At 54.9% G+C, this 57,671-nt stretch carries 50 protein-coding genes (1 of these 50 cut by a window edge); 23 read left to right on the forward strand and 27 right to left on the reverse strand.

Features of this window, described 5'->3' with window-relative positions; genetic code table 11:
- Nucleotides 1-298: 298 nt before the first annotated feature.
- The 9 genes from BMY44_RS14450 to BMY44_RS14490 form a co-directional block, all read right to left on the reverse strand.
- The gene (locus tag BMY44_RS14450; RefSeq protein ID WP_089996294.1) at nucleotides 299-1,894 is read right to left on the reverse strand and encodes a substrate-binding domain-containing protein; all 1,596 of its coding nucleotides are present in this window, start codon (nucleotides 1,892-1,894) and stop codon (nucleotides 299-301) included.
- Between the two features lie 201 nt (nucleotides 1,895-2,095).
- Entirely contained in the window at nucleotides 2,096-2,890 is a 795-nt protein-coding gene (locus BMY44_RS14455) for a hypothetical protein (protein ID WP_089996296.1), read from the reverse strand.
- Between the two features lie 44 nt (nucleotides 2,891-2,934).
- Nucleotides 2,935-3,297 carry a hypothetical protein gene (locus tag BMY44_RS14460; RefSeq protein WP_089996299.1) on the reverse strand — a complete coding sequence of 121 codons (363 nt, stop codon included), beginning with the start codon at nucleotides 3,295-3,297 and terminating at the stop codon, nucleotides 2,935-2,937.
- Nucleotides 3,298-3,384: 87 nt separating this feature from the next.
- Entirely contained in the window at nucleotides 3,385-4,401 is a 1,017-nt protein-coding gene (locus tag BMY44_RS14465) for a dynamin family protein (RefSeq protein ID WP_089996301.1), read from the reverse strand.
- A complete protein-coding gene (locus BMY44_RS14470) occupies nucleotides 4,398-6,518 on the reverse strand; it encodes a dynamin family protein (protein WP_089996304.1) in 2,121 nt (706 codons plus the stop codon). Before BMY44_RS14470 ends, BMY44_RS14465 begins: the two co-directional genes overlap by 4 nt.
- Nucleotides 6,519-6,653: 135 nt before the next feature.
- Nucleotides 6,654-8,141: a P-loop NTPase family protein gene (locus BMY44_RS14475; RefSeq protein WP_089996306.1), complete on the reverse strand. Its 1,488-nt coding sequence runs from the start codon at nucleotides 8,139-8,141 to the stop codon at nucleotides 6,654-6,656.
- Between the two features lie 3 nt (nucleotides 8,142-8,144).
- On the reverse strand, nucleotides 8,145-9,209 hold the full coding sequence (locus BMY44_RS14480) for a PP2C family protein-serine/threonine phosphatase (RefSeq protein WP_089996309.1): 1,065 nt from the start codon (nucleotides 9,207-9,209) through the stop codon (nucleotides 8,145-8,147).
- Nucleotides 9,193-10,092, reverse strand: a complete 900-nt coding sequence (locus BMY44_RS14485) for an FHA domain-containing protein (RefSeq protein WP_089996312.1) — start codon at nucleotides 10,090-10,092, stop codon at nucleotides 9,193-9,195. The genes BMY44_RS14480 and BMY44_RS14485 overlap by 17 nt, the downstream gene beginning before the upstream one ends.
- Before the next feature lie 40 nt (nucleotides 10,093-10,132).
- Nucleotides 10,133-12,289, reverse strand: a complete 2,157-nt coding sequence (locus BMY44_RS14490) for a serine/threonine protein kinase (protein ID WP_089996315.1) — start codon at nucleotides 12,287-12,289, stop codon at nucleotides 10,133-10,135.
- Between the two features lie 270 nt (nucleotides 12,290-12,559).
- On the opposite strand from BMY44_RS14490, the gene BMY44_RS14495 reads away from it, so the two are divergent.
- The 7 genes from BMY44_RS14495 (at nucleotide 12,560) to mdoH (ending at nucleotide 21,989) form a co-directional block, all read left to right on the forward strand.
- Nucleotides 12,560-13,027, forward strand: coding sequence for a DUF302 domain-containing protein (locus BMY44_RS14495; protein WP_089996318.1), 468 nt, complete (start codon nucleotides 12,560-12,562; stop codon nucleotides 13,025-13,027).
- Between the two features lie 10 nt (nucleotides 13,028-13,037).
- The gene (locus tag BMY44_RS14500; protein ID WP_089996321.1) at nucleotides 13,038-14,645 is read left to right on the forward strand and encodes a thiamine pyrophosphate-binding protein; all 1,608 of its coding nucleotides are present in this window, start codon (nucleotides 13,038-13,040) and stop codon (nucleotides 14,643-14,645) included.
- Complete coding sequence (locus BMY44_RS14505) at nucleotides 14,645-15,817, forward strand: CaiB/BaiF CoA transferase family protein (protein WP_089996324.1); 1,173 nt, start codon at nucleotides 14,645-14,647, stop codon at nucleotides 15,815-15,817. Before BMY44_RS14500 ends, BMY44_RS14505 begins: the two co-directional genes overlap by 1 nt.
- A gap of 126 nt (nucleotides 15,818-15,943) precedes the next feature.
- Entirely contained in the window at nucleotides 15,944-17,314 is a 1,371-nt protein-coding gene (locus BMY44_RS14510; protein ID WP_089996326.1) for a tetratricopeptide repeat protein, read from the forward strand.
- 30 nt (nucleotides 17,315-17,344) lie between these two features.
- Nucleotides 17,345-18,562: an OpgC family protein gene (locus tag BMY44_RS14515; protein WP_089996329.1), complete on the forward strand. Its 1,218-nt coding sequence runs from the start codon at nucleotides 17,345-17,347 to the stop codon at nucleotides 18,560-18,562.
- Nucleotides 18,559-20,097: an OpgD/OpgG family glucan biosynthesis protein gene (locus BMY44_RS14520; protein ID WP_089996332.1), complete on the forward strand. Its 1,539-nt coding sequence runs from the start codon at nucleotides 18,559-18,561 to the stop codon at nucleotides 20,095-20,097. The genes BMY44_RS14515 and BMY44_RS14520 overlap by 4 nt, the downstream gene beginning before the upstream one ends.
- Nucleotides 20,085-21,989 (forward strand): glucans biosynthesis glucosyltransferase MdoH, encoded by a 1,905-nt coding sequence (gene mdoH, locus BMY44_RS14525; RefSeq protein WP_089996334.1) that lies wholly within the window; start codon nucleotides 20,085-20,087, stop codon nucleotides 21,987-21,989. Before BMY44_RS14520 ends, mdoH begins: the two co-directional genes overlap by 13 nt.
- On the opposite strand, the gene BMY44_RS14530 is transcribed toward mdoH, so the two are convergent.
- Nucleotides 21,990-22,448: a rhodanese-like domain-containing protein gene (locus BMY44_RS14530; protein ID WP_089996337.1), complete on the reverse strand. Its 459-nt coding sequence runs from the start codon at nucleotides 22,446-22,448 to the stop codon at nucleotides 21,990-21,992. It lies immediately after the preceding gene.
- Between the two features lie 132 nt (nucleotides 22,449-22,580).
- Between BMY44_RS14530 and BMY44_RS14535 the strand changes: the two genes are divergently transcribed.
- The 7 genes from BMY44_RS14535 (at nucleotide 22,581) to BMY44_RS14565 (ending at nucleotide 27,282) form a co-directional block, all read left to right on the forward strand.
- Nucleotides 22,581-23,195 (forward strand): ribonuclease D, encoded by a 615-nt coding sequence (locus BMY44_RS14535; RefSeq protein WP_089996340.1) that lies wholly within the window; start codon nucleotides 22,581-22,583, stop codon nucleotides 23,193-23,195.
- Nucleotides 23,192-24,145 carry a KpsF/GutQ family sugar-phosphate isomerase gene (locus tag BMY44_RS14540; protein WP_089996342.1) on the forward strand — a complete coding sequence of 318 codons (954 nt, stop codon included), beginning with the start codon at nucleotides 23,192-23,194 and terminating at the stop codon, nucleotides 24,143-24,145. The genes BMY44_RS14535 and BMY44_RS14540 overlap by 4 nt, the downstream gene beginning before the upstream one ends.
- A gap of 4 nt (nucleotides 24,146-24,149) precedes the next feature.
- The gene (gene lptC / locus BMY44_RS14545; protein ID WP_110521950.1) at nucleotides 24,150-24,761 is read left to right on the forward strand and encodes an LPS export ABC transporter periplasmic protein LptC; all 612 of its coding nucleotides are present in this window, start codon (nucleotides 24,150-24,152) and stop codon (nucleotides 24,759-24,761) included.
- Nucleotides 24,762-24,764: 3 nt separating this feature from the next.
- A complete protein-coding gene (gene lptA / locus BMY44_RS14550) occupies nucleotides 24,765-25,244 on the forward strand; it encodes a lipopolysaccharide transport periplasmic protein LptA (RefSeq protein WP_089996347.1) in 480 nt (159 codons plus the stop codon).
- Entirely contained in the window at nucleotides 25,244-25,996 is a 753-nt protein-coding gene (gene lptB, locus BMY44_RS14555) for an LPS export ABC transporter ATP-binding protein (protein ID WP_089996350.1), read from the forward strand. Before lptA ends, lptB begins: the two co-directional genes overlap by 1 nt.
- 215 nt (nucleotides 25,997-26,211) lie before the next feature.
- Nucleotides 26,212-26,781, forward strand: coding sequence for a ribosome hibernation-promoting factor, HPF/YfiA family (hpf, locus tag BMY44_RS14560; RefSeq protein WP_089996352.1), 570 nt, complete (start codon nucleotides 26,212-26,214; stop codon nucleotides 26,779-26,781).
- Nucleotides 26,782-26,817: 36 nt separating this feature from the next.
- Nucleotides 26,818-27,282, forward strand: a complete 465-nt coding sequence (locus BMY44_RS14565) for a PTS sugar transporter subunit IIA (protein WP_089996355.1) — start codon at nucleotides 26,818-26,820, stop codon at nucleotides 27,280-27,282.
- Here BMY44_RS14565 and BMY44_RS14570 read toward each other — a convergent pair.
- The 8 genes from BMY44_RS14570 to cysQ form a co-directional block, all read right to left on the reverse strand.
- Nucleotides 27,279-28,697, reverse strand: coding sequence for a sulfotransferase family 2 domain-containing protein (locus BMY44_RS14570; RefSeq protein WP_089996358.1), 1,419 nt, complete (start codon nucleotides 28,695-28,697; stop codon nucleotides 27,279-27,281). The genes BMY44_RS14565 and BMY44_RS14570 overlap by 4 nt on opposite strands.
- The gene (locus BMY44_RS14575) at nucleotides 28,698-30,395 is read right to left on the reverse strand and encodes a DUF5927 domain-containing protein (protein ID WP_089996361.1); all 1,698 of its coding nucleotides are present in this window, start codon (nucleotides 30,393-30,395) and stop codon (nucleotides 28,698-28,700) included.
- Nucleotides 30,392-31,402, reverse strand: a complete 1,011-nt coding sequence (locus tag BMY44_RS14580; RefSeq protein WP_089996363.1) for a glycosyltransferase family 2 protein — start codon at nucleotides 31,400-31,402, stop codon at nucleotides 30,392-30,394. Before BMY44_RS14580 ends, BMY44_RS14575 begins: the two co-directional genes overlap by 4 nt.
- A 36-nt stretch (nucleotides 31,403-31,438) precedes the next feature.
- Nucleotides 31,439-32,623 carry a glycosyltransferase family 4 protein gene (locus BMY44_RS14585; protein ID WP_089996366.1) on the reverse strand — a complete coding sequence of 395 codons (1,185 nt, stop codon included), beginning with the start codon at nucleotides 32,621-32,623 and terminating at the stop codon, nucleotides 31,439-31,441.
- Nucleotides 32,624-32,640: 17 nt separating this feature from the next.
- Entirely contained in the window at nucleotides 32,641-33,534 is an 894-nt protein-coding gene (galU, locus tag BMY44_RS14590; protein ID WP_089996368.1) for a UTP--glucose-1-phosphate uridylyltransferase GalU, read from the reverse strand.
- 139 nt (nucleotides 33,535-33,673) lie between these two features.
- Nucleotides 33,674-34,882, reverse strand: a complete 1,209-nt coding sequence (locus tag BMY44_RS14595) for a glycosyltransferase family 2 protein (protein WP_089996370.1) — start codon at nucleotides 34,880-34,882, stop codon at nucleotides 33,674-33,676.
- Nucleotides 34,879-35,679, reverse strand: coding sequence for a 3-deoxy-manno-octulosonate cytidylyltransferase (locus BMY44_RS14600; protein WP_089996373.1), 801 nt, complete (start codon nucleotides 35,677-35,679; stop codon nucleotides 34,879-34,881). Before BMY44_RS14600 ends, BMY44_RS14595 begins: the two co-directional genes overlap by 4 nt.
- Nucleotides 35,667-36,476: a 3'(2'),5'-bisphosphate nucleotidase CysQ gene (gene cysQ, locus BMY44_RS14605; RefSeq protein WP_089996377.1), complete on the reverse strand. Its 810-nt coding sequence runs from the start codon at nucleotides 36,474-36,476 to the stop codon at nucleotides 35,667-35,669. The genes BMY44_RS14600 and cysQ overlap by 13 nt, the downstream gene beginning before the upstream one ends.
- Before the next feature lie 137 nt (nucleotides 36,477-36,613).
- Here cysQ and BMY44_RS14610 point away from each other — a divergent pair, with 137 nt between their 5' ends.
- The 4 genes from BMY44_RS14610 to radC all read left to right on the forward strand — a co-directional run bounded on the left by BMY44_RS14610 (nucleotide 36,614) and on the right by radC (nucleotide 41,665).
- Nucleotides 36,614-37,435 carry an ABC transporter permease gene (locus BMY44_RS14610; protein WP_089996380.1) on the forward strand — a complete coding sequence of 274 codons (822 nt, stop codon included), beginning with the start codon at nucleotides 36,614-36,616 and terminating at the stop codon, nucleotides 37,433-37,435.
- Between the two features lie 305 nt (nucleotides 37,436-37,740).
- Complete coding sequence (gene dnaK, locus BMY44_RS14615; protein WP_089997188.1) at nucleotides 37,741-39,657, forward strand: molecular chaperone DnaK; 1,917 nt, start codon at nucleotides 37,741-37,743, stop codon at nucleotides 39,655-39,657.
- Between the two features lie 76 nt (nucleotides 39,658-39,733).
- Nucleotides 39,734-40,882, forward strand: a complete 1,149-nt coding sequence (dnaJ, locus tag BMY44_RS14620; protein ID WP_089996382.1) for a molecular chaperone DnaJ — start codon at nucleotides 39,734-39,736, stop codon at nucleotides 40,880-40,882.
- A gap of 42 nt (nucleotides 40,883-40,924) precedes the next feature.
- On the forward strand, nucleotides 40,925-41,665 hold the full coding sequence (gene radC, locus BMY44_RS14625) for a RadC family protein (protein ID WP_089996385.1): 741 nt from the start codon (nucleotides 40,925-40,927) through the stop codon (nucleotides 41,663-41,665).
- On the opposite strand, the gene BMY44_RS14630 is transcribed toward radC, so the two are convergent.
- The 3 genes from BMY44_RS14630 to secA all read right to left on the reverse strand — a co-directional run bounded on the left by BMY44_RS14630 (nucleotide 41,662) and on the right by secA (nucleotide 46,986).
- On the reverse strand, nucleotides 41,662-43,131 hold the full coding sequence (locus BMY44_RS14630; protein WP_242650574.1) for a substrate-binding domain-containing protein: 1,470 nt from the start codon (nucleotides 43,129-43,131) through the stop codon (nucleotides 41,662-41,664). The genes radC and BMY44_RS14630 overlap by 4 nt on opposite strands.
- A 101-nt stretch (nucleotides 43,132-43,232) precedes the next feature.
- Entirely contained in the window at nucleotides 43,233-44,171 is a 939-nt protein-coding gene (locus BMY44_RS14635) for a hypothetical protein (RefSeq protein ID WP_131801618.1), read from the reverse strand.
- Nucleotides 44,172-44,271: 100 nt separating this feature from the next.
- Nucleotides 44,272-46,986, reverse strand: a complete 2,715-nt coding sequence (secA, locus tag BMY44_RS14640; protein WP_089996389.1) for a preprotein translocase subunit SecA — start codon at nucleotides 46,984-46,986, stop codon at nucleotides 44,272-44,274.
- Nucleotides 46,987-47,173: 187 nt separating this feature from the next.
- On the opposite strand from secA, the gene BMY44_RS14645 reads away from it, so the two are divergent.
- The 5 genes from BMY44_RS14645 to BMY44_RS14665 all read left to right on the forward strand — a co-directional run bounded on the left by BMY44_RS14645 (nucleotide 47,174) and on the right by BMY44_RS14665 (nucleotide 50,630).
- Nucleotides 47,174-48,022 carry a peptidylprolyl isomerase gene (locus BMY44_RS14645; RefSeq protein ID WP_089996391.1) on the forward strand — a complete coding sequence of 283 codons (849 nt, stop codon included), beginning with the start codon at nucleotides 47,174-47,176 and terminating at the stop codon, nucleotides 48,020-48,022.
- Nucleotides 48,019-49,233: a bifunctional glutamate N-acetyltransferase/amino-acid acetyltransferase ArgJ gene (gene argJ, locus BMY44_RS14650; RefSeq protein WP_089996393.1), complete on the forward strand. Its 1,215-nt coding sequence runs from the start codon at nucleotides 48,019-48,021 to the stop codon at nucleotides 49,231-49,233. The genes BMY44_RS14645 and argJ overlap by 4 nt, the downstream gene beginning before the upstream one ends.
- Complete coding sequence (gene mutT, locus BMY44_RS14655) at nucleotides 49,230-49,628, forward strand: 8-oxo-dGTP diphosphatase MutT (protein WP_089996396.1); 399 nt, start codon at nucleotides 49,230-49,232, stop codon at nucleotides 49,626-49,628. The genes argJ and mutT overlap by 4 nt, the downstream gene beginning before the upstream one ends.
- A 48-nt stretch (nucleotides 49,629-49,676) precedes the next feature.
- On the forward strand, nucleotides 49,677-50,126 hold the full coding sequence (locus tag BMY44_RS14660) for a GNAT family N-acetyltransferase (protein ID WP_089996399.1): 450 nt from the start codon (nucleotides 49,677-49,679) through the stop codon (nucleotides 50,124-50,126).
- 156 nt (nucleotides 50,127-50,282) lie between these two features.
- A complete protein-coding gene (locus BMY44_RS14665; protein ID WP_131801619.1) occupies nucleotides 50,283-50,630 on the forward strand; it encodes a DUF7282 domain-containing protein in 348 nt (115 codons plus the stop codon).
- Nucleotides 50,631-50,698: 68 nt separating this feature from the next.
- On the opposite strand, the gene infB is transcribed toward BMY44_RS14665, so the two are convergent.
- The 6 genes from infB to BMY44_RS14695 all read right to left on the reverse strand — a co-directional run.
- Entirely contained in the window at nucleotides 50,699-53,170 is a 2,472-nt protein-coding gene (gene infB, locus BMY44_RS14670; RefSeq protein WP_089996404.1) for a translation initiation factor IF-2, read from the reverse strand.
- Nucleotides 53,167-53,802: an RNA-binding protein gene (locus BMY44_RS14675; RefSeq protein ID WP_089996407.1), complete on the reverse strand. Its 636-nt coding sequence runs from the start codon at nucleotides 53,800-53,802 to the stop codon at nucleotides 53,167-53,169. The genes infB and BMY44_RS14675 overlap by 4 nt, the downstream gene beginning before the upstream one ends.
- 24 nt (nucleotides 53,803-53,826) lie before the next feature.
- The gene (nusA, locus tag BMY44_RS14680) at nucleotides 53,827-55,446 is read right to left on the reverse strand and encodes a transcription termination factor NusA (RefSeq protein WP_089996409.1); all 1,620 of its coding nucleotides are present in this window, start codon (nucleotides 55,444-55,446) and stop codon (nucleotides 53,827-53,829) included.
- Nucleotides 55,446-56,081, reverse strand: coding sequence for a ribosome maturation factor RimP (gene rimP / locus BMY44_RS14685; protein ID WP_089997190.1), 636 nt, complete (start codon nucleotides 56,079-56,081; stop codon nucleotides 55,446-55,448). Before rimP ends, nusA begins: the two co-directional genes overlap by 1 nt.
- Nucleotides 56,082-56,227: 146 nt before the next feature.
- On the reverse strand, nucleotides 56,228-56,623 hold the full coding sequence (gene speD / locus BMY44_RS14690) for an adenosylmethionine decarboxylase (protein ID WP_089996412.1): 396 nt from the start codon (nucleotides 56,621-56,623) through the stop codon (nucleotides 56,228-56,230).
- Nucleotides 56,624-56,790: 167 nt separating this feature from the next.
- Nucleotides 56,791-57,671: the 3' portion of an ABC transporter substrate-binding protein gene (locus BMY44_RS14695; protein WP_089996414.1), read on the reverse strand. Its footprint extends 664 nt past the window's final position; 881 of the gene's 1,545 nt are visible here — the last part of the coding sequence; the start codon falls outside the window, past its right edge; it ends in the stop codon at nucleotides 56,791-56,793.

The following is a 57,671-nucleotide window of genomic DNA, read 5'->3' on the forward strand; positions in this document are numbered from 1 at the left end:
TATATTGATAAAGCCTAAAACCGCGCTGGCAGAAAGTGGCGCAATTTCTAGTGCGCCATTGTTACCAGGGGCCGGTTGGTTGATTTCCGCCTTGCAGTGCGGCGCGATGTAAAGGTGGCCACATCGATCACAAGACAACCAGTTGTCCTTCGTGAGATCGCGTTCGTCGAAGACCTCTCCAACGTCGGCGCATGACCTTTGGCGATGAAACGGCCCGCGACGGTACTCATCCGACCAACGCACAGTAACGTTTGTCTTATGACGTCCGCCGCGACCTAAGGTAGAGGTGGCGAATAGGTCAGGTTTGGTCTGCGGCTGCAATCCAGACTTCAACACGGCGGTTGATAGCGCGGCCATCTTCGGCAGTGTTACACGCGGATGGCGCAACTTCACCGTAACCAGATGCGGTGAATTCGATCCCGGCAAGGCGGTCACCTGCAAACTGCTGCATCATGTTCATGACCTGTTCAGCACGTCCGATCGAAAGGGCGTGGTTGTTGTCAAATTCACCAACACCATCCGTGAAACCCACGAACATGATCTTTGAGCCCTCGGGCTGCGCTTCGAGGTAGTCCGCGAGCCGCGCCATATCGATCGCACCACGTTCATCCAACCTCGACGAGCCAGTGCGGAAACGGAATGTCGTGGACAGACGATCGTGATCGGCCATTTGGCTTAGCATTTCGCGCATGACGCTGCCTTCATAGGCATCAACAGACGGATCTAGCAGCATACGGGCACGATCACCGTTCATTGCCTGTTCGCGCCGCGTGATACTAAGGTCGATGAAGCCTGATTTAGCAATCACGCTGTCTGCTTCGTCAGACATCACGTAGTTGATGAATTCGTCAGCCGCCGCGTCCAGATCGTCACCACGGTTATAGAGGTAAAGGCGATGCTGAAGCGCGTATTCTTCGGTTTTTGCCGAGAATTCGTCAGGTGTCATGTTAATTCCGCATTCGTTCACGAGGGAAAGCGCCTTTGCTCCACGCTGGAACGCGTAACCGACATAACCTATTGCGTTGACATCAGCGTTTACTGACGCGGCAGTCAGACTGTTGTCGTTTTCTTCAATGGCAGATGCCGCAGTCTTTGCGCCGGAAGCACCAAAGACACGGTCCTCGAAAACGGAACGTATACCCGAGCCTTCTTGGCGGCTGATGATCGTTATAGGCGCATCGTTTCCACCCACATCGGACCAGTTCGTGATTTCGCCCGCATAAATTCCCGCCAGCTGTTCGATGCTCAGACTGTTCACCGGATTGTCGGGGTGCGCGATGACGACAAGGCTATCGACTGCGATTATGTGTTCCTGTTCAGGGCTGGTCATGTTGCCCGCCCCAGCATTACGCAGTTCGCGCGCTTCGGCAGGCAGGACCCGGCGTGTGGCCATACCAATCTGGGCCGATCCATTCAGCAACGTCTTAAACGCATCGTCGGAGGATGTGGAAGTCACAAGATACGTACCGATCTTATCGCCAAATCCGCTATCACTCACGAGTTTGGCATGGATTTCGCCTTCTTTTCCTGTTGCGAAAACAGATGCTTCGGCGTCAAGGTATGACGCGTACCCAGAAATCAGCAGCGGCATCATATCCAGACCAACCGTATCGGACCCTGCAACCTGAACGTCTGCCGATGTCGTTTCAGGTTTTGGGCAGGCGTCCCCTTCGCAACGTACGCGGGACGCGGCGACATGCAGATCTCCCAAACCGGTGCGGATTATGTAGTTGTCGTTTGTGAATTCGATGACCTCACCTACGAGGTTCACCGTCCCGTCGGCTGACTTCAATATGACTTCATCAGCAAGAACGGACATTGGCAAAATGCCAGCGCCGAAGGCAACCAGTGCGATCGAAGCACGTTTCTTGAGATTAGCGCGACTGGAAGCCATTTTATTCTCCTTGAACCACTCAATAGCAGTCTTCGGAGACAGGCCAGATTCACCTCCCGTAAGACTGCATTACTTAAGATCGCCCGGTACATCCGGGACGAACAACGCAAGGTTAACGCGGACAATGTGCTGTAAATACGGCGTATGTTGGCTTATTTGCAGGTACCTCAGCAGACTGGTTTCGAGGCAAGGCGATATGACCTAAGCGGCAGTGTTTGTCTCTCTCCAGTTCGCATAGACATTCCCGAGTTGGTCCGGGCTGAAGCAGAACAAGCTAACTTCATCGTCCCGTTTTGCCACTGCGAGCGACGATCCTTCCCCCAAGCCTGAGTTTAGGCATATAAGCGACGGTTCAGCATTACCGGCGCGCAGTTTAGCGTGTGCTTTTTCGAATGTAGACCACTGCTGGTTCGCGATATCCTGCAGTTTGTCCTGAATGGCTTTGTCGCCCTTGGCGCGAATGATTTCACCCTGCGCAATGACTAGGCTGGCGTTCACGGAGGCACCGCAATTGATAATAAACTGGCCGAGCGGTGTCGGCGGGCTCAATGCCATGTCTATACCCCATGCGTCGGACAGAATGCCAACGCCAACGCCGGTTTCCGTTGATGAACCGATTTTGTCGGTCATCGCGCTTTCGACGGTCAGTTCGCCTTCTTTCTCACCAACTTGCTTCATCACATGGGCGACAGCGTCCATAACTTCGGCATCATCGTGCGTGACGATCTTGCCCATCACCCGCAATGCTCCGTCGATGTCTCCGGACAGTTTCGTCATGCCTTGCAGTCTGCGGCCACCTGCAACAATCGTAACGTAGGATTTGCCAACCCGGAACGTCAGTTTGCGATTAAGCACAGTCGCATCAATTTCGTGCAGGATTGCGTTCAGGATCGGGGTACTTTCGCCGTCCGAAATAACGCGCGCGCCGTCCCGAAAGGATGTTGTGGACGATGCGAGTGCTGCAAGTTTGTGCGAGAGTGCCTTTTTATCGATCACGATCTTGGCCCTGCCTTTATTAACGTTGATGGGACGCCGTGGCGTCAGCCGCCACCGCTAATCTTTTGCAGACATGGCCGCGCTTCTGAGAGAAACGCCGGGATGTCCAAGTCGGGTGCGCAGATGCAGCAAAGTACATCTGACGGTTCGTTTTCGGCCCGCAGAAAAATCTTGATCTGATCCTTAGTGGCAATGAATGCCGCATCACTTGTCGTGTCACCGATGGCGGGGGTGTCCGCCGGTCCCAGTGTCAGCGCGGCTTCGGCACAGAGCGTGTCGAGTGCTTCGCGCTTCTGAGGGCTTTTAGTATTCGTAACAAGGATCATGTTGGTCGAAAGATCCGCAAATGCCAGTGTTTCGCAGGCTGGAAACTTGCTATGCAATGCATCCAAATCATCCGAAACCATAATTTGCCCCACGCTTTACGTTCTTACCCACCGTTTGATTACGCGAAATCATGGGGCGGGGGAAGCCTTAGCGGGGAACAGGCTGGTTTAAGATGCGATCTGCGTCGGTGTCTCCTCGTTCAGTGTCAGGTCATAGTCATCTGCCGCTACGTCGCAACGGTCTGCGGTCATCGCGCTGCTGCGACCGAGCCGCTGTGACGGGTGATCCATTGCATCAGGGTCACGTACTGGGCGTTCACGTTCGACGCGATCTGCTGCTTGCACGCGCCGCGGCAGAACAACGGTTGCGTTCGGATCACCGTCTATCACGGGGTTTTCCAGCATAAACGGTTCAGCATCTGCATCGGAATTGATTTCCGGCACATCAGCCAGTTCAACTGGCGGGCGTGCGACGTAAAGCGTTTCGTCCATCATCGCGACAGTCTGTGTCAGTTCTTGCACAGAGGTGATCAGATGTTCGGTAAAGGCGGCAGCGCCACTTTTTTCCCACTTATCATAATCTTCACCAGCGGCGAGCGCCTGTGTCAACGAGATCGGGAATGTGCCACCGAATTGGCCTTCCGTCTCTTTCATGACCCGGCGCAGCACGCGGGCTTTGTCCTTGTCATTCGTCAGTTTGTCAAAGCGCGTGATCAGCAATGTGCTGCGTGCCTTTACCGCTTCGGGAAAGCGTTCCCACATTGCGGATTCGGACTGCCGCCAAGCCTGTGTCGCGTGCGTGCACCACAAAACAGCGTCGATTTCCTCAAGCATTCGCTCGATCACGTCACTGGACATGTTCGGGTCGGAAATACCAGGAAAGTCGATTAGATCGCAGACTTCAAGAATGTCGCTTTCAAAGAACAGGCGGATGACACGTGTTTCTTCGACCGGAATGCCTTCGAGCCGTTCGACCGAGACAAGTTCGATTCCACCGTCCATGTCGATCCGGTAAGGCGTATCGGTGCCTTGCGCCATCCAGACCGGCGAAAGCCGTGTCGCGGTGACTTTTTCAGGAAGCGGACGTGCGCCCAGCAACAGATTTGAAAGCGTGCTTTTGCCCGCACTGAACTCCCCCATGAGTGCGATGCGCGGCTTGCGCGGTGTTTCGATCTTGTCGGTCATGCAGCGTGTCCTTCGGTTTGGGCAGCATCAGCCTCTTCTTCGCGTGCGACTTCGTCGTCTCCGTCAAGGCTGAGTTCTTCGAAAATGATATCGAACAGTTCTTCGCGTTCTTCCTGGGCCGTGATGCCGAATAGACCATTGAGGTCATCAAGGCTGATCTGCGCCTTTTCACAGACATCCATCAGAATCCCACGTTGTTCGGCAAGAAAGTCGGCCAGTTCTTCGAGTGCCATGTTCTTGATTTCGGCAGCCTGACGGACCTTGAGCTCATCAACAATCGGTGCGGTTTCTGCTTCGATCAATTCATAGAAGCCGCTAGCGAATGCGCGATAGCCCTTGCGACGCTGCCACCAGCCCTTCCACCAGGATGTCTGAAGGTCGAGCGCGATGGTCTGGCCAAGCGAAACCGGTGCAGGAACTTCGGGGCAAGATGGCGGCGCGATCCGGAAGTTTTCAACATTGACCGAAAACACCTGACTGTAGGTTTGCGTCAGATCGTGCGCCGATGCGGTGAACACCTTTTCGCAAGAGACGGTGAAGTTCTTCTTCATCACCTGATAGCTTGTGCGTAGCAACATCCGCAGCCCGTCGGGGCTATATTGCCAGACTTCGTTTTCACCATTCTGTTCAAGATGCTGCAAAAGCGATTCAAGCGCCCTATCCAGGAATCGTTTGTGCGACTGGTCTACTCGTGCGGAAAACTTCTCGAACACGGTATTCAATTCGGCATCAAGCGCCTGCATGCACTTCGCTTCGATCTGGCGGAGATGCTTGTCGAGCGACTCCGATTCCATGATTTCAAGGCTGCTGCCGTCGAGTCGCATTGACACGATCGAGGAAGACGCACGCAAACCCGACACGTGGTTCTTGGCACGCTTGCGCGTCGCGGCCAGCATTTCGGCACCTTGCCCTTCGGCAACGCGCGCCGACAGCGCATCAAAGAGGTGCGGCATACCAGACAGCTGCCAGACCATTTCGCGCACATCTAACTGACTGGCGTCTTCGTCAAAGACTGCCTCTGCGTAGTTGAACATCGCATCCGCACTGTCATCCACAATGTTGTGGATTTCATTGGCCAGCGCGATATTCGCCCAATAGGCTGAACCGAACAGGATTTCGGGATTTGCTGGCCCATTGTTGTCAGCAAGTGTCTGAATGATGCTGTCGCGGATTTCCGGAATCTGATCAGCCGGGGCCGCCAATTCGTCGATCCGGTTCACAAAGATCACGACTTCGCGCGATTTCACGTTCGAGATGAGGCGGATCAGGCCCATATCCATGGATGACAAGGCCTGATGCGCCGATAAGACGACGACACAGATACGGCTGTCGCGCAGTGCTTTGATCGTAATCTGTTCGCGCATCATGAATGTGTCGTTCACGCCCGGCGTGTCGCGGATGCACAGCGGCATCGGCAGACTTGGGGCCGACAAGTAGAGATCTGCGGACTTTGTAATGTCCGCGAAACGGCCCTGCTGATCCTCGCTATCGGGATCATCGAAATCGTCGCCCATGCAAACGTAGCGTTGCACCAGCTCGTCATCGATATGGGCATAGTTGTGCTTTTGGCCCAGCAGCAACTCGAACTTGCGGCCAAGCCGGGCCTTCGTCTTTTCGCGCATCTCCGCGATCTGGTCGCGGACTTTCTGCAATTCTTCATCAGCGCCGGCGCGGCTTGAAAGTTCGCCAATGCGGCCGCCGTTTTCAACTAGATGGTCCCATTCGCCCTGATTGAAGAACTGGAAGGATGCGGCCGGCGCACCGTCGGGCAAGGGCGTGTTCAGGTGAAGCGAGGTTACAACCGATGTCCAAGGGTTCACGTCCGCTGGCAGCAGGTCGGGGCGACCGGCCATTGCGTTCACAAGCGACGTCTTGCCAGACTTGATCTGGCCAATCATCGTGATCGATGGTTCAAAGCTGCGCAAAGAGCGGACGAGCTTGCCAGCTTTCTTCGCGGCTTCTGGCCCACCGATCTTTTCGATGTCGTGCAACGTATCTTCGAGTTCGAGCACTTCGTCATGAAAGGAATCGAGCTTGTCGAGGCCGATCCGCATGAATGCAGGCTGGTCCGGCGCAACTGCCAGGCCGTTCTCTTCTTGCAGGTCTTCCATTTTCATCGCTTTGATCCTCAATCAAATCTTTATCTTCACGTCGGTGCCTCTTGGCGGGCACATCGCGTTATTGTTTCCATATGGTCAGAGCAGGTCGGCGGAATTAAGGCACCAATTCGACTTAAATTTGATCGGCTGGGCTTAGTGCGCGAGGTCTGCTTCCAAATCGTATTTCAATTGGACAACGAGGCTGACGGCATCAAAAACCGCGCTGTCGTGTTTTTCCATCTGCATCAGCTGGATCAGGTCGGCAGCATCGAGTGCGGTTTCACGAGCACGCTGCAAGATTGGGTCATCGTCCTCGCCATTGTCCTGCAAGTGATCTGCGAGCCACTGAACATTGTCGACAGACCGTGACATGATCTTGGCGACAGGCACTTTTTCAGAAGTTTCGACAGCGTTGGCGAGGGCGCGCCCTTCACGGGTCAGATACGAGATTGCATCCTCATACGCCTTTCGCGATCCGTCTTTCAGCGTTGGCTTGGGTGGCGGTGCTTTCTTCTTGACCGGGATCGGTTCAGGAAATTCGTCCTCTGACGCGACTTTCGTAGGCTTCGTGCTTGCCTTCTCGACCTCGGCTTCGGGTTCGATTGGTTCTGCCTTGGGCACCGCTTGCTTCGCTGCGGGCTGTGCATTTTGCCGTTTGGGGTGTGCTGATGGTTCGATCCTTGTCGGTGTAACATCTGCCCTGATTGCCGTAGGTGTCGGTGCTGCAACAGTCGGTTCGTCGATATTTGCTGCGGCAACCGTTTCGACGATGGTCTTTTCCTGAACCGGTGGTTTGATCTTGGCGGGTGTGGAAGTGGCGACTTGTTCAGTCTGCCGCAGGATCATTGCGGCCTGGTCGATCGTAGCTTGTTGGCCAAGATCAACCTGTCGCAAGATCGCCGAGATCAGCGCAAGGCCACCCGATCTGCGCATCGCTTCCTTATCAACCGACCCGTCGGAGAGGCGCGCATCAATCGCAGATAGCGTCGCGACGGGCAGAATCTGGTTGAACTCATGCTCGCCCACTGTCCGCACATTGGACAGCGTTGCCTGCAACAACTCGTTGCGTGACAACACATCGGCCTTTGTCACGACCATGAAGCCGTGGTCCTTGATAATGTCGGGCATTGCGCCCCACAGAGTTTGTTCGGGAATGTTGAAAGATTGCGTGCACCACAACGCCACGTCCGTGCGTTTAGCCGCCCAGAACATCGCTCGCTGCTGATCGATGTTATCGTCGCGTGCAACGACTTCGAGAACTGAAATCCGGCGAAGCGCAGGAAGTGGCAATGCGAGTTGGACAAAAACCGGATGCAACGCCGCAATCTCTGCAACATCGCAATGATCGAGGACCTCGACCGATCCGTCCGGCATTGTGCATTTGCTTTTGGCGACCTCGCCATAGACAAGCTGTGTCGTAGGCAGGTGCATTCCGTTAGGAACCACATCCGCGCCCGCAAGCAGGTTCATCAGCTGGGACTTGCCGGTGCCGGGCAGACCCATCAGCGTTAGCCGAACGGGTTTATCCAAAGCCGCCAAGAGCGCTTCGGCTTTAGGCAGAAGGTTGCCGGGCAGATTGCCGGACGCGAGAGCGTCGGCTAATCCGGTCCTGACCTTTGCAACTGTTGCCTGCAGAGACATGGCTTACTTTCCTCCCGCCGCCAGCTTCATCGGCTGATCATCCTTGCCAATATCTTTGTCGTCGTCAGAAACAGCGTGACCGCCTTCATCCGAGCCGCCAGGCCTTGCCTTACGCGTTGGAGCATTCCGTCCGGCAGGCTTGGATCCTTCATCTCCTTGCATGCCTGACGTCAGATTCGTTGCGATGACATCGTTGATCGGGACAAGCCGCGTGATATTCCGCACATTGGTATCTACCACATCCAATGGCTTTGGTGCGATTGCACGCTCCATGGGTTTGTTGTGGTTTAGTTTGATGACCGAGAACGAAATGTTGTCCTGATCCGGATCAGCGAGTTTCTCGATCGCCTCCAAAAGGTGGCCGGCAATTTCAGAACTTTTGCGGCGACGATATCGGTTGAGAATCTTTTGGATTTGCGGTTCATCAAGATACTGCAAACCATCGGACGATACGACAACGATATCGCCGACCTGCATTTCAAATGGTCTGATCGGGCAATCCGACTTGGCCACACGATCCCCGAGGATCACGGATGTCAAACAGTTCCTGTCAGGATGATTGCGACCCGCTTCGGCGTCCAGAATTCCCGACTGCACCATGAAGTCGATCTGTGGAGCCATCGAATGGTCTTCGTTCAGCTGCTGCATGTTCCCACCACGAAAATGGTACAAGGGGCTGTCACCAATCGACATCCAATAGAAACGGTTTTCCACAAAGACAGTCGCAATCAGTGTCGCGCCCATGCCACGTGTCGCCGGGTTGTCCATAACATGCTCTCGCACGCTCTGGTTTGCGCCGGCTGCGGCTTTTGTCAGCATCTCGGGAATATGCGCTTCTTTCTGGGAAAACTCCGCAGAGAGGAACTTCAGATCACTGTAGACTTCTGTCACGACAATTTTCGACGCCACGTCGCCGGCGGCGTGTCCACCCATGCCATCGGCAAGGACAACAAGCCCCGTATCCGCACCGAATGGAAAGTCGGTGACAATCGCGTCTTCTTGGTAATCGCGCCCGCCCTGGCAAAGTGCCGAGGCAACATCAAAGCGCGGTTCAGGCGATCGCCACATCTTCTGACTCCTCGTCACCAGGTGTATCAACCCAGTTGAATTCGGCGGTGCAAAGCGCCTTGAACATCAGGGTTGTTTCGCCCAGACGGATTTCATCACCATCCTTGAGAGGCACGTTGCTGATGAGCGGTTCGTTGTTGAGCCGTACGATGTTGGACTTGCCGCCGTGGCCCGCCATGAACGTATGGGTTTCGGTATCATAGACGATAGCCGCATGGTTCGTCCGCGAAATGGCGTTGTCGCCAAAATCAAGCTGAATGGACTGATCTTCTGCACGACCGATCTGGTTCATGCCTGCTTCGAGCGAGAAGCATTCACCGCGACCGGGGCCGGATACCACGATCGCCCAGCCAACCGGGAACTGCGAGCGTTGGCGTGGTGCCGTCGCATTCGAACCGTCAAACAGATCAACAACATCGCCCTGCGACGTATCAAAACCGATCAGACGCGTCTTTGTACGCCGCTTGCGCGATGATGCAGCCGGGGCGGCAGGTGCCGCATGTGAATCATCATCGTCCATATCCCAGATATTGACCGCAGCCCCCGAAGTAGCTTTCGGTGCATCCTTGCTCGCAGGTGCCCTGTCCCCCAATAGTTGCGAGAGCTTTGCCGCGTCTTCTTCGGCCTGCTTTGCTGCGGCAGAGTCATCGGCAAGTTTCTTGTCGAGGTTAAGCTGTGTGATTTCGCCGCGCACGGGCGGATGCTTGACTGGCGCATCCTCAACGTCGACTATCTTGCGGCCCGCATCAGCGGCAGCCTTGGCCACATTTGCCGTCAGATCTTTGGTCGCGAGAGCAGTCTCAAAGTCGTCAACCTTTTGCGATGCTTCGGGCGCAGGAGCGGACCGCTTTCGTCCGCTGATGAGATTACGAATGAACTTCATTGTATCTACCTCTTACTTTTTTCGAAGGGCCTTTGCCCGGTTAGTCTTCTTGGCCGTTGGCCTTGAATTCGAGACCAGCAACCCACTTTGAGTCGCCACGATTGACAACAAAACTAAAACGCGTGGTTCCTGCTGCGATTTCACTTTCGAGAATGTCCATCAGCGTTGTTCGCGCGTCGATTTTGGCGGAATTTGGGATGTAGGCGACCAGTGCATCGCCGACCTCCATGTCAGTTGCCACGCCTACTGGAAGTGCGGACACAACTGTTTCCCAGCCATTTTCGGTAGGGTTGGATGTAAAACCCACACCATTAAGAAGCTCATAATCGTGGCGGATTGGAATCGGCAAATCATGAACTGTTGCGACGCCATCCGTCTCAATGCCGAATGCAACGGTGATTTCGACCGCATCGCCCGGGCGAACGTTTTCGCGGAGTATCTCTTGAATGTCGGCGATCCGGTCAACCGGCAAGTCGTTCACGCTTGTAACGGTAGCGCCTAGTTCGGCCCAATCTGGTGCACCGGCAACCGTTTCGCCAATTGTAGCGGGTGCCTCTGCCGATGCCGTGAATGGCAGGTCAACGGACCATGCCGGCAGCACGAACTTTGGCACAGCTGGTGTCGGTTCAGGGACGACTTCGTTTCCCGGCACAAGCGCCGGTATTTCGATTTGCATTGCGGTTGCGTTTTCGCTCACGGAATCCGGTGCGAATGGCAGCGCGAGTACTGGTGTTGGTGAACCTTGGGGGACAGGCACGTTCGCAAGAAAGCCCGGCAGGCTCGCGATAGATACTGCATCGCGCAATATCTCGGGGGTGATAACGGGTTCCGGAAGCGGTTGTTCAACGACAGCCACCACCTCGGGTTCTTCAACCGGGGATACCGTTTCTTGCGTTACAGCAACTGTTTCTTCGGATACGGGTGCTGCGATTGCCAGATCATCAGGACGCGTGCTTGGGCGCACCACAGGTGCGATCGTCGCGGCGACCTCGGCAGGTTCGTCCGTCACAATCGGATCAGGCGATACGACCGGCGCGAATGCCGGGCTTTCAGCAACGGCTGTTGTCGTTTCCAGAACCTGCGGATCAGTGCCTACGATCGCGGCAGCTGCTTCGGAGGCTCTTGGCACAAGATCCGTTTGCGTAACGACACCCACTCCAAAAAGAGCAACCACGGCAACTGAAGCCATCAAGAGCGGCATTTTCGATTTTTTCGTGTCAGATCCGTTTGCTATAGGTCGTGTCGACTTGGCACGCCGTTGGATCGTCTTGCCGTTGATTGCATCGATCCACTCCGCGGCTGACTGCAGGCGATCCTTTGGAAGGATTTCCAGCGACATGTCGATTGCTGCAAGAAAGTTACGATCATAGCCTTTGATCTTGTCGACCAATGGCACGTAAGGATCCGCGTCGCCCGTTGCCACTGCAGCAAGGCGGGCCTGTGAATTCGGCGGGGTCTCGTCCGCGATCAAGTGATAGAAGCTCGCGCCCAATGCATAAAGATCGGACGATGGGTTCTGTTCACTTCCGGCGATATAGAATTCCTGCGGCGAGTAACCGTCCTTAACGACCCGCAATGCGGAGAGAACACGCGACTGCTTGGTCGCCTGTTCGCGCGCTGCACCGAAATCGATGAGTACTGGGCGCAAATCGCCATCGATCAGAATATTGTCGGGCGAGATGTCACGATGCAGGATGTTCTGATCGTGGATAAAACCGACAGCACCAAGAATGTCAGTCAGGATCGATTTGATGTTGTCGGGCGTCAGTCCATGGTTCGGGTCTTCAAGCGTATCCAGAAGATCACGACCTTCAACGAAATCAAGCGCCATGTAGGCGGTTTCGTTATCTTCGAAAACCTGATGCACGCCGACGATATTTGGATGGTCCAGCTTTGCAAGCGACCGGGCCTCCTGCACGAAAAGACGCACAATCGACTTTAGCTCAGCTTGGTGTGCACGTGAACGGGCCTGAACGATGGCACGGCTCCGGCGGCAAAACGCACCGGGAAAACATTCCTTGATGACAATCTTCCGATCAAGGCTGTCTTTTGCAAGATAGGTTATTCCGAAACCGCCTGCGTTCAGGAACTTCTCAATCTCGTACTGGCCATGCATCAACTTCGTGCCTGGCTTCAACTCGTCGACGAAGGCGTCCTCGCCATCATCATCAAAGTCTTTCAGTTGTGCATTGCCCATATCGCTTCAGCTCTCAAAAATAATCCGTAGACGAATATTCCACCCGTGTTGCCAAAGCTTTTTCCATTCAAATTGGGCCAAAACGTGACGCGACCTTGTTGTTTACGCGTCATTAATCATGCTGAGATTCACGGATTACCCCCGAATCCGTAAACAGTGCACGTTCGGTCAGCCCAGTCCGTCCGGACCCTGCACGGCGCTGACAGCCATGTGATCCCCTGCAATGTGATAATGCGCTATCGCTCGGTCCATCACTCGAGGGTCACGACCATGTACAAAATTCTTGCCGTGTTTTTCATTTTCATTGCGGGCTTGGCGTCGGCCGAAAACCTGCAGTCACGCGACGGCTGGGTCGTCCTTCCTAGCGACAAAAGCTTTGACATTCTGCTGGAGGATTTGAAATCGCAAATCGGCGATAGCCCATTTGCAATCGTGACTCAGGCAAGCCCGACCGTTGCAGCGGCCAGTCGTGGCATCACGATACCGAACAATCGTGTCATCGGCGTCTTCAACAACGTCTATGCCGTTCGAATCCTTGATCTTTCAACAGCCGCAATGATCGAGGCCCCAATACGTTTCTATGTCACCGAGAACATGGACAGCACTGCAACTCTTTCATACAAATCCCCAACATTTGTCTTTGGGCCCTACATGGACGAAGCCGGCCAAGACCTTGCAGCCGCCGCAGCCGAGCTTGACGCAGCGTTCGAAATGATTGCAAACGCAGCCGTGGAATAAAGGACGACCTATGACTTTGCGTGCCGCTGATATCCTTGCCCAGCGCCTGTTTGCAGCAGGGTGCCGCCATGCATTCGGCATGCCGGGCGGCGAGGTTCTGACCCTGATCGATGCGCTCGAAAAAGCGGGGATTACCTTCATCTTAGCAAAACATGAAAACGCTGCCGGCTTCATGGCAGAGGGTGTGCACCACATGAACGGCGCCCCCGCGATACTTGTGGCCACCGTGGGACCCGGCGCGATGAACGGTGTCAACGTCGTGGCAAATGCAGATCAGGATCGTGTTCCGCTGATTGTTCTGACCGGTTGCGTTGATGCCGCAGAGGCGCAAACCTACACGCATCAAGTTCTAGATCACCGCAAGGTCTTCGAGCCGATGACCAAGGCCACGTTCACGCTGGTGGCCGACGCTGCGGGGACCATCGCGGAAAAGGCCATTGGAATCGCAACCGAAGGTCGTTCCGGACCTGTGCATATCGATGTGCCAATTTCTGTCGCGGACGCCGAGGGCGTCGACATGGATGGTGCCCGTGCAAAGGCAAGTCCTGTCGCCCCTGCCGGCGCTGACCTCGAAACGGCCCGCGCATGGCTGGCCGATGCAAAGCGCCCTGTAATCGTTGCAGGACTGGACATCCTGAAGGACAATGCCATCGCAGAGCTGCGCCGTTTTGCAGAAACCTTTAATGTGCCTGTGATTACAACCTACAAGGCCAAAGGCGTCATCCCCGAAGATCATCCACTGTGTCTAGGTGGTGCCGGGCTTTCGCCAAAGGCCGACAAGTTGTTCATGCCGTTTCTGGCAGACGCCGACCTGATCTTATCCGTGGGTTACGATCCGATCGAGATGCGAACCGGTTGGCGCAACCCGTGGGATCCGTCGCACCAGAAGGTTGTCGACATCCACGCCATGCCAAATCACCATTTCATGCACCAAACCACGTTAAGTTTCATCGCGGATACCGGGGCCACGCTTGCGTCTTTATCCGAAGGTGTCGCCGCATGCGAAACATGGGAAAACGGAGCAGTTTCGAATTTGAAGGCGGATTTGGCTGCGGCATTTCCAGCGGATGATGTCTGGGGGCCTGCTGGTGTCATCGCAGAATGCCGCGCAGTCCTGCCTCCGCAAACAGTTGCGACAGTCGATTCAGGTGCGCACCGCATTCTTTTGTCGCAGATGTGGACATGTCCGGCACCCCGCACGTTGCTGCAGTCATCAGGATTGTGCACAATGGGGTGCGCAGTCCCCTTGGCAATGGGTGCGAAATTGGCCAACCCTCATACGCCGGTTGTTAGCTTTTCCGGAGACGCGGGCCTGTTGATGGTTGGAGGAGAGTTGGCGACTGCTGCGGAAATGGGTTTGAACACCATCTTCGTCGTCTTTGTTGACAGATCACTTGCCCTGATCGAATTGAAGCAGCGCCAGCGCCAGATGGCGAACAGGGGTGTGGATTTTGATCACCATGATTATGCTGCAATTGCGCGGGCGTTCGGCGGACACGGTGTGACGGTCGACAACAGGGCTGATCTGCGCAGTGCATTGGAAGACGGAATGAGAGCAGACCGGTTCACGCTGATCGCCGCAGAGATCGACCGCAAATCCTATGACGGACGCATCTGATGGGCGCGCTATCCGGTCTTCGCATTCTTGATCTGACACGGATCCTTGCAGGTCCGACCTGCACACAGTTGTTGGGTGATCTCGGTGCCGAGGTGATCAAGATCGAGAACCCCAAGACAGGCGATGATACCCGCACTTGGGGGCCGCCTTTCATCAACGACAAAGACGGACAACACACCGACCTATCGGCATATTTCATGTGCACCAATCGCAACAAACTGTCAGTAACGGTCGATATCTCTACATCCGAAGGACAAGATACGATCAGGGCGCTTGCTGCACAATCGGACGTGCTGATCGAGAATTTCAAACCCGGCAGTCTGATGAAATACGGGCTGGACGCTGGTGCGCTCTGTGCCGCTGATCCGGCGCTGATTTATTGTTCGATCTCGGGCTATGGTCAGACCGGACCAAACGCCACCAAACCGGGATATGACCTGATGGCCCAAGGATATGGCGGGATAATGTCGCTGACCGGGGAAACTGATGGTGAACCGATGAAGGTCGGTGTCGGCATCGCAGATGTCATGTGCGGGATGTACGCGACCGTCGGTATTCTTGCGGCGCTCCGTCATCGGGACCAGACGGGCGAAGGTCAACAGATCGACGTGGCCCTTGTTGACTCGCAAGTCGCGTGGCTCATTAACGAAGGTGTCAACTACCTGACGACAGGCCAGAATCCGATCCGCCGCGGCAACGGTCACCCGAACATCGTACCGTATCAGGTTTTTGCGACCCGTGACGGGCACGTCATCATCGCAGTGGGGAACGATGCGCAGTTTCAGCGATACTGCGAATTTCTGAACATCGATCTGGCCAACGATCCCCGCTTCGCGACAAATCCGGGACGTCTCGAAAACCGCGACGCATTGCTTGACCAGCTTGTGGTGGAAATGGCTAAGCACACGACCGCAGACGTCATTGCCGGACTAGAAGCGCGGAAGGTGCCTGTCGGCCCCGTACAGACGCTAGATCAGGTGTTTGGCAGCGATCAGGTGAAAGCGCGCGACATGATTGCGACAGTGCCGGCAGACGGCACTGCAGAGGGTGCCGTGAAACTGATCGGGAATCCGTTGAAGCTGTCAAAAACGCCGGTGACCTATCGTAAGGCACCGCCGCGGCTTGGGCAGGATAACGCCGAAATAGACAGGCTGACCAGATCAAGTAGTTGATTTTAAATAGGATTCCATCGAATGAAACAAAATGCACAGGTCTGTCATTCACGGACGTGTGAGGTGGATAGTGTTCGCAACTTCGCTATCCCCTTCGGGTAGACCTTTTTGACGATCGGATGAAACATGCAAGACGTATTTGGGCAGACCACCACCCTTTCCAACCATACGGCTTTGGAAGACTGGAACAAAACCCAACTCGCCTTTCTTGCGCACAGTGCGTCAACGCCGATTCATCTGGGGGCGACCTTGGACGCAGCACCAGATTTCGCACTTGGCCACGCTGTCAAAGCGATGTTCTATTTACTTCTCGGCAGATCAGAATTGATAGCAACCGCGCAGGACGCGCGGGCCGCTGCTTTGAAAAGCATTTTGTCCAACCCTGTCAGTAAGCGCGAGCAGCATTTTATTGACGCTCTCATCGTCTGGATGAATGGCCAGCCGCGAGCGGCACTGGCTCACTTTGAAATGATACTCGACGCCAATCCCGAAGACGCATTGGCAATGAAACTTGACCACGCGGTGCGTTTTGTTCTTGGCGACGCCACAGGTATGCGCCGGATGATCGAAAAGGTCATGCCAGCGTATTCGACTGACCATAAGGCGCTTGGGTACCTGAAGGGGTGCCATGCCTTCACGCTTGAAGAAACCGGCGACTACGCCCGCGCGCAGTCGGTTGGTTGCGAAGGCATGTTTCTTGCGCCTGACGACGCATGGGGCCTGCATGCCGTTGCCCATGTTCACGATATGACAGCGGATGCCGCTGGCGGGATCAAATGGCTGACTGGCCGCGAAAGCGCATGGGCGCACTGCAATAACTTTCGCTATCACGTCTGGTGGCACAAGGCGCTGATGCACCTTGACCTCGGCGAAATCGAAGTGGTGCTTGATCTTTACGACCAGCAGATCCGCGCGGATAAGACCGATGACTATCGTGATATTTCCAATGCGACCTCACTTTTGTCCCGCTTGGAACTGGACGGCGTGAATGTGGGCGACCGCTGGGAAGAACTGGCCGCGTTTTCCGCCAACCGGACCGAAGACGGTTGCCTGATCTTCGCCGACCTGCATTACATGCTGGCCCTTGTTTGCGGTCAGCGGGACGCTGCGATCACATCCATGATGGGTCGTCTTCACCGAGATGCCCGCGAAAGCCGCACCGATCCCCAGAAAGCGATGGCAAAACCGGGACTGGCCGCGGCGACCGGCCTCGCCGCGTTTGGCGAAGCGGAATATGACAAGGCGTTTTTGAACCTCGCCTCTGCGCGCCAATACATGCAAGGTGCCGGCGGCAGCCATGCCCAGCGCGATATTTTCGAGCGACTGACGATCGATAGCGGGATCCGCGCAGGATATCTTGATGAAGCGGAAGACATCCTTGCACAACGCACGCTACAGCGCGACGGCAAGGTCGATGGGTACGCCGCTGCACGGCAGCAATTGATTGCCGATGGACGCAAGGCAGCGGGTTTCGCCTCCGCTGTTCCTGCGCAATAAGAGCCCGAACTCAAACGGGTTTTCCGAATCATGGCAATCGCCGCAACTGCAAACTCCCCCGCAACCCAATTGCCCTCCGGCGTGCGTGATCCGCGCTTGGATTTCTATCGCGGTATTGCAATGTTCATCATCTATATATCGCACACGCCGAACAACTGGTGGGGCGATTGGATTCCGGGCCGGTTCGGTTTTTCGGACGCGACAGAAATCTTCGTTTTCTGTTCTGGCATGGCCTCTGCAATCGCCTTTGGGCGCTCTTTTGACAACCGCGGCTGGTGGCTTGGCACTGCGCGCGTCGGATATCGCGTTTGGCAAATTTATTGGGCGCATCTGGCCCTTTTCTTCTTTTGCGCGATGCTGCTTGTCAGCGCTGATACCTTTGGCAATTTCGAGAACAACTACGTCAACGGACTGAACCTCGGGCGGTTCTTCACGGATACAGGTCCGTTACTTATCGGGTTGTTCACACTGACCTATGTCCCGAACTTTTTCGACATTCTGCCGATGTACATGGTGCTCTTGTTATTGATGCCGCTGGTGATGTTGCTGGCACGTATCAACCTATGGATCGTCGCTGCATTCTGCCTGACCATTTGGTTTCTTGCCCAATCTCGCCTTCTGGACATGCTGGGCCTTGATATCCTGCACATTTCGCTTCCGGCAGAGCCGTGGTCGGACCGACCGTGGTTCTTCAATCCGTTCGCATGGCAGTTGGTATTCTTTACCGGATTTGCCTTCATGCGCGGATGGCTGCCCAAGCCGCCAATAAACGCCCTGTGGATCACGGTGGCAAGCGGCCTACTGATCGCTATGTTTTTTGTCAGCCATATCGCAATACGCGAATTTAGCTGGTCTTGGTCAAGCGATTGGCGGACCGCAAATCAGGCGTGGATCAGCAAAACGGAGATCGGTGCAATCCGTTTTCTTCATTTCCTGTCACTCGCCTACATCGCTTGGGTTGTCGCAGGTGAAAACGGGCGTCGTTTAATCGTTACCGGGACAACTACATTGCACAAAGCTTGGGCATGGATCATCCGACAATGCACGAAAGTCGGCCAACAATCGCTTGCTGTATTTCTTGTTTCGATTGCACTCTCGCGTTTCAGCGGATTTGTCCTAGATCTTGCCGGGAACGGCGCATGGCCCGTAGCTGCCGTGAACGTTCTTGGCTGCGCATTCTTGTTGGGTATCGCCTACATGGCCGCGTGGTTCAAAAGCCAACCTTGGAGAAAGTCTGCAACCGGATGATGGACCGTCGCACATTCATGGCCGCTATTGCTGCGCTTGCCGCTTCTCCTGTTGCTGCACGCGGTGAACTAGTCGTAGACCAAGCCCCTTTCAGCCGGGAATGGCTGATCGGCGAAGCAGAACGGCTGTCCAAGCAGAAGCACCAACCGATGGCGCAAATTCCCGATGAATGGCTGAACCTCAGCTATGACGACTTCCAGCACATCTGGTTCGATCCGAGAAACGCAATCTGGTCGGACGAAGACCGCCCGATGCAACTCGACCTGTTCACTGCGGGGCTGTATTTCGATCGCGCCGTGAAGGTTGCTATCGTGGACAACGGCACTGCCAAAACACTTGGCTATGATTTCTCGCTGTTTGCCACAACTGACGATTTTCCTGAAATGCCACTTGGCGACAACATGGGGTATGCCGGTATCCGGTTGCGCGCTGACGTTGAAGGCACCGGAAATTTTTCGGAGTTCGCTGTTTTTCAGGGTGCCAGCTATTTTCGCGCCATCGCAACGGGCCAAAACTACGGGCTGTCTGCACGTGGTCTGGCGCTTCGCACGGGCGATCCAAATGGCGAAGAATTTCCGGACTTCACCCATTTCTATGTTGAAGCTGCGGAACCCGGCACGGAAAGTTTCATTGTCCACGCCTTGCTCGACAGTCCCTCTGTGACGGGGGCCTACACATTCGAGATCATGCACGGCCAACCTACGACAATGACTGTTGCCGCTACGCTTTTTCCACGGGTTGATCTGACCCATGTCGGCATTGCGGCGTTGACGTCGATGTTCCTGTTCGACGAGACCAACCGAAACCGGTTTGACGATTTTCGCCCTGCGGTTCATGACAGCGAAGGGCTTTTGATCCACAACGGGAATGGCGAACAAATCTGGCGGCCATTGGCCAATCACCAGACGCTACAGATCAGCAGTTTCGCAGATACGAATCCGCAGGGGTTCGGGTTGATACAGCGAACCCGTGATTCCGAACGCTATGCCGACCTTGAAGCACATTATGAAAACCGTCCGTCACTTTGGATCACTCCGGATTCTCAGTGGGGCGAAGGTGTCGTAGAATTGGTCGAGATTCCTGCCGACAAGGAAATCTATGACAACATCGTCGCCTACTGGCGGCCGCGCGCCGTTCTGGAAGCCGGCACACGTCACGATCTGGGGTATAATATGGCCTGGGGCGAAGAACCCAATCTGCCAGACGTCGCCCATGTGCTAAATACCCGCATTGGCAAAGGTTTCGATCAGGTAAAGACAGTGATCGCTATCGACTTTGATGATCATGTTGCTTTCGGTGCGGCTCCGGTTGAAGGGGGTGCAGAGGATACGGACCTCGCTTCTCTCACCGTTTTGGTGCGTGGGTCGCATGGCGAGATTTCTGAAGGCATCCTCCAGAGGAATCCAGGGACAGGCGGCGTGCGGCTTGCCTTCAGTATTGTGCCCGGCGAAGCAAGTTATAGCGAGTTGCGCGCGCAGATATTCAAGGACAGCACGCCCGTCACCGAAGTTTGGCTTTACAGATGGACAGCGTAGAGCAAACCCATGTGGCGGCGTTGATGCCGCCGCAGTCCCCGCTTGCGCGGCCCATCCAGGCGCTTGATCGCCCATATTCCGGCGCGTCCGCTCCACGCGTCTCTGGCGAGAAGCGTACGGTTTGGTGGCGAGCGCTCGCCTTCGTTCCTGCAGTCAGTCTGACCGTCGCGATCGCCGCCGCCCTCACCGATTGGTTTGCGATGGACGGATTTTCCCTGTTCGAGGGTGCAATCGTCGCGCTGATCGTATTCACATTCTTCTGGATTTCCCTGTCGCTTTCAACATCGCTGCTAGGGGTTTTCAGTCTGATTTGGTCACGCCCAAAGAAGCAGGTTCAGGGACCCGTTCAACCACTGGACGTTGCTTTGTTGATGCCAGTATACAACGAGGTACCCGCGGACGTTTTCGGGAATGCGGCAGCGATGTTGACCGCCTTGAACGCACGTAAAACTACCCATCACTACGCGCTGTTCATCTTGTCAGACACACGCTGCGATACCACGGCAGAACTTGAGCTGCGGGCTTTTCATGCGCTGCGTGCATCGGCCCCTGCCGGGATCAACGTATATTACCGTCGCCGCGCCGATAACATCGATCGCAAAGTCGGTAATCTGGCCGATTGGGTAGAACGTTGGGGTGGCGCGTTTGAGGCGATGCTGGTTCTTGATGCCGATAGCCTGATGAGCGGCGATGCTATCGATGAGTTGTCGGACGCGCTGTCTGCTGATCCATGTGCAGGGTTGATCCAGTCATTCCCGACCCTCTTCGGTGCCAGGTCTGTCTTTGCCCGGATGCAGCAGTTTTCCAACCGCGTCTACGGGGCCGCACTTGCGGAAGGTTTAGCCAAATGGACGGACCGCGAAGGAAATTATTGGGGCCACAACGCGATTATTCGATCAACCGCATTTGCGGCCTGCGCTGGTCTGCCGAAGGTGCGCGCGGGACTTTCGCGGCGCAAGTCACCTGCCCGCCTGATCCTGTCGCATGACTTTATCGAAGCTGGGCTCTTGCGGCGTGCAGGATGGTCTGTCCGCTTCCTTCCCCAAATCAAGGGCAGCTACGAAGAAGTGCCAGCGACCCTGATTGATTATGTGCTTCGCGACCGACGCTGGTGTCAGGGTAACCTACAGCACCTTGGCTTGGTTCATTCGCGGGGCTTTCATGCGGTTTCACGGTTTCACCTGATCTCTGGTGCAATGGGTTACCTAATGTCGCCTGCCTGGTTCGTGTTGCTAATCGTCTGGGCGCTGGTCGGGAATGGCGAGGATACCAATGTCGTGAGGTATTTCGCCGGGTTCAATCCGCAGGTCAGCTGGCCGACGATGTCGGTCGGAAATAGTTTCGCGATACTTGGCGCAATGTACGGCATGCTGCTGGCACCAAAGATACTGGGGGCTTTCGCGATCCCGCGCACGGGAATGGCAATCCGCGACCTCGGGGGGCATTTTCAGTTCCTTACGTCCCTGACAACCGAAATCGCACTGTCCATTGCCTATGCTCCCATCCTCATGATCCAGCAATCCATCGCGGTTATGCGCACAACGTTGGGCTGGCGCGAAACATGGGTGCCGCAGAACAGGCGGGGCGGGACCTATTCTTTTCTCACAATGCTGAAGTTCCACATCGTTGAAACGGCAATTGGAATCTTGTTGATCGCAGGGATGTCGCAAGGGATCGTCACGCTATGGCTCATTCCCATCGCGCTGAGTCTTGCATTTGCTGTTCCATTATCTGCGCTCAGTGGTGTCAAGCTCGACAGTCGCCGCTGGTCCGCAAACCAGCTTGGCACACCCGAGATCATCAACGCACCTTCGATCATCAAGGATGCGATGGCAGAGCGGAAACGCTTTGCCAGCTACCTGGATTCAACCGACAAAGTCGCTGCGGAATAGTCAGCTATGATCAAGTGGCAACTCGCGTCGTATCCAGCCCGGACCGGCGGGCGAGCCCAACATTCCTTCGGGCACATCGATGATATTGGTAAAGCCCGCCTCAAGCAGCATATTCGACGTGCGTGCCGATCTCACGCCGCGCGCGCAAATCAGAGCGATGGGAGCGTCCTTGTTTCCATCTACAAGCATAGCAAGAGTCTGGGCAAAATCAGCAGTCCGTAAATCAACCCGATGCCCGCCTTCAGGTGAACCCGTGCTGGCCCACTCGTCTGGCCGGCGGATATCGACCAGAATTATCTGACCAGCTTTTGCAGCATCGTAGGCCTCTGGCGGGGTCAACGTTCTGGCTTCGGATGTCGGCGTAATGGCTGCGTAAAAGAGGTCTGGTCCAACAAAAGCGGCCACGCCGATAGCACCAAGACCGACAAGACCCTGCAATGCTCTGCGTCTTGAAATCATGCGCGTCCTCCGTCGTGGGTGACTATCTCTGGCGTGGTTTGTTGAAACAAGACACGTTGGGGTGAGTGTGGCCATATTGCTTCTGAAGCACGCAGGCTCTATCTGAACAGGAACATAACGAAAGACTGTATCATGGCCAATCACCTGTATCAAAACGACCTTCCAGATGGTCTGGACCTAGGGCCGATGGTGGCGATTGACTGCGAGACGATGGGCCTTAATCCGCACCGGGACAGACTGTGTCTGATCCAGATGTCCGGGGGCGACGGAGATTGCCATCTAGTGCAAGTTGCCAAGGGTCAGGCGACCGCCCCGAACCTCTTCAAGATGCTGGAAGATCCGAATGTGTTGAAGCTCTTCCATTTCGGGCGGTTTGACATTGCCGCGCTTTATCATGCGTTTGGGGCGACGACTGCGCCAGTATACTGCACAAAGATCGCAAGTCGCCTTGTGCGCACATTCACTGACCGGCATGGGTTAAAAATTCTTTTGCAGGACATGTGCGGCATCGATATTTCCAAACACCAGCAGCAAAGTGACTGGGGTGCCGAAACGCTGACAGACGCCCAGCTTGATTACGCAGCATCCGACGTTCTTTACCTGCACAAATTGAAGGAAAAATTTGATGCGATGCTAGCCCGTGAAGGGCGCACCGAGGTTGCGCAGGCGTGTTTCGATTTCCTTCCAACCCGCGCGAAACTTGACCTCGCAGGCTGGCCGGACACTGACATTTTTGCGCACTCATGACCAGGCATCTTGAAATTGCGCGTCGTGTGATCCTCGAGGAAGCAGCGGGTTTGCAAGCGCTTTCCGAAAGTATTGGGAAGGGGTTTGATGACGCGGTCGAGCTGATCCTGAATGCCAAAGGACGAATTATCGTATCAGGCATCGGAAAATCTGGCCACATCGCGCGCAAGATCGCTGCAACACTTGCATCTACCGGCACACCTGCTCAATTCGTGCATCCGGCAGAAGCTAGTCACGGCGATTTGGGAATGGTTACGTCAGACGACATCGTTCTCGCGCTGTCCAATTCTGGAGAGGCCCCGGAACTTGCCAATCTGGTCGCCTACACCCGACGCTACAGCATCCCACTAATCGCCCTTTCATCGCGGGAAGGAAGCACGCTGGCAACGCAGGCCGATATTCGGATCAATATTCCGCAATTGGGCGAAGCTTGCGGGCATGGCGTTGTGCCAACCACGTCGACGACCATGTCGCTTGCTGTGGGCGATGCATTGGCGATCGCCTTGATGGAGGCCCGGCAATTCACACCGTCGGATTTCCGTGCATTTCATCCGGGCGGAAAACTGGGTGCCCAATTGGCCCGCGTCGCGGACCTCATGCATGCCGGCGATGCGTTGCCGCTTGTGCAGCGCCACACCCCGATGAGCGACACACTGCTGATGATGTCCCAGAAAGGTCTGGGCGTTGTTGGTGTTACGGACGCTGATGGCTATCTTAGTGGCATTATCACAGACGGCGATTTGCGCCGCCATATGAACGGGCTGCTTGAAATGAACGCAGGCGATGTCATGACCCCAAACCCAAAGACGACAGCCCCCAATGTTTTGGCGGCGGAAGCCGTGGGACTCATGAACGAGAAGAACATCACGTGTTTATTTGCCCTCAATGCAGACAAGACGATCGCGGGTATTCTGAAGATTCACGACTGTCTGCGTGCGGGCGTGGTTTAGGCCGATGGCCGTCTATGAAAACTTTCACACTCAACTAGTGATCTGGAGCAAGATCATTTTGCCAATCTGCGCGATTGCGCTCTTGTCGACCCTATTTATGTTCGCCCGCAAGAGCGGAACAGCCAACGACTTGCCCATAGCGCAGATTGACGAGCTTGCGCGCGAACAACAGATCACGGCACCGCAGTTTTCGGGCATGACCGCTGATGGGTCCATTGTCGAGCTGACGGCAAAATCAGCCAAGCCGGATCAGGGATCGCTTGAAACGCTGAAAATTACAGAGCCGCGGCTGACATTCGAAGCGCCAGATGGCGGCAAGGTCACGATTCTTGCCGGTGAAGGCATCCTTGACAACACAAATCAGGCAGCAAGTCTTTCGGGGCTGGCACGGCTTGAAACGTCGACTGGATATTCAATGGAAACCGGTGGTCTGACTGCGCAACTGGATACCGGCGAAGTGACGTCGACCGGACCACTTGCGATCCGCGCACCCTTTGGGGCGGTCGATGCTGGTCGGGTCAGCATTACCGTAACAAGGGACGGTATTGGCCAGCAGTTACGATTTACCGAAGGGGTCAAACTGGTATACACCCCGGATCAGGTGGCAGAGGATTAACCCGTGGTCAGAGTGCTTTCAGTTCTTGCGATTCTTTGTCTGGCTTCTCCGATTCTGGCGCAGACCAATATTAACCTCGGCGGGATTTCCGCCGATCCGAGCGCCCCGGTCGAAGTCGCCGCTGATAGTCTAACGGTCGATCAGGATACCGGAACAGCCATCTTTACCGGTAACGTGCGGATCGGGCAAGGCGACTTGCGTCTGTCCGCTGCATCGGTCGAGGTTGTCTACGGTGCAGAAACGGGTGAAATCACGCGTCTGAAGGCAAGCGGCGGCGTGACATTCGCGACTGCAACTGAAGCTGCAGAGGCGCAAAGCGCGGACTATGACATAGCCGGAGGCACGCTGGTCCTCACGGGTGACGTGTTGCTGAGCCAGGGGGCCAGTGCAATTACCGCAGAGCAGATGACCGTTAACTTGACCACAGGCAACGCGCAGATGTCGGGTCGGGTCAGAACCGTATTTCAGCAGGGCGACAACTGATGCCGGATCTTGTTGTGCAAGAAGGCGACGTCGGGCTGAAAGTCATCAATTTGCGCAAAAGCTATCGCAAACGACTTGTTATTCGTGATGTCAGTCTGGAGTTGGGGCGGGGTGAGGTTGTCGCGTTGCTCGGTCCGAACGGTTCGGGTAAAACGACCTGCTTTTATTCCATTGCGGGCCTTGTGACGCCAGAGGGCGGACACGTCATTCTAGACGGGCGCGAGGTGACAACACTGCCGATGTATCGCCGCGCACGGCTTGGAATTGGGTATCTGCCACAGGAAATGTCGATCTTCCGTGGCATGTCCGTTGAAGACAACATCAAGGCCATTCTTGAAATCGCGGAACCAAGCCGGCGCAAGCGTGAGAAACGGCTTGAAGAACTGCTTGCCGAGTTTTCAATTGAACATCTACGCCGCGCGCCCGCGATGGCCTTGTCAGGTGGTGAGCGGCGGCGCGCGGAAATCGCGCGTTGTCTAGCTGCGGGACCAAAGTATGTGCTGTTGGATGAGCCATTTGCCGGTGTCGACCCGATTGCAGTCGGTGAAATCAGGCACCTTGTCGCCGACCTGAAGAACCGGGGCATCGGGGTCCTCATCACCGACCACAATGTCCAGGAAACCCTTCAGATCGTAGACCGGGCCTATATCCTACATGATGGCAAAGTTCTGATGAGCGGAACCACCGAAGAGGTTGTCCGGGATGAGAATGTGCAGCGCGTTTATCTGGGCAAAGGATTCCGCGTTAACTAAACCGCCATTGACTCCGCATAGGTTTACGCGCTCAATAGTCGGGATGACTGCGTTGGTTTCATTTGCAATTGGGTCACGGGCGGTTCAGCCCGCCTACCTCTTAAAATCCTATGAATCCCGCGTGTTATCGTTTTCCCCATCGACAGATTAATGTCCCTCGCACAGTATGGTTGCGACGGACAATTGATGTGTCACCATCGAAGACAGGAGAAACGATGCGGTATCAAATTAGCGGCAAACAGATCGACATTGGCGAAGCACTTCAGACGCACGTGAAGACGGAGCTGGACGAAATCCTTGGTAAGTATGCCGGCCGCCCGACCGAGGCTTCTGTCACATTTAGCAAATCAGGACATGAATTCGTCAGCGAAGCAATTGTGCATCTTTCGACAGGTCTGACCGTGCAGGCAAAAGGTCAGCAGCATGAAATCTACTCTGCCTTCGACGCTGCGACGGAAAAAATGGACAAACAGTTGCGCCGCTACAAGCGCAGGTTGAAGGATCACCATAAAGAACGTTCACAACCTGTTGAACTTTCAGACGCTGGCTCCTATATCCTCGCCGCAAGAGAAGAATCGGACGAGGCCGAGCAAACAGAAGACGCGCCAGTCATTATTGCAGAAATGGAATCAAAGATTCCTTCGATTTCGGTAGGCGAAGCGGTCATGCAGATGGAACTTTCTCACGCACCAGTGGTCGTGTTCCGCAACGAGAAACACAACAGAGTTAACGTCGTGTATCGGCGCGATGACGGAAATATCGGCTGGATCGACCCGAAATCCTAAGTCGGATTCCTTTGGACATGCCAGAAAGCAAAGCAAATGCAGTTGTCGGACATATTGGACGTCTCAGCGGTTAAGGTCATCAGTGGTTGCACAAGCAAGAAGCGCTTGTTTCACGACCTTGGTGAGATGGCTGAGTCTGCTTACGGCCTTGACCAAACAAAGGTCATTGATGCGCTGATCGAGCGTGAAGGTCTGGGTCCGACAGGTGTCGGCAAAGGCATTGCTTTGCCGCACGCACGTCTTGCCGATGTTGGAAAGGTCGCAGGTTTGTTTCTGCGCCTTGAAAAACCGCTTTACTTCGATTCCGTCGATCGTCAGCCGGTTGACCTGATATTTGCTTTGCTTGCGCCTGAAAATGCAGGTGTCGATCATTTGAAGGCGCTGGCCCTTGTGTCGCGCACGATGCGTGATGCCGACACCTGCAACAAACTACGGGCGAATTCAGATGTAAATACGCTGCACACACTGCTGACAGAGGTTGAATCGACCCAAGCCGCCTAAGCGTCCCAGTCACTGAACCCGAAGCTTACATAGTCTCGGGCATAGGCGTCTCTAGCTGCTGTCTCCAGCTCTCGATCATAGATCGACAGAAGTTTTTGGTCCGCTTCCCAGGGTGCTTCTGGCGTGTCGACACGTCCGATACACGCCCCAAGGATACGCAGGTCACGGTCCAGCGTCATTTCGCGAAAAATATGGTCCGGCATAGCAAACTGCGACATACCTTGCAAAAGCATCAGCTGCGTTGCCCACGTCGGATCAACACGCGTGCTGGTCTGGCCCGACAGATTATTTTTGAGAAACTTCAGGAATCCAAGGAATGCAGCGCGGTAGGCTTTTTCGTCAAAGCTGACATGTGAAGGATCATCCGGCAGCGGCACTTGATGCATCTTGCGCAGCGTCGCGCGAATTTCTGCATAATTTTCGCCACCCACGGGTAGGATTCGTTCGCGGAAGACAGCATGTGCACGGGCCAGCGGGTGTCGTAGCACCGTGAACGAAACGTGTCCGGGTTTGGATCGCTTCCAATCCCGCAAGGTTTTCTGGCTGAAATTCACCAGCAGATCGGACCCGCCCTTTCCATCCAGCTGCGCCATCCATTTGCGGATGGTGCGGTCTGGGCCGGATCGCAATGGCATAAACAAAATCGGGCTATCTGCTGCGGCGACATATGTCGGGATCATTGGCCCACGCCGCGGTTCAAGATTAGGCGTGCGGTTCAGATTGAACCGGTCCATTCTCACGAGCGCCTCGCTTAATTCTGTAAAGTTTTCCACTTTGAGCGACATCGGCGCAGGGTTCTGTTTCTTCAGCTTCTTGTTCAGATGTTTGATCCGCGCATCGCTTCCAAGGAAAGCCGCAAGTCCGTTCATGACTTCAACGTCCTGCAAGTCTTCGTAAGCGACGTAGAATGCTGTCTGTCCCGATTTCTGCAAACGGCTCAGCAGTGTGACCTGAAAGGACTGTATCGCTTCGAGATGCTGTTCGAATTCTGTAATATCGACCTTCACCCGTACTGATTTTGCGTGGGTCGCGTTTGTCAGTTTCCACTGACCCGTAGCCTGCGCAATTTTCCAACTGACATAGCTTTCAATCGGATTGCGGGTCAGAATGATCTTAGCGCAGCGTGGATCATCAAGAATCAGGTCTAGAACGCGCGGGTCGTGGTCATTAAAAAAGCGGAAGCCTGACAACCCCTCGTCGAACCGTATGACATTCAGAAGCGCTTTGGGATTCGCTTCCCGCTCTTCTTGAGTCACGCCAAGAATATCGGATTTTTCCGGATAACCGATGAAAGCAGGATTGAACGCCTCTCCGTAGCACGAAAGCCCATCAAACATGTTGATATTGGTTTCGAGAAAGTTCGACCCTGTGCGCATTTCTGCAAACACGACGAAGTAATCGAAACGGCCCTGCATCTAGCGCACCAAGTACGGCTTGCGCGGTTTCGGAGCCTGGTTTAGCGGCGCAGGTTCAACCGGGAAATCACCCATAAGGTAGGGATGCATACCCTGGTTCTTGAGGTTCTGAAGGAACTGCCCAAAACCCGTCAGGTCATGCATTTTTGGGGCTTCGGTCAGGCGACGCATCGCCGTTCCTGTCATTTCGTCAACGATGCTTTGCAGGGCTTCCATCGGCGTTTCAATAAACTCCGCCATCGTCCAGATCTTAACGCGCGCCTTTACGTAGGGCGAGCGTAGGGCAGTAATATGCTCGTTTTCGATCTTCTGAAGTCTTGCCGCAGCGACCCGCAGGTCGGCAAAATTCTTGTTGGACTGAAACAGCTCGACAGCCCACGCGCCTGATACGACGGAAACATGGGCATTCGGATCTTTCGCGATCATCCAACTGATGTCTTGCGTGTCTTTGGGACCGAACTGAAAGCACTGACGCTCACCCCGCGTGTTCCAGATCAGGTTGGTCAGAAACATCTGCGTGTTGTAATCTCGCAGCTTTGCCGAAGCCGACAGTGCGCCACTGAAATGGCTTTGCCGGCCATCAAATTCAGCCCCATCTGCTGCATAAAGGTGACCATGTACCCGCGCGCCCGTGTTTTTGGCAAGCCAGCTTTCAAAATCCTCAAATAGTTCTGCAAATCCCTGAAACACAGAATAGGGCTGGCAGGTGATCCCGTTTTCCCAATCGCGGTTCGGCCACCGGCTTTGCATGTAGAGCCCCGGTCGGCCACGCGTACGCCGATCCACGGCTTTGGCGAAAATCCGGTCAATCTTACCCGGGTTAGGTTCCGCACCCTTCATTACGGTCGCGTCGTCGTTCAGAAATGTCTCGTACAGCCGGTTGGCATGTGGCCAAATCTTGCGCGCAACAAAGCAGTCGGATCGGCGCAATAGCTGCAGATGGTCGTCGTAGAAGATATGAGGTTTACCTTGAAAATCGAATTTCGACAGCGTTAGTGAGCGGCTTTCAATGTTGCCGGAATAGAGTCTGACAAGCGTCTGGAAATAGCTTTCGTCGGGTATCCAGACCCGCCTAAAAAACTTGTCGTATTGGTCCCGCGCAGGATCCTGGAGCAGCGCACTGAGCGTCTGGCGCGTCAGGCACCACCATTGCGAGCCCATATGCGGAACCAGCTCGTCTGGAATGTGCCGTTTGAAACGTAACAATCGCTGCAAAGCAACATAGCGGTCGAACAGAAAACGCTGCCTTTTCCATGAGAAAGGAAAACGTAATGTAAATCGTTCCCGATCGAGCCCACCCACCGTCCACGGCACATCTGCAGTTGTTGCGCTTTCGATGAAATCCGTACGCGGCCGACTATCAAGATAGCGACGCAACTCCTTCACCGGTCGCAACGGCATGCAGGAACCGGACGCAAGATAGATGTGCGTTACGTTCGGAAATTCCTGCAGCATCACCTCGGATGCGGAGAGTGTGCCTGCAACGATACCCCACGTGCCCCACTCGCATGGGTGGCGTTTGGAGAACCGAACATCTTTGAGATCCGAAAGCGCTTGGACAAACGCATCGTAGTCGGGTTTTCGCACGGTCTTGTCCACGTGAATGACGACTGGACAGCCACCTTTTATCCAGTGACGTACAACCTGTTCGGCGCGCTCAAAAGCTGTATGGACAAGCATGACAATCCCAACCGTCATGCCCAATTCCCTTTCGACATGATCCCGAGTATTTCAAGCTGGCGCCAGTTGATATATTTTTCCGACCATTTGCACCACAGGTCAGGATTTGCTTCCACTCCTGCAGCATATGCCCTGTATTCGTGGCTATTTGCGTAGTGTTGCCTGCGTTCGAGCTCTTCGCGTGCCTTGTCTGTAAAGGTATTGAGAAATTTCGTGTGCAACAACACGCCGGATGCCTTTTCCCCACCCCATTCGTCATAGACAAGGTTCAGCCCCCGCGGCAAGAGCATGTGGGTCGAGCTGACGTAGGTATAATGCCGTTCCCATTTCACGAGCGGAATCTTGTTCAAGGCCGGTGCCCGTTCAGGTCTGTCCTGAAAGAATGTTCGCGCGCGCGGCCCGCCCTGAATCCAGAGATTTCCAAAGCGTTTGTTGCGTTCAATCAGGTAATTTCCACTGTCGAACCATTCCGTGATTTCAAGTGGGTCAGCACCGCGACGGTACGGCGTATTATCGACAGGGCCCTTGGGATACATATCCAGCAGCATCGCCCCGAACGATTTGATGGACGACGCATCCAGCCAGTCTGTCAACGCACGTAACGGACGGGTATCACAAAACGGATAAACCAGCAGTTCATCCGGATCGACCGTCAGGCACCAATGCCCGTGCGCATATTTGCGTTGCAGCCAATTCATCCAATCGACACCAAAACGCGCCCGCTTATAACTGCCTTTCGCCTTGAACAGCGTCACATCAGGCTGATCTTTGAGGAAGGCAGGGCCGTCATCCGTACTTTCGTTATCGACAAGGACAAAGTGGTTTACCCCGAGGCTACGATAGTATTCAAGGAAGAACGGGAGCCGCAAATCTTCATTGCGTAAGGTCGAAAAGACAAGAATATCGTTTGGTTTGATCTGGGCCGTTCGGTCCACGACAGCCGACAACTGGCGACGTTTGCGAAACGCACGGATGCGCCATCGCTTACGCTGAAGCCTAAGCCCATATGACCGGATGAACTTCAAAATGCCCCTTTCCTACGCCGCGTCAGGTCGCAGCTATCATGTCATGGTAAACACAATCTTGAAATGCGCGTCCCAAGTCGGTGGAGCGAAATCTATTTCTTCCGGTGACCCGTCAACGCTTGCCAGCCTCAACACCTCTTTTTTCCACTGATAAACATCCGTCGGATCAAGGTAAACGGCCTTCTGGTCGAGTATTTCTTTCAAAACCGGCAAATCAGAGCAGAGTACCGGAGTACCGAGCGACAATGCTTCTGCCGGTGGCAGGCCGAACCCTTCTGCACGTGTTGGAAAAAGAAGCGCGCGCGCCCCTGCTACAAGCGAGGCAAGTGCACCGTCGGACAGGCCGGCGAACTCAGTGACATCCGCAACGCCGTTGTCCAGCCTCCGAAAGACATCCGCGTTATTCCATCCACGCGGACCGCACACGAACAGGCGCGGAGCAGGCGCGTCGAGTTGCTCCCAAAGATCGAGGAGTAGAGCGTGGTTCTTACGAGGTTCGATGGTGCCCACTGTCACGAAATAGGGTCTATCCAAAGGAATATCGCGCGGTAGCGATGTTTTTTCCGGCATATCAATTCCGATGTGTGCGTACGTCATCGGCGGCACGCGCCCAGCGATTTTCAAGTGCGGCCGGATATCTGCTTGCCCCGCTTGAGAGACACAAATTACCTGATCGGCGTAGCGCGACACGCGTCTGATCTTTCCGGCAAAGGTTTCGACCGTGCCAAGGCGTTGAAATTCAGGGAACGCTAGTGGAATGGCATCGTGGAGTAGTACTGTAACCCGCGCGTCTGCTTGTTCTTTGATTGCGGACAGCATGCCTTCTGTCAGATTGCTATGCCCCACGTTCAGGTAAGCAAAACCAGCAGGCAGACTGTCTGACAACATCGCGGAGAGCTTGCGACGGGCACACCGTTTCATCGCGTTCCGCCGTAAAATAGTCTGTCCGATCTTGGCGGAATGACTCAGCCGCCGGTTGATCCGAGAGATGAAATCAGGTCGCGGCAATTTTTTCGCGCCAATCAGAGACAGCGCAGCGGCGATTCCCTCATGGTTCAGCAGCACATAGCCCAACGCCGTCCGCGCAATCGCGAAATCGGGAACCTCGTCAGCGTGGATGGCCTTCAGATAGGCAAGTTCGACCCGATCAACACCTGTAAAAACGCGCCCGATCCGACTGGACAGGCGCGTAATATCAAGTAGCCGTGCGGTTGGGGCCATTTCACCCACTTACCCGCTTATTGGGCTGCGTTGCGCAGTGCGACCATCTCTTGCAGATAGCCGGAAAACTCATCCTTAAGTTCGGGATGTGCAAGCGCGAATGCCACTGTAGCCTGCAGATATCCTGCTTTTGAACCGCAATCATAACGATGGCCTTCGAAGAGATACCCAAACACATCACGGCCTTCGGTAATTTCGCGGGCAATCGCGTCGGTTAGCTGGATTTCGTTCCCGGCACCACGTTCAACCTTGTTCATGTTCTGGAGCACCTTCGGTGTCAGAATATAGCGGCCGATCACAGCAAGGTTCGATGGAGCGGTACCCACGGCTGGCTTTTCGACCATCCCTTTTGCGGTGATGACGCGCCCCGATTCCGACGCGACATCAAGGACGCCGTAGGATGACGTTTTTTGCGGAGCCACCTCCATCGCGGCGACCATGCATCCGCCCGTATCTTCGTAGGCTTCGACCATCTGCTGCAGGCACGGCTTTTCAGCAGCGATAACGTCGTCCGGCAGGATAACGGCGAAAGGTTCGTTTCCGATCAGCTTGCGCGCACATGAAACCGCATGGCCAAGGCCCATTGCCTTGTGCTGACGGATATAGGCAATTGCGCCACTGTCCATGTTCGTATGCTTTAGTATCGCGAGCAGTTCATGTTTTCCCGCCTTGCGCAGCGAGTTTTCGAGATCAGGCGCAAGGTCGAAATAATCCTCGAGCGCGGATTTTCCGCGCGAGGTCACAAAAATGAAATCCTTGATACCTGCAGCCCGCGCTTCATCAATCGCGTATTGGATCAATGGACGATCAACGAGCGTCATAATCTCCTTGGGGACCGATTTTGTCGCCGGCAAAAATCGGGTGCCGAGACCTGCGACCGGAAAGATCGCCTTGGTAACTTTTCTCTTCATCTCAAACTCTGCCTTATCACGCTGTTAGCGCTTTTTGTTGCCTTCAACGTTATCAGATTTCAGCGAACCACTAAACTGAATACGTCAATTATTATCATATGCTGCATTCATGCCTAAAAAAATGGCGATGTCGTGGCGTTCAGATGTTCCTTACGGTCGAGACACGCAATCTTTCAGCATCAATGCGTCTTTTCGCACGCCAGAATTGAATTAGCCGCCCACTGCGATCCGACTTGCCGAACTGTCCGCCCTGTTGCACCCAGAATCCACGTGAATCGAAGTGAACGGCGTGAAACCGCGTGGTGAACGATAGCATTATGACGAAAACTCGCCGACCTTCCGCGATCCGTGCTTCGGCTTCGGCGAATAGCTTTGACTTTTGCCAGAACCGTCCCGCGATAACGACTGTCGGCGCTGAGGAGAAGTGACTTGTAAAGCGCATGAAAGGTCTCTCGCAGGGTTCAACAGATTGCACCATTTCCACCGGTTCCTGATTCCAACCCCTGTCGAAACTGTGCAGGATGCGACCAACATCGCCGGGCATCAATGTGCCAGCACACATATGTTGGATTAACCGCCTGCGCTGCGAGTCGCGTTCTGACTGTCGCGCCGTCAGCGGATTTAGCGTTGCATTATGTTTTTGAACAAACGCACGGAGAGACTTACCGATGGCTGTCAGGTCTCGCGGGACGCGTCCGGCAGTGCGACGGGGGCTTTCCGCAAAGCCATGATGGACCAGTGCGAATGGCGTAATTGCAGTTCTACCCCCCATCGCGGCCAAACGCATGTTCAGGTCGGTTTCGTCCAGAAAGAAGGCGAAGGCAGTATCAAAGCCATTCATATCGCGCAGCACTCGCGCGCGAAATGCCATGTTCGTTCCTTCCGTCTTGATGGCACGCCCCGGTTCGCCTTGCAGCACAGTGGATTCGTTTTCCGAAACAGCCATCGTAACAGCTGATCCGTCAGGAAAAGCCATTCGTGCTTTCCACTGAAACGAAATGCCGTTTCTGCCAATGACAAAGCCTCCGCTTGCCGCAACTTCGGGATCTGAAAAGGGCTGAACGAGGTATTTCAACCATGTCGGTTCAGGCACAGCGTCGTCGTCGATAAATGCAATGATATCGCCCGCCGCATTGGAAATGCCCAGGTTGCGGGCTGCCGATATGTTTGGTTGGTCAAATGGCACGGCCAGCATCCCGTCTGGCACGACCGCACAGCCCGCAAGATCTGCGACGACAACGACTTCGAAGTTTCCATAGTCCAGTTGCGCAATGCCTGACAGGCACCGAGAGAGCATTTTCGGCCGGTTCCGGCTCACGACGATCACGCTGACCGTCGGGTTGGTCACGCCACGTCCATCTCGGCCAGCATCGTTTCGATGCGTGCGACGTCTTCGGGGTTGTTTAATTCCCAGAACTGACGACCGCGTGCAGCCACCTCGACGCACAGCACATGCGCACCTTGCTCGAGAAACCGTAACTGTTCCAGACCCTCTAATTGCTCTAGCGGGCCGATTGGCCAACGCGGATATGCGCCCAAGGCGGACGGGCGATAGGCGTAAACTCCGACATGGTGGAAAACGGGCGTATCCGCATCATCGGCGTAGTCTTTGCCGGTGTAGGGAATGACCTCTTTGGAGAAGTAGAGTGCGTTGTGATTGGCACCAAAGACAGCCGTTGTACCGCCGACGCGACCTGCTTTGCGATCTTCCAGAAAACCACGCAGCGCGCGGCCTTCGGTCTTCAGCACTGGCGTCGCAACCTCGGCAACTGGATTTGCCAGCAGTCCCGCTACGAGATCTTCGATAAACCACGCCGGTGTCAGTGGCGCATCGCCCTGCAAGTTCACGACGACATCAAAAGTGCCGCCCAGCACATCGAAAGCTTCCGCGCACCGTTCAGTTCCGTTCTTGCAGGTTTCGGACGTCATTACGACCTCTGCCCCAAAGCTTTCTGCGTGATCCTTGATCCGCGGATCGTCAGTTGCAACAACGACCTTGTCCGCACCGGAAACAGCCATGGAGGCGTTCCATGACCGCTTGATCAGACTTTGTTTCTTCCCCGTTGCCCCGGTCAATTCAACAAGCGGCTTGCCAGGGTAACGCGTGGAGGCATACCGCGCCGGTATAACGATCAGGACTGACATCTGGGAAACTTCAATTCGACGCCGGGGGCGTAAGCGATAAAAAACGGGTTTTCAAAGATGTTCTTGCCGTAGGTCAGGGGTGTATGGTCATCGAACCGCACCACCGCCCCTCCGGCACCTTTGAGAACAGCATGACCTGCAGCCGTGTCCCATTCCATCGTGCGCCCTACACGCGGGTAGAGATCCGCCTCACCAGTGGCGACTAAACAGAATTTTAGCGAGGAACCGGCCGATTTCATATACGCCACTTTATATCGCGCGATGTAGTTATCAGTCGCAGCGTCGCGGTGCGATTTGGATGCGACAACCAAAAGTGCGCTATTGTCTGGTTCAGACACTGCAATTGGTGATTTCATGCCCGTTTCATTGGCTGCAAACGGCCCCGTTTCTTCAACGGACTGCCCATCCGCATCGGTGTAGAAGAGACGGCCCTTGGCAGGCGCATACACGATACCGCGCACGGGTTCGCCATCGACGACATAGGCGATATTGACTGTGAAATCACCGCGGCGCTTGATGAATTCCTTCGTGCCATCAAGTGGATCGACGATCAGGAAAGTCTTGGCCGTTTCACCGTGTGAGTCTGCCTGTTCTTCCGTGACAAGCGCGACATCGGGAAATGCTGCGCGCAGACCGGCGCTGATGATATCATCCGCAGCCTGATCAGCGATCGTCACGGGGCTGTCATCGCTCTTTAGCTGCACTTCAAAGTCAGGACCGTCGTAGATTTCCATGATCTTGTCACCGGCCTGCAGAGCGAGGCGACGCATGATGTCCGTGAGTTTCTGAAAATCCATGTCACATCCTTTTCGATGTTCAAGCAACCCTTGCGCATTCCGTTGAAAAGGCGCAGCGACGTTCTTATGCTTGCCCGTAAAGCGAACGGCAATAGTTTCGTGAAATAGTTGGCCAGTCTCTGGTCAGGCAGGAAAAGATGTTCGAAGCCAATATGCGCCAAAGCCGGGCCCGCGGGGCCTTTGCCATGCTGGAGCTGATTTATCACAGCACCGTGCGGGATGTGCGCAAGACCCATCGCAACGCCTTTGTCGGGCTATTGATGAACATGATGCAGACGATTGTCTTCGTACTGGCGTTTTATGCGATGTTTTCGATCCTTGGCATGCGGGGAAGCGCGATCCGGGGTGATTTCCTTCTTTATATCATGTCCGGCATCTTTCTGTTCATGACCCATACCAAAGCGATGGCCGCTGTCGTGCGATCTGAAGGGCCAGCGTCACCTATGATGCAGCATGCCCCGATGACGACATTTATCGCTATCACGGCAGCAGCACTTTCGTCGCTCTATCTCCAGCTCTTGTCCTTGCTGACGGTTCTATTCATTTATCATGTCCTCGTTACACCCGTCGTCATCGACGATCCGTTCGGCGCGATGGGCATGTTGTTGGCAGCATGGTTTTCAGGGTGTGGCGTCGGAATGATCTTTCTGGCGATCAAGCCTTGGGCACCTGATGTCGTCACGGTGGCAACCAACGTTTATGCGCGGGTGAATATGGTCGCATCGGGCAAGATGTTCGTTGCCAATTCCTTGCCAAGCTCCATGCTGGCACTTTTTGACTGGAATCCGTTGTTTCATACGATCGATCAAGCGCGCGGTTACATATTCCTACATTACAACCCCCACTTTAGTTCAGCCATTTATCCTGTCTACATTGGACTGGGACTATTGATGATCGGAATGATGGGCGAATTCTACACCCGCAGAAACGCATCGATTTCCTGGAACGCAGGACGCTAGATCGAACATTTACAGCATACGACATACGGAAAACTCTGACCGCCTTTCAAAAAGTTTGCGCGGTCAGGGCCTGCCTTCGGGTGTCGCAAAGGACCGATCCGGGAAAAGATCAGTTCGGTGGGGGATATCGGCGCAACATAACCGTGGTTTTTGAGTCATTTCCACGACTTCAACCGCTTGCAGCCCTCAAGACCCGCACCTATATACCGTTCGATCACGGGCCAACCGGCTCAACTACAGAACTGGCGCGGGTGCCGAAACGGGTTCGCGTCGCTCAAACCGCTTAAATCATGAGGGATTTGAAAATGGCTAAAGTCATCGGTATCGACCTTGGTACGACAAACTCCTGCGTTGCCATCATGGATGGTTCTAAACCGCGGGTAATTGAAAATGCAGAAGGCGCGCGGACGACACCGTCTATCGTTGCTTTCACAGACGACGAACGCCTCGTTGGCCAGCCGGCCAAGCGTCAGGCCGTCACCAATCCAGAAAACACAATCTTTGCTGTGAAGCGTCTGATCGGCCGCCGGTTCGACGACAAGCATCTTGCGAAAGACAAGAAGAACATGCCGTTCCAGGTCGTCGATGGCGGCAATGGTGATGCATGGGTTGAATCCAAGGGTGAGAAGTACTCCCCTTCGCAGATTTCTGCATTCATTCTTGGCAAGATGAAAGAAACAGCCGAGTCATATCTTGGCGAAGACGTAACGCAGGCTGTCATTACCGTGCCTGCTTACTTCAACGACGCCCAGCGTCAGGCGACGAAGGATGCCGGCAAGATCGCCGGTCTCGAAGTGCTGCGCATCATCAACGAACCAACAGCAGCCGCACTTGCCTATGGTTTGGACAAGACCGAAACAAAAACCATCGCAGTCTACGACCTTGGTGGTGGTACTTTCGATGTCACCATCCTCGAAATCGATGACGGCCTGTTTGAAGTGAAATCAACCAACGGTGACACGTTCCTTGGTGGTGAAGACTTCGACATGCGGATCGTCAATTACCTCGCTGACGAGTTTAAGAAAGAGCACTCCGTCGATCTGACCAAGGACAAGATGGCGCTGCAGCGTCTGAAGGAAGCTGCCGAAAAGGCAAAGATCGAACTGTCTTCCTCTTCGTCTACTGAAATCAACCAACCGTTTATCTCGATGGGTTCTAACGGCGCGCCATTGCACATGGTGATGAAACTGACACGCGCAAAGCTGGAAAGCCTTGTTTCCGATCTGATCAAATCGTCGATGAAACCTTGCCAAGCCGCATTGAAGGACGCCGGTCTTTCAGCATCCGACATCGACGAAGTCGTCCTTGTCGGGGGTATGACACGTATGCCCCGCGTGCAGGAAGAAGTTGAAAAATTCTTTGGCAAGAAGCCGCACCAGGGCGTGAACCCTGATGAGGTCGTTGCCATGGGTGCCGCCATTCAGGCCGGTGTTCTGCAGGGCGACGTCAAAGACGTTGTTCTGCTGGACGTCACACCATTGTCGTTGGGTATTGAAACGCTGGGCGGTGTCTTCACTCGTCTGATCGACCGGAACACGACGATCCCGACAAAGAAATCGCAGACATTCTCAACCGCTGAGGACAACCAGAATGCCGTGACATTGCGCGTATTCCAAGGTGAGCGTGAGATGGCTGCCGACAACAAGATGCTCGGTCAATTCAATCTCGAGGACATTCCTCCTGCACCACGCGGCATGCCACAGATTGAAGTGACATTCGACATCGACGCCAACGGCATCGTATCGGTCGCAGCCAAAGACAAGGGCACTGGCAAAGAGCAGTCCATCACCATTCAGGCCTCTGGTGGTCTGTCTGATGAAGACATCGAAAAGATGGTCAAGGACGCAGAAGAGAACGCGGAAGCCGATAAAGAACGCCGTGAACTGGTCGACGCCCGCAACCAGGCGGAAAGCCTCATTCACTCGACCGAGAAGTCGCTGGAAGAGCATGGCGAGAAGGTTGATCCATCAACCGTTGAAGCCATCGAACTGGCCATCGCCGCACTCAAGGACGATCTTGAGAAGGACGATGTGGCGGCCGACAAGCTGAAGTCTGGCGTCCAGAATGTGACCGAAGCCGCGATGAAGCTGGGCGAAGCGATCTACAAGGCCTCGCAGGAAGCCGAAGACGGTGTCGAGAACCCTGATCAAGCGCGCGCTGCCGACGAAGACGACATCGTTGATGCCGACTTCGAAGATCTTGGCGACGAAAAGCGCGACTAAGGCACCGACCTGAAGAGTGAAGACCGGCCCCCGCACCGGGCCGGTCTTTCCACTTTCCCCAAAGGGAAATCACGACATGGCAAAACGCGACTACTACGAAACGCTCGGGGTCTCGAAAGGCGCAAGCGCGGACGAGATCAAGAAAGCCTATCGCCAAAAGGCGAAAGAGCTGCACCCAGACCGCAACGCAGACAATCCCAAAGCCGAGGCCCAGTTCAAGGAAGCGAACGAGGCCTACGAAGTGCTGAAGGACGCCGATAAAAAAGCGGCCTACGACCGCTTTGGACATGCCGCATTCGAAGGTGGCATGGGCGGCGGCGGTGGTCCACGCGGTGGCGGCATGGGTCAGGGCGATTTCGCTTCTGCTTTCTCTGACGTATTCGATGACCTATTCGGCGATATGATGGGTGGCCGTCGTGGCGGTGCCGGTTCACGTGCGCAACGCGGCAATGATCTGCGCTACAATCTGCGCATCAACCTCGAAGACGCTTATGCTGGCATGTCCAAGACCATAAATGTTCCGACGGCCGTTAGCTGTAGCAGCTGTAAAGGGACCGGTGCCGAGGGTGGCAGCGAACCACAGACCTGCCCGACCTGTTCTGGCATGGGTAAAGTGCGTGCGCAGCAAGGTTTCTTCACAGTCGAGCGGACATGCCCGACCTGTAACGGCCTTGGCCAGACGATAAAAGATCCGTGCAAGTCCTGTCACGGTGCGGGTCGCATTGAGAAAGAGAAATCGCTTTCGGTAAATATCCCGGCCGGCGTCGAGACCGGCACTCGTATTCGCCTTGCTGGCGAGGGTGAGGCCGGTATGCGCGGCGGGCCAACAGGCGATTTGTATATCTTCATTGAGGTTAACGAACACGCGCTTTTTGAACGTGAGTCGACGAACCTGTTTTGCCGCGTTCCTGTCAGCATCGCCTCTGCCGCTTTGGGCGGAGAGATCGAAGTGCCGACAATCGACGGGGGGCGATCACGCGTAAAAATCCCTGAAGGCTCACAGACGGGACGCCAGATGCGCCTGCGCGGCAAGGGCATGCCTGCCCTGCGTGGTGGCGGACGTGGCGACATGTTCATCGAACTGCAGGTTGAGACGCCTGTGAACTTGACGGCGCGGCAAAAAGAAATTCTCAAGGAATTTGACACGATCAAGGCGGACAACAACCCGCAGGGGTCGAGCTTCTTTTCAAGTGTGAAGAGCTTCTGGGACTCGATGAAAGGGTAATTCCTTAACCATCCGGTAACTGATCTTCGGCAATGTGGGGAAATGCCCCATTTCGCCGAAGCTCCCTCTCTTTTTGAACACGACGAAACCCCAATACCCGTGGGTAAGGCGCCTTCCTACATCAAGGATCATCGCAAACGACTTCGCGAACGGTTCTTGAATGGCGGGGCTTCCGCTGTACCCGATTACGAACTACTTGAACTTGTTCTGTTTCGTGCGATCCCCCGGCAGGACGTGAAACCACTGGCACGCGCGTTGATAGACCAATTTGGTGACTTTAATCGTGTTCTTGCTGCTGCGCCCAGCGCATTGCGCAAAGTGAACGGCGTTGGTGATGCAGTGGCACTGGAATTGAAAATCGTAGAGGCTGCGGCTCACCGTCTTGCCCGTTCAAAAGTGATGAAACGGCATGTCATTTCGTCTTGGCAGTCGCTGATTGATTACTGCCATACGGTCATGGCGCACCGGGATACGGAACAGTTCCGTGTCCTGTTTCTGGACACTAAGAACGTACTGATTGCAGACGAGGAACAGGCGCAAGGGACCGTCGATCATGTGCCAGTCTATCCACGAGAAGTTGTTAAACGTGCCCTTGAACTGAACGCGGCAAGTATCCTGCTCGTGCACAACCATCCGTCGGGCGATCCGACCCCGTCACAATCCGACATCGAAATGACAAATCTGATCGCCAACGCGGCGCAGGCTTTAAACATTACCGTGCACGATCATCTGATCATTGGCAAAAGCGCTGAGTTGAGTTTTCGGGCGGAAGGATTGCTTTAATCAACCCAAAGCTCGACTCGACGGTTCAGCTCGCGTCCCCAGGACGTATCATCGCAGCCCATGGGCAAAGCCTCGCCAAAGGCTTCTGTATCAATCGTTACAGTGTCACGCACATCTCCGATCAGGGTCACCAGTGCACGTTTTACAGACTCCGCTCTCTCTTCGGACAGTAATCTATTGGCATTTGCATCACCCCGCCCGTCGCTGAAACCGATCAGCATGATGGATCGCCCCTCGTAACGACCCTTTCGCAGAGACTGGGCTAGATCAAGCAAGCCAGACCGGGATTGTGCGTCCAATCGCGAGGAACCTGCTTCGAAGCGGAACGTAGTGGACAAACGCGTGCGCGGCTTCATGATCGCGACCATACGCTGCAATTCCTCAAGCGGAATCTCGTCTCCTGCAAGCGTGATGGCCGTCGCAAACCTTTGTCCCTGATCTGCAAGCGGTATTGGAACAGGACCGGGATCGACAAACCCACTCCGCCGCACAACGAGTTGCGACTCTGGCGTGCGCAGCCACGTCAAAAACTCGCGCAAGATCGGAGCCTGTCGGCGCTGCGGCAAATATAGGAAAAGCGGCATGGTTAACGGGTAATCCTCTGCCTTTAACGTTTCGGCGCGCGGCAACAAAGAGAAACCGCATTGATCCGTCAAGGCGAGTTGCTGGGCGAAAACAGCTTTTCCCCAAGGCACAATTCCCAGCGCATTCGGATCTTCGGCGACGGCAGCGACAAGATCAGCTAGCGTTGCGTGATAGCGTACATCTTCAGTCAGGGGCCGGTTCATCCTTGCAACCACCGAGTCGAGAAAGCCCTGTGCCAGACCCGATGATGGATCCATCAGATTCACTGTGATCCTGCCCGGTGCGCCGCCGACTTCGGTCCAATCGCGAATTCCACCTGTGTAGACACGAGACAGATCACGCAATGAAATACCGGGAACATTACGTCCTGGCGCGACGATCGGGACAAGCCCGTCCAGCGCCACAATGCGACTCTGTCGTCCATCATCAAGTCGCCCGATCCCGAGACCATCAGCAACGGCGACCTCGCTTTCGCGGACTTCACGGACAGACATGACAAGATCAGCTTCATGCGCAATAAGGTCGGCAAATCCTTCATCGGTCGTGCTGCTGCGAATTGTAAAATCCGCCACATGATCGTCGTCTTGAAAAAGAGACAGAGTCGCGTGTGTTGAATCGATCTGCGCGAACGCGACACGATATCCCATACTACGTCCGAACCCTTCGATCAGGCCCGGCAGCAAGATTTCTGCCATACGTGATGCACCGGACAACCGGATTGTCGGAACAAAGCTGTCGGGATCAGGACAATCATCACCGGTACAGGTCATGTCGCCATAGCGAACCGTCAATGGACCGTAAGGACTTTCCATCTGCAAATAGGTGCCGTCATACCCTATGAAACGACCCGTCAGGGTCAGATTCCCGTTAGCCGAGGTCACGGTAATTTCTGCCGCGGCCGATAGAGTGGGCCACAGAAAAAGGGCGGCGCAAAGCACTGCACGTTTGAATTTCTGAATGTGGTAGCGCTGGAATCGCCAAATCATCTTGCGGCGAGTGTCAGGTCCTCGAACAGGTTTTTCAACTGAAGAAATTCACCAACATTGTCGCAGCCCGGAACCCGCATCGAGATGTTACGCGCTGCGGGTGGGTGATCAGGGCTGAGTTGGATACTTTGTGCCGCAACGTTGCGGCCACAATTGTCTGCCGTGATCTCCGCTTTGACGCTCAGGGCGACATCGCCGTCATGTAAGCTCATACCGGATGGAAAGGTGTAAACCTGAACGCGCATTGGCGCTGCATCCTGGAGTGTACCAAGTTGGGTCAGAAATCCGCCAACGCCGTCGATTGTGACTTCTGGTGAGCGACTTGCTGCTGCCCAGACGTGTCCTTCGCCACCGACGTCTGATCCGAATTCGAGTGCATGAAGTTGGAATTCCGTTGTTCCACTCCACTGCAGTACTGCACGATCATACTTGGAAAGGTCCGGGACTCCTGTAATCGCGACGACGCCTGTCCCCTGTTCTAACGTGGCAAGAAAGAAAGCCTCCTTGGATAGCGCTGGCACCGCGACGTCAAGATGGCCAGTCGCATCCGTGTATGTCTGAAATTTTAGGCCCTGATGTTGGATAAGTACGAGGGACTCTGAATGGCAAGGTGCCTCGAGAACGAGGTTGACCATTGCGGCTACACTTGGTGCCGCTTCAAACGTGATTTCGCAGCCTGCGTCTGCACCGTCTTCTGAGAGTGGTGCCATCATGTCAGGAAAAACCGAACCTTCGTCGGTAATCGAATGCGGCAAGCCCGTTGCACGCACGGGTATGTAAGTGTCAAATTCTTGGAGCGCCATTTCTGGCTTTGGCGCATCAACGCCCAGCCGCGATGCAACCGCATCGCCGTTCTGCATCACGAAACCGATCCCCAGAGCAACACCAAAAGTCGCCACGATCGTGGCGTACCGTCTGGCACGAGTCCGTTGCATAGCCACTCCTTCCCAAGTGAGTTCTTGGCAAAGATGCGCTTTTGCCGTGGCAACAGCGCGACCGACTCAAGGTATTAACAGGACGTTAATGTGGCAGGACTTAGGCGATCTTGCCGTGGCAATGCTTGAATTTCTTGCCGGACCCACAAGGGCATGCATCGTTGCGACCGGGCGAACCCCAGGTCTTGGGGTCGCCCTCAACAAACCCTTCGCGCGCTGTCGAGCCTTGACCCGTTGCATCTTCGGTTGCACGTGCTTTCGCATCCGACTGCGCTTTGATGGCGGCTTCTTGCTGCGCGCGCATCTGTGCGACAAGTTGTTCCTGCTCTTCCTTGCTCATGGGGCGAATTTGACCCAGCTTCTGCGTCACATCGGTACGCAGTGTATCAAGGAGTTTTTCAAAAAGCTGAAAGCCTTCGGTCTTATACTCGTTCAGCGGATCACGCTGTGCGTAGCCCCGGAAACCAACAACTGAACGCAGGTGTTCAAGCGTTAGCAAATGCTCGCGCCATTTCGCATCAATCGTTTGTAGCAATATCTGCTTTTCAACGCTGCGCATTGTGTCTTCGCCAAAGGCCGCGGTCTTCTCGTCCATGTGCTTTTGCGCGGCTTCTTCAAGGCGTTCGATGATCGTGTCATCATCGACACCTTCTTCCTCGGCCCATTTCATGACGGGAACATCAATGCCCAGATTCTGAATTACGGCAGCATAAAGCCCTTCAGTGTCCCACTGGTCGGCATAAGAGTTCGCCGGCATGTATTGAGTCACGATATCTTCGATCACCTGATTGCGCATATCGGTGGTGATTTCGGACACGTCTTTGGCTTCCATGATTTCCAGACGTTGCGAAAAAATTACCTTCCGCTGCTCGTTCATCACGTCATCGAATTTCAGCAGTTGCTTGCGGATATCGAAGTTCCGACCCTCGACCTTGGCCTGCGCACGTTCCAGCGATTTGTTCACCCACGGATGAATGATGGCTTCGCCTTCTTTCATACCCAGTGTGGACAGGACCTTGTCGAGCCGTTCGGACCCGAAAATTCGCATCAGGTCGTCATCAAGTGACAGGAAGAACGAAGACCGCCCAGGGTCACCTTGCCGTCCGGAACGGCCGCGCAACTGGTTGTCGATCCGGCGGCTTTCGTGACGCTCAGTCGCTAGAACATAAAGCCCTCCGGCATCTTTGACCTTTTGTTCGTCATCTGCGTGTGCAGCTTCGATGCGGGTGCGGATAATATCCGGGTCGGTGTCCGGTTCTGCGGCAATGGCTGCTTGAATTTCGATTTCGACATTACCGCCCAGCTTGATGTCTGTGCCACGACCGGCCATGTTCGTAGCAATCGTGACAGCACCCAGTTTGCCCGCATCTGCAATGATCTGAGCTTCTTTTTCGTGTTCGCGCGCGTTCAGAACGTTGTGGGTGATCTCCGCTTCGGTCAGAAGCTTTGACAGATAGTCGGACTTTTCGATCGAGGTTGTTCCGACCAGCGTTGGCTGACCCTTGGCATTCGCTTTCTTGATCTGTTCAAGCACACCATCAAACTTTTCCTTTGACGTACGATAGACCTGATCGTTTTCGTCGATCCGTGCGATGGGTTTGTTTGTTGGAATTTCTACAACCCCAAGGCCATAAATCTCCTGGAATTCTTCGGCTTCCGTCAAAGCGGTGCCCGTCATCCCCGACAATTTCTCATAAAGTCGGAAATAGTTTTGGAAAGTCACGGACGCGAGAGTCACGTTCTCTGGCTTGATATCGACACCTTCTTTGGCTTCGATGGCTTGATGCAAGCCATCTGACAGGCGCCGACCCACCATCATGCGTCCTGTAAACTCGTCGATCAGAACCACCTCACCGTCGCGCACGATGTAGTCTTTGTCTTTTGTGAAAAGCTTGTGCGCCCGCAAACCCTGGCTGACATGGTGCACCAGTGTCGCGCTTTCAGGATCGTAGAGTGTCTGGCCTTCAGGCAGCAAGCCCATCGCGGACAGTTGCGTTTCAAGGTAGTCGTTGCCTTCGTCAGTGAAGGACGCTTGCCGGGTCTTTTCGTCAAGTTCGAAGTGCAGTGCCTCGATCCCCGGAATGACCTTGTCGATCTGGCGATACATCTCAGAACGGTCCTGCGCGGGCCCGGAGATAATAAGTGGCGTGCGTGCTTCATCGATAAGGATCGAGTCGACCTCGTCCACGATGGCATAGTGGTGAGCGCGCTGATACATCTGGTCCAGTTCGGACTTCATGTTGTCGCGCAGATAGTCGAAACCCAGTTCGTTGTTCGTCGCGTAGGTGACGTCACACTTATACGCTGCCTTCTTTTCATCGTCGGGTTGCTGGGGCACCACAACGCCGGTTGTCAGACCGAGCGCACTATAGACCTTGCTCATCCAATCCGCATCGCGACGCGCAAGATAGTCGTTGACCGTGACGATGTGAACGCCCTTCCCCGTCAATGCATTCAAATATGCAGGGAAAGTCGCGACAAGGGTTTTGCCCTCGCCCGTCTTCATTTCTGAAATATTGCCCTGATGCAGAAATATCCCGCCAATCAACTGCGTATCGAATGCGCGCAGACCCAGCGCGCGTTTGGCAGCCTCGCGGCAGTTGGCAAAAGCCTCTGGAAGAACGGCGTCCAAACTTTCTCCACCCATGACGCGTTTGGCTAGCGCCTCGGTCTTTTCCTTGATCTGCTCGTCCGTCTGCGCTGCGAACTCTTCCTCGAGCGCATTGATCTGAGCCACGATTCCGCGCACCGATTTTATCTTGCGGTCGTTTGACGTCCCAAAGACCTTTTTCGTTATCGTACCAAGACCGAGCATTTTCTCTCCGCGCAGCGCATTCGCGCTTGTCTAACATCTATTTGAGAGGAGGTTGCTTGTAGGCCACTGGACTGCAGCCTAAACAGGGTCAAATGACAGCCCCCTCATGGGACATCCATCGCATGTAAGGGGCCTGTAATACGGTGTCAACGTCGCGCCCTGTCGCGACCTATCAAGGGAACGATTTATGTTGAAACAAACCACACTTTGGGCCTCTGCAGCGTGCTTTCTGACATTCGGTTCAGGAGCGATTGCGCAGGACGCAAATACCGTGGTCGCGACTGTTGGCGACACTGAGATCACATTGGGCGAAATGATCATTACGCGCGCCCAGTTGCCCGCACAGTACGAGCAGTTTCCAGCAGAAATCATTTTTCAAGGTATTCTGGATCAATTGGTGCAGCAGCAGCTGCTGGCCGACAGCGTGGGCGACGAGCCTGATCGCGTGAAATATGCGCTGGTCAACGAACGCCGCGCTCTGATGGCTGGCGAAACGATCAATGCAATAACAACAGAGGCCGTTACAGATGCAGCTGTTCAAGCAGCATACGACGCCCGCTTTGACGGTGTAGAACCTGCGACTGAATACAACGCATCGCACCTGCTTGTGGAAACCGAAGAAGAGGCACTGGCCGCAAAAGCACGGATAGATGGTGGTGAAGAGTTTGCCGACGTGGCGCGCGACGTTTCGACCGGACCGACAGGGCCAAATGGGGGAAACCTTGGCTGGTTTGGCGCAGGCAGCATGGTGCCCGAATTTGAAGCCGCAGTAATGGCGCTTGAGGTGGGCGCAGTTTCCGACCCTGTGCAGACCCAATTTGGCTGGCATGTTGTGACGCTGAACGAAACACGACTGGAAGAGCAGCCAGAGCTTGACGCACTTCGTCAGCAACTTTCCTCGGAAATCCAGGAAGCCGCGATTCAGGAAGTTCTTGAAGAACTAAGAGCTGAAACCGAGATCACCTTACCGGAAGAAGGCGCATTCGATCCTGCATTGCTGCTGAATCTCGATCTTTTGGAGCCCGACGCAGAATGAGCATATCACCCCTTGCCCCTGCAACATTCCCGGACCTTCCGGCTATCGAAGGAGTGACATTCGCCGCAGCATCAGCGGGCATCAAGAAGGCAGATCGCACAGATGTCATGCTGGCGTTATTGGCACCCGGCACTTCGGTAGCCGGAGTATTCACACGATCTGCCACACGGTCTGCAAACGTTCGTGACTGTCAGGCCAAGCTTGCCATCGTCAGTGAAGGCCCGGCCGCGATCCTTGTGAATTCAGGCAATTCTAACGCCTTTACCGGAAAACGTGGTGACGACTCTGTTGACGCGCTTTGCAAGGCGGTGACAGAAATTTGCGGGATTGACCCTGCCCGCGTTTTCACCGCGTCTACCGGTGTGATTGGCCAGCGCTTGCCGCACGAAAAAATCATCGCCAAGCTGGAAGAGCTTCACGCAAATCAAGGTGCGGCGAACATCGGGATAGCAGCCAAAGCCATCATGACCACGGACACTTTTCCTAAGGCCGCAGGGGAAACCATCATGATTGACGGCGCGCCGGTCAAGATCGCGGGGATTGCCAAAGGTAGCGGCATGATCGCACCAGACATGGCGACAATGCTTGTCTACATCTTTACTGACGCTCAGATCGGCCAGTCTGATTTACAGGCATTGGTTACTGCCCACACCGACAGAACATTTAACTGCATCACGGTCGACAGCGATACATCCACCTCTGATACCCTCATGATTGCCGCGACTGGTGCGACCGGTGTCGATGTAACAGATAACGCCGATTTCACCGATGCATTGCATTCCGTCATGCTGGATTTGGCACATCAGGTCGTCAAAGACGGCGAAGGCGCGACAAAGTTCGTCACGGTGAAGGTCACAGGCGCGTCAACTGACGCTGACGCAAAAACTGTCGGTCTTGCCATTGCAAATTCACCGCTTGTAAAAACAGCTATTGCCGGAGAAGATCCGAATTGGGGCCGTGTCGTCATGGCGGTAGGCAAATCCGGCGCGGCCGCTGATCGCGATAAACTGACAATTCACTTTGGCGAAACACTTGTGGCCGAAGAAGGATGGGTCGCCCCAAGCTACACCGAAGAAGCTGGTGCCGCATACATGAAACAGGAAAACATCGACATAAACGTCGATTTGGGACTTGGCAGCGGGTCAAGTACCATCTGGACCTGTGATCTGACCCACCAGTACATCACCATCAACGCAGATTACCGGTCGTGAAAACGGTTCTAGTTTCTGCAGTTGCGCTCATCGATATTGATGGGCGAATCCTTTTGGCACAGCGACCCGAAGGCAAATCCATGGCCGGTCTATGGGAGTTCCCTGGTGGTAAGGTCGAGGACGGAGAAACCCCGGAAGTCGCACTAATCCGAGAGCTGCAGGAAGAACTGGGGATCGATACCTGGGCGTCTTGCCTTGCCCCGCTGACGTTTGCATCGCACAGCTACCATAATTTTCATTTGCTCATGCCGCTATTTGCCTGTCGGAAATGGGAAGGCACACCGCAGTCGCGAGAGAACCAGACCCTGAAATGGGTCAAGGCAAATGACTTAAAGTCCTATCCGATGCCTCAAGCAGACGTGCCACTTATTCCAATTCTGCGAGATTGGCTTTAGTCTGGTTCACATGACACGACAACAAAAAGCGGCACAGAACTGCCCGATATGAGTATCAGGAAAGCTACGAAACAGGATGCAGCACGTATCGCCGAGATTCATCAGATTTCGCGTGAGACTGCTATGCCGTGGCTCCCTGTTCTGCACACACCTGCCGAAGATCTATGGTTCTATGAAAATCTGGTAATCCCAGATCAGGATGTTGAAGTTCACGAAATCGACGGTGTCATCACGGGCTTCAGCGCAACTGGCGAAGGTTGGCTCCACCATCTCTATGTTGACCCGGCGTACTGGAAGAAAGGTGTCGGTGCACTGCTTCTTCTTTCAGCCCAAGCGCGCAACAAGGAATTGTACCTCTGGGTCTTCCAACAGAACCAGAACGCACGTGACTTCTATTCGGCACATGGGTTTAAAGAAGTTGAGTTCACTGACGGGCAAGCGAACGAAGAGCAGATGGCCGACTTGAAAATGCACTGGACTCTTTCGCCTGGCTCATAGCCAAGCGCAATTTTGTTCCATCCTCACAAGAATTTGATATCGCTATAGTTTTTCAGATTCGTCCGGAACAAGTCTGGCAGTGACTGGTTCTTCATGCATATCCGCGGCGGAAATCTAACATGCCGTCGTGATGCAATGAGACCGAAAGGAAATAAAATGACAAATCTTATGAAAACAGCAGCTTTCGCAGCCGTACTGGGCATGAGCGCAACCGCCGCAACAGCAGCCGGTTTTGGCTTCCAGACAACCGTCAACGATGACTCCGCAATCACACTGGACCTCGTCCGTGCAGATGAAGCAGGCGTTGTCGTGATCTATGATTACACAGGCGGCGAGTTTGGCGACGTGTTGGGTTCAGCTGACATCAATGCTGGTGCGAACACCGATGTGATTATCCCGCTGGACAACAACATCGCGCAGGAACTGGCAGCTGTAATCTATGCAGGCCCGATGTCAGAGCCATCGATGGCAGCAAACTGGATTGAGCTTGACGTCACCGAGTAATTTCAACGACGACTAACAAAAAAGGGCGGCCCTTTCGGGTCGCCCTTTTTCTTTGTCCTGATCCGCGGTCAGAGGTTCCGTTCAACCTCTTCCCGCTCGAAGATTTCGATCACATCGTCGGGACGGATATCATCGTAGTTCTCGAACGCCATTCCGCATTCCTGGCCCGATTGTACTTCTGGCACTTCGTCCTTGAAACGCTTCAGCGTTTTCAATGTACCCTCGTGAATAACTACATTGTCACGCAACAGACGCACGCCGGCTGAACGCCGGGCAACACCTTCGGTGACGAGACATCCGGCGACCTTGCCGACGCCCGTAACCTTGAAGACTTCCTTGATCGTAGCGTAACCAATGAAGTTTTCCTTGATCTCGGCAGAAAGAAGTCCGGACGCGGCCGCTTTGACGTCATCCACAAGATCATAGATGACAGAATAATAGCGAATTTCTACACCCTTCTGATTTGCGGTGTTGCGTGCCGACGCATTTGCCCGGACGTTAAAGCCGAAAACAGGCGCTCCGGAAGCTTCAGCGAGGCCAATATCCGTTTCCGTGATTGCACCTACACCAGAGTGGAGAACGCGAACGCGAACTTCATCGTTGCCGATTTTTTCCATCGCCTGAACAATTGCTTCCGCAGAACCCTGCACGTCAGCTTTGACAAGGATCGGTAGCTCGCTGACGTTTTCGTCAGCTTTTGCATTTGCCATCAACTGTTCAAGAGTCGTCGCAGCACCTGCTGCAGCACGCTTGTCCTTTGCGGCCTGCGCACGGTAATTCGCGATTTCACGCGCCTGTGCTTCGGTATCCACGACGTTCAGAACATCACCTGCCTCCGGCGTGCCGTTCAAGCCAAGCACTTCGACAGGGACCGATGGGCCAGCTTCCGGTACCCGGTCACCTTTGTCATCGACAAGAGCGCGGACCTTACCCCACTGTTCACCCACGACAAAAATATCGCCTTGGCGCAGCGTGCCGTTCTGAACAAGAACCGTAGCGACGGGGCCGCGGCCCACGTCAAGTTGGGCTTCGATTACAGCACCAGATGCAGCGCGGTCGGGATTGGCTTTCAATTCAAGGATTTCTGCTTGCAACGCGATCGCTTCAAGCAATTCCGGCAAGCCCTGACCTGTAATCGCCGAAACCTCGACGTCCTGCACATCACCGGACATCTTTTCTACGATGACTTCATGCTGCAACAAATCGGTCCGCACTTTGTCAGGGTTAGCTGCCTCGCGGTCGATCTTGTTGATCGCGATGATCATTGGCACTTTCGCCGCTTTGGCGTGATTGATCGCTTCGACGGTCTGCGGCATCACCGCGTCGTCGGCAGCAACAACAAGCACGACAATATCGGTGACTTGTGCACCACGCGAACGCATGGACGTAAACGCAGCGTGACCTGGTGTGTCCAAGAACGAAAGTACCTGACCGCTATCAGTAGTGACCTGATAGGCACCGATATGCTGTGTAATGCCACCTGCTTCACCGGCAACAACGCGCGCATTTCGGATAGCGTCGAGCAGCGACGTTTTGCCGTGGTCGACGTGCCCCATGATCGTGATGATCGGTGCGCGTGGTTTCAGATCAGTTGCGTCATCTTCGACGGCGTCGATCACGTCCTCGACGTCCGCATCGGACACACGGACGACTTTGTGGCCAAACTCTTCGATGATGAGTTCGGCTGTATCGGCGTCAATCGTTTGCGTTTGCGTCGCCATAATTCCGTTGGTCATGAGCGACTTGACGACGTCTGCGACCTTTTCGGACATACGATTTGCCAATTCACCGACGGTGATGGCTTCTGGCAGCTGCACATCGCGCACGACCTTTTCGCGCTCGACATTGCCACCCATCGCTTTCTGGCGTGCACGCTCTTGCTTGCGCTTCATCGCGGCCATAGATTTTTGGTGGCCACCGCCGCCACGCAGCGCGTCGTTCAATGTTAGCTTGCCGGAACGACGACCATCGTCCTGACGGCCCTTGCCAGACTTGGAAGGTCCATCGTTATCGCGCGAATTGCGATCTGGCGCTTTGCTGCGAGGTGCACCGCGCGAAACGACTGCCTCGCCCGGGATATCGGCAGGGCTTGGCGCGGCCGGCTTCGGCTTGGCAGCCTCGACACGCTTGCGCTCTTCTTCGGCCTCTTTCGCTTTCAGGGCCTCCTCGCGCTCTTTTTCTTCGCGCTCCTTGGCTTCCTGATCGGCACGCCGCTGCTCGCGCTCTTCTGCACGTGCTTTCTCTTCGGCTTGGCGCTTTGCAGCATCATCCGCTTCGCGCGCTTTCGCAGCAGCGAGCGCCTTCATGCGGCGTTCAAGTTCCGCATCGGAAATGCCAGCAGGCCGCTTGGACGGGTCACCCCCGACGGGAGCCTTGCCACCAGCTGCAGGCTTGGCCGCACCCGGCTTGGGAACCACAACGCGCTTGCGTTTGGTTTCGACCACAACATTCTTCGTGCGCCCGTGGCTAAAGCTCTGCTTCACATTGCTTGGACGCGAACCGCCCAAACCGAGTGTCTTTTTGCCGTCGTTATCGCTCATTTAGCTTCTTTATCCTTCCCGGCAGACGAATCGTCGCCGTCAATCTCTCGTAAGCCGCGTAGCTTTGTGGCTTCCTCTACAACACGATTGCCGAGTCCGCCAGTCGAGAGAGCGCCATGTATCACACTTCCTCGTCCGAATGCCAAACCCAATTCAGCCGAAGTCAAACAGCCGAAGTATCGCGCCCCTTCCGGGGTCCATAATTTCGCCTTGCCGCGCTCTGATCCGTCAGAGGCTTGCAGCAAAACGCGGACACGCTCACCACCAGCAAGCCAGCCCTTAACTTTCTCGAATCCGCAGACCGCTCGTCCGGCCTTACGTGCCATAGCGATCAGATCAACTGTGCGGCGGGCCAACTGTCTTTCGACTTCGTTTACCAAGTCCTCAGGCACCGTCACGGGTTGTTTCGCAGAGCGCGAAAACTGACCCTTGCCCGCCTTTTCCAACGCACCCCGATCAGCGGTCACGTACATGCCGCGTCCCGGCAGTTTCTCCAGAATATCTGGGTAAACCACTATGTCCGGGCCGACGACAAACCGGATCAGACCAGCTTTTGGCTGAACCTCACCGGTAACGATGCACTTGCGCTCCGTTACGTCGTCCTGCGTTTTCTTTTGGCCGCCCCGCGTCATCCGCGTAACTCCTGAGGTCTGGGATCAGACCTCAGCCTCCTCAGCAGTTTCACCTTCTTCATCTTCGGCTGCATCAGCTTCCAGATCTGCAGGATCAACCCAACCAAGCATCACGCGAGCGGTCATGACCATATTCTGCGCCTCTTCCAGCGAGACGTCAAATGGCTCCAGCACACCATCGTCCTTGGTGCGCTCGCCGTCTGTGATGGTCCAGCCACCAGCAAGCTCCCAGTCCGCACATGTTGCGAAGTCTTCGAGCGTTTTGACACCATCCTTGCCGAGCGCTTCCAGCATTTGGGGTGTCAGACCTTCAAAATCAATAAGGGACTGTTCCACACCCGTTGCAATCGCTGCTTCCATCGCCTTTTTCGCTTGGGCATCAAGATAATCGCGCGCACGGGCCTGCAATTCATTTGCAGTATCTTCGTCGACACCTTCAATCACCAACAGTTCGTCGACCTCGACGTAGGCGACTTCTTCCAGGGACGTGAAGCCTTCGGAAACGATCAGCTGTGCAAAGAATTCGTCCAGATCGAGTGTGTCCATAAACATCTTCGTGCGCAGTTCGAATTCGGCCTGACGACGCTTGGATTCTTCTTCTTCAGTTAGAATGTCGATATCAAGACCGGTAAGCTGCGATGCCAGACGCACGTTTTGACCACGGCGACCGATGGCAAGCGAGAGCTGCTCTTCGGGAACGACGACCTCGATCTTGCCAGCCTCTTCGTCCAGAACGACCTTGGACACCTCGGCAGGCTGAAGCGCGTTCACAAGGAACGTTGGCATGTCCTCGTTCCAAGGGATAATGTCGATCTTTTCGCCTTGCAGTTCGTTAACAACAGCCTGAACGCGGGAACCACGCATACCAACGCAAGCACCGACAGGATCGATGGAGTTGTCATAGGAAATCACGGCAATCTTCGCGCGTGAACCGGGATCACGTGCAACGGCTTTGATTTCGATGATCCCTTCGTATATTTCAGGCACTTCCATCTTGAAAAGCTCTGCCATGAATTCCGGTGCCGTGCGCGACAGGAAGATCTGGGGCCCACGCTGCTCGCGGCGAACTTCTTTGATGTAGCAACGGATACGATCGTTTGGGCGATAGGCCTCGCGACCGATCTTTTCGTTGCGGCGCAGGATTGCCTCTCCGGCACCGACATCGACGATGACGTTGCCGTATTCTTCGCGTTTGACCTGTGCGTTGATGATCGTACCGGCGCGATCCTTGAATTCTTCGTACTGCTTGTCACGCTCTGCTTCGCGAACCTTCTGGAGGATAACCTGCTTTGCAGATTGGGCGGCAATCCGGCCAAGTTCGACAGGTGGCACTTCTTCGACATAAGTGTCACCGATCTGCGGATCATCAAGATACTGCTTGGCCTGCTCGATGGTCATTTCCGCCTGATAGTTCTCAAGCTCTTCTTCATCGACGACTGTGCGCACGCGCGTAAATGTGGCGCGACCTGTCTTGCGATCGATCGACACGCGAATATCCATTTCCGCGCCGTAACGGGATTTGGCAGCACGGGCGAGCGATTCTTCCATCGCTTCGACAACAAGACCAGCTTCAATGTTCTTTTCGCGGGCAACAGCTTCGGCTGTCTGCAAAAGCTCAAGCTGGTTGGCAGAGGTAATCGCCATCAGTTCTTCTCCTTTTTCGCCTTGCTGGGGCGCTTTTTCGATTTGCCTGTTTTGGCAGGGGCAACGTTTTCGTCACTGTCGATGATCGTTTCGATCTCATCGAACTGGGATTCATCAATCTGGCCGGCGTCCTTGCGGCCCTTCAATACATCGCGGATCAGCTCGTCTGTCAGGATCAGCTTTGCATCGGTCAACCATTCGAACTTGAGGCCGATTGTACCTTCTTCGATCTCGATCAGCACTTCGTCGCCATCCACACCAGCTAGTTGGCCTTTGAAACGACGGCGGCCATCAATAAGTTGTTCAGTTTCAATCTTGGCTTCAAACCCTTCCCACTGCGCAAAGTCTTTCAGACGGGTCAGGGGTCGGTCGATACCGGGAGAGGAAACCTCGAGGTTATAAGCATCAAGAATGGGGTCTTCGACATCGAGCACTGCACTTACCGCGGTCGAGATCTGGCCGCATTCATCGACTTCAATCGTACCATCCGGTTTTTGCGCCATGATCTGAAGGATCGTATCCTTGCCTGACATCAACCGGATCCGCACGACTTCGAAACCCATGTCTTCGATGACCGGGGTGATGATTTCGGCGATGCGGCGATCAATGGCCGCTTTGGCGATCATGTCGTTCATATCAAGTCCAAGCACAAAAAAACGGGCGCGCGGCCCGTTGCGATTTCGGTGGTGCAGGGGGTGGAAGCCTGCGCCGCTGTGACGTCTACATACGCATCAGGAACTGAGTCTGCAAGGGGCAGTGTCCGCCAGCGTCAGACTTGGGCTTATTCGCCCATCGCCTCTTCCAATACCATCTCCCCCCGCTTCAGCGTCGTTACGCGTTCAGCACTAGGTGCAAAGAACGCGCGCAATACAGCTAGGCTCTTGAGTGGCTCCGCATCACCGCACATGAATATATCGACGGCTGCATAGCCATGTTCGGGCCATGTGTGGATCGAAATATGGGACTCTGCGAGCAGCGCGACACCGGTGTAGCCATGCCGCATTCCGAAATCATGGAGTTTCACATCAAGAACAACCGCACCTGCGGCCCTTGCGGCATCTCGCAAGACCGACGCAGTTTCAGCGCTCTCCGTCAAATGCGTTGCTCCGTGGAATTCAACGATCACGTGCTGGCCCAAGGGGCCGGGTGTCAGGTTGGTCTTGGATTGAACGTTCATATCGGGCCGGCAAATCCTTTACGGCTTCAAACTGTCTTATTTGGTCAGCGAGTGAAACGGATTTCCGACGCCGAGAAGCGAGGGAGACGCAACCTGTGACATATGCCACAAAAAAAGCGCCCCGCCTGACGGTGGGACGCTTCGAATTCACTGGACCTTTTCAGTGCCTATGCGACGGACCAACGTTCTGCCATACGAGCGTTGTCCATCTGCCAGAGATTTCCGACCGTGTCTGGAGACATGATTCGGTTGTTCACAGCCTGTACGTAATTGGCGAACATCGGTATCAAAACGCCGCCTTCGTCACGCAGGATCTGCTGCATTTCACCATACTGCTCGCGACGTTTGTCGCTATCCAGCTCGGCACGGGCTGCATAAAGCAGTTCCTGGAAACGTGCATTGTCCCACTGACTGTCATTCCAAGGCACACCTGCCTCATAGGCCGTCGAGAACATCCAGTCTTCTGTCGCACGACCGGACCAATAGCACGCGCAGAACGGCTTTTGGAGCCAGACGTTCGACCAATAGCCGTCAGCTGGTTCCTGGATCACGTTCAGATTGATGCCGCCTGCAGAAGCAGACGCCTGATAGAGCTGTGCTGCATCGACCGCACCTTCAAATGCGGCATTGGACGCCGACAGATTGATGTCGAGGCTATCGAGGCCCGCTTCCTTGAGGTGGAACTTTGCTTTGTCCGGATCATAAGCAAGTTGCTCCATGTCGCTGGCAAAATACTGGTTTGCAGGACCGATCGGCGTGTCGTTGGCCACTTGTCCATGACCAAACAGGATTTTGTCGACCATTTCCTGGCGGTTGATGCCGTATTTTAGCGCTTTGCGCACGTTCACGTCGTTGAACGGTGCGGTCTGCGTGTGCATTGGGAAGGTGTAGTGCTGGTTGCCCGTGACTTCCTGAATTCGCAATGCAGGGTTGGCCTTCAAGAGTGCTTCGGTCGCGAAATCAATCCGGTTGATCGTATCAACCTGACCGGTCATCAACGCGTTCATCCGGGCCGTATTATCGTTGATCGCGATATATTCGATTTCGT

The organism is Cognatiyoonia koreensis (assembly GCF_900109295.1).
Lineage (GTDB): Bacteria > Pseudomonadota > Alphaproteobacteria > Rhodobacterales > Rhodobacteraceae > Cognatiyoonia > Cognatiyoonia koreensis.

What these genes read in the sequence shown, in the direction of transcription:
- BMY44_RS14450 (WP_089996294.1), bottom strand. Translation starts at nt 1,894, where the DNA reads ATGGCTTCCAGTCGCGCTAATCTCAAGAAACGTGCTTCGATCGCACTG.
- BMY44_RS14460 (WP_089996299.1), bottom strand. Translation starts at nt 3,297, where the DNA reads ATGGTTTCGGATGATTTGGATGCATTGCATAGCAAGTTTCCAGCCTGC.
- BMY44_RS14465 (WP_089996301.1), bottom strand. Translation starts at nt 4,401, where the DNA reads ATGACCGACAAGATCGAAACACCGCGCAAGCCGCGCATCGCACTCATG.
- BMY44_RS14470 (WP_089996304.1), bottom strand. Translation starts at nt 6,518, where the DNA reads ATGAAAATGGAAGACCTGCAAGAAGAGAACGGCCTGGCAGTTGCGCCG.
- BMY44_RS14475 (WP_089996306.1), bottom strand. Translation starts at nt 8,141, where the DNA reads ATGTCTCTGCAGGCAACAGTTGCAAAGGTCAGGACCGGATTAGCCGAC.
- BMY44_RS14480 (WP_089996309.1), bottom strand. Translation starts at nt 9,209, where the DNA reads ATGTGGCGATCGCCTGAACCGCGCTTTGATGTTGCCTCGGCACTTTGC.
- BMY44_RS14485 (WP_089996312.1), bottom strand. Translation starts at nt 10,092, where the DNA reads ATGAAGTTCATTCGTAATCTCATCAGCGGACGAAAGCGGTCCGCTCCT.
- BMY44_RS14490 (WP_089996315.1), bottom strand. Translation starts at nt 12,289, where the DNA reads ATGGGCAATGCACAACTGAAAGACTTTGATGATGATGGCGAGGACGCC.
- BMY44_RS14495 (WP_089996318.1), top strand. Translation starts at nt 12,560, where the DNA reads ATGTACAAAATTCTTGCCGTGTTTTTCATTTTCATTGCGGGCTTGGCG.
- BMY44_RS14500 (WP_089996321.1), top strand. Translation starts at nt 13,038, where the DNA reads ATGACTTTGCGTGCCGCTGATATCCTTGCCCAGCGCCTGTTTGCAGCA.
- BMY44_RS14505 (WP_089996324.1), top strand. Translation starts at nt 14,645, where the DNA reads ATGGGCGCGCTATCCGGTCTTCGCATTCTTGATCTGACACGGATCCTT.
- BMY44_RS14510 (WP_089996326.1), top strand. Translation starts at nt 15,944, where the DNA reads ATGCAAGACGTATTTGGGCAGACCACCACCCTTTCCAACCATACGGCT.
- BMY44_RS14515 (WP_089996329.1), top strand. Translation starts at nt 17,345, where the DNA reads ATGGCAATCGCCGCAACTGCAAACTCCCCCGCAACCCAATTGCCCTCC.
- BMY44_RS14520 (WP_089996332.1), top strand. Translation starts at nt 18,559, where the DNA reads ATGATGGACCGTCGCACATTCATGGCCGCTATTGCTGCGCTTGCCGCT.
- mdoH (WP_089996334.1), top strand. Translation starts at nt 20,085, where the DNA reads ATGGACAGCGTAGAGCAAACCCATGTGGCGGCGTTGATGCCGCCGCAG.
- BMY44_RS14530 (WP_089996337.1), bottom strand. Translation starts at nt 22,448, where the DNA reads ATGATTTCAAGACGCAGAGCATTGCAGGGTCTTGTCGGTCTTGGTGCT.
- BMY44_RS14535 (WP_089996340.1), top strand. Translation starts at nt 22,581, where the DNA reads ATGGCCAATCACCTGTATCAAAACGACCTTCCAGATGGTCTGGACCTA.
- BMY44_RS14540 (WP_089996342.1), top strand. Translation starts at nt 23,192, where the DNA reads ATGACCAGGCATCTTGAAATTGCGCGTCGTGTGATCCTCGAGGAAGCA.
- lptC (WP_110521950.1), top strand. Translation starts at nt 24,150, where the DNA reads ATGGCCGTCTATGAAAACTTTCACACTCAACTAGTGATCTGGAGCAAG.
- lptB (WP_089996350.1), top strand. Translation starts at nt 25,244, where the DNA reads ATGCCGGATCTTGTTGTGCAAGAAGGCGACGTCGGGCTGAAAGTCATC.
- hpf (WP_089996352.1), top strand. Translation starts at nt 26,212, where the DNA reads ATGCGGTATCAAATTAGCGGCAAACAGATCGACATTGGCGAAGCACTT.
- BMY44_RS14565 (WP_089996355.1), top strand. Translation starts at nt 26,818, where the DNA reads ATGCAGTTGTCGGACATATTGGACGTCTCAGCGGTTAAGGTCATCAGT.
- BMY44_RS14570 (WP_089996358.1), bottom strand. Translation starts at nt 28,697, where the DNA reads ATGCAGGGCCGTTTCGATTACTTCGTCGTGTTTGCAGAAATGCGCACA.
- BMY44_RS14575 (WP_089996361.1), bottom strand. Translation starts at nt 30,395, where the DNA reads ATGACGGTTGGGATTGTCATGCTTGTCCATACAGCTTTTGAGCGCGCC.
- BMY44_RS14585 (WP_089996366.1), bottom strand. Translation starts at nt 32,623, where the DNA reads ATGGCCCCAACCGCACGGCTACTTGATATTACGCGCCTGTCCAGTCGG.
- galU (WP_089996368.1), bottom strand. Translation starts at nt 33,534, where the DNA reads ATGAAGAGAAAAGTTACCAAGGCGATCTTTCCGGTCGCAGGTCTCGGC.
- BMY44_RS14600 (WP_089996373.1), bottom strand. Translation starts at nt 35,679, where the DNA reads ATGTCAGTCCTGATCGTTATACCGGCGCGGTATGCCTCCACGCGTTAC.
- cysQ (WP_089996377.1), bottom strand. Translation starts at nt 36,476, where the DNA reads ATGGATTTTCAGAAACTCACGGACATCATGCGTCGCCTCGCTCTGCAG.
- BMY44_RS14610 (WP_089996380.1), top strand. Translation starts at nt 36,614, where the DNA reads ATGTTCGAAGCCAATATGCGCCAAAGCCGGGCCCGCGGGGCCTTTGCC.
- dnaK (WP_089997188.1), top strand. Translation starts at nt 37,741, where the DNA reads ATGGCTAAAGTCATCGGTATCGACCTTGGTACGACAAACTCCTGCGTT.
- dnaJ (WP_089996382.1), top strand. Translation starts at nt 39,734, where the DNA reads ATGGCAAAACGCGACTACTACGAAACGCTCGGGGTCTCGAAAGGCGCA.
- radC (WP_089996385.1), top strand. Translation starts at nt 40,925, where the DNA reads ATGCCCCATTTCGCCGAAGCTCCCTCTCTTTTTGAACACGACGAAACC.
- BMY44_RS14635 (WP_131801618.1), bottom strand. Translation starts at nt 44,171, where the DNA reads ATGCAACGGACTCGTGCCAGACGGTACGCCACGATCGTGGCGACTTTT.
- secA (WP_089996389.1), bottom strand. Translation starts at nt 46,986, where the DNA reads ATGCTCGGTCTTGGTACGATAACGAAAAAGGTCTTTGGGACGTCAAAC.
- BMY44_RS14645 (WP_089996391.1), top strand. Translation starts at nt 47,174, where the DNA reads ATGTTGAAACAAACCACACTTTGGGCCTCTGCAGCGTGCTTTCTGACA.
- argJ (WP_089996393.1), top strand. Translation starts at nt 48,019, where the DNA reads ATGAGCATATCACCCCTTGCCCCTGCAACATTCCCGGACCTTCCGGCT.
- BMY44_RS14660 (WP_089996399.1), top strand. Translation starts at nt 49,677, where the DNA reads ATGAGTATCAGGAAAGCTACGAAACAGGATGCAGCACGTATCGCCGAG.
- BMY44_RS14665 (WP_131801619.1), top strand. Translation starts at nt 50,283, where the DNA reads ATGACAAATCTTATGAAAACAGCAGCTTTCGCAGCCGTACTGGGCATG.
- infB (WP_089996404.1), bottom strand. Translation starts at nt 53,170, where the DNA reads ATGAGCGATAACGACGGCAAAAAGACACTCGGTTTGGGCGGTTCGCGT.
- BMY44_RS14675 (WP_089996407.1), bottom strand. Translation starts at nt 53,802, where the DNA reads ATGACGCGGGGCGGCCAAAAGAAAACGCAGGACGACGTAACGGAGCGC.
- nusA (WP_089996409.1), bottom strand. Translation starts at nt 55,446, where the DNA reads ATGGCGATTACCTCTGCCAACCAGCTTGAGCTTTTGCAGACAGCCGAA.
- rimP (WP_089997190.1), bottom strand. Translation starts at nt 56,081, where the DNA reads ATGAACGACATGATCGCCAAAGCGGCCATTGATCGCCGCATCGCCGAA.
- speD (WP_089996412.1), bottom strand. Translation starts at nt 56,623, where the DNA reads ATGAACGTTCAATCCAAGACCAACCTGACACCCGGCCCCTTGGGCCAG.